The 57,671-nt window shown below is 37.2% G+C and carries 33 protein-coding genes and 4 tRNA genes (1 of these 37 running past the window's edge); 18 read left to right on the top strand and 19 right to left on the bottom strand.

Features of this window, described 5'->3' with window-relative positions; all coding sequences use genetic code 11:
- The 4 genes in view from JST56_06000 to JST56_05985 are tightly spaced (at most 57 nt apart) and all read right to left on the bottom strand, a layout consistent with a single transcriptional unit that may run on beyond the window.
- Positions 1–2,396, bottom strand: the 5' portion of a protein-coding gene (locus tag JST56_06000) for a leucine-rich repeat domain-containing protein (protein ID MBS1988509.1). Its footprint begins 409 nt before the window's first position; the window shows 2,396 of its 2,805 coding nt (coding positions 1–2,396); it begins with the start codon at positions 2,394–2,396; the stop codon falls past the left edge of the window.
- A gap of 24 nt (positions 2,397–2,420) precedes the next feature.
- Positions 2,421–5,756 carry a hypothetical protein gene (locus JST56_05995; GenBank protein ID MBS1988508.1) on the bottom strand — a complete coding sequence of 1,112 codons (3,336 nt, stop codon included), beginning with the start codon at positions 5,754–5,756 and terminating at the stop codon, positions 2,421–2,423.
- Between the two features lie 57 nt (positions 5,757–5,813).
- Entirely contained in the window at positions 5,814–10,142 is a 4,329-nt protein-coding gene (locus tag JST56_05990; GenBank protein ID MBS1988507.1) for a hypothetical protein, read from the bottom strand.
- Positions 10,143–10,166: 24 nt separating this feature from the next.
- Complete coding sequence (locus JST56_05985; GenBank protein ID MBS1988506.1) at positions 10,167–13,253, bottom strand: leucine-rich repeat domain-containing protein; 3,087 nt, start codon at positions 13,251–13,253, stop codon at positions 10,167–10,169.
- A 642-nt stretch (positions 13,254–13,895) separates the two neighbouring features.
- Between JST56_05985 and JST56_05980 the strand changes: the two genes are divergently transcribed.
- The 4 genes from JST56_05980 to galU all read left to right on the top strand — a co-directional run bounded on the left by JST56_05980 (position 13,896) and on the right by galU (position 16,730).
- Positions 13,896–14,123, top strand: a complete 228-nt coding sequence (locus JST56_05980; protein MBS1988505.1) for a type II toxin-antitoxin system PrlF family antitoxin — start codon at positions 13,896–13,898, stop codon at positions 14,121–14,123.
- On the top strand, positions 14,101–14,466 hold the full coding sequence (locus tag JST56_05975; GenBank protein MBS1988504.1) for a type II toxin-antitoxin system PemK/MazF family toxin: 366 nt from the start codon (positions 14,101–14,103) through the stop codon (positions 14,464–14,466). The genes JST56_05980 and JST56_05975 overlap by 23 nt, the downstream gene beginning before the upstream one ends.
- 270 nt (positions 14,467–14,736) lie before the next feature.
- The gene (gene pheS, locus JST56_05970) at positions 14,737–15,771 is read left to right on the top strand and encodes a phenylalanine--tRNA ligase subunit alpha (protein ID MBS1988503.1); all 1,035 of its coding nucleotides are present in this window, start codon (positions 14,737–14,739) and stop codon (positions 15,769–15,771) included.
- Positions 15,772–15,803: 32 nt separating this feature from the next.
- Positions 15,804–16,730: a UTP--glucose-1-phosphate uridylyltransferase GalU gene (gene galU / locus JST56_05965; GenBank protein ID MBS1988502.1), complete on the top strand. Its 927-nt coding sequence runs from the start codon at positions 15,804–15,806 to the stop codon at positions 16,728–16,730.
- Between the two features lie 80 nt (positions 16,731–16,810).
- On the opposite strand, the gene JST56_05960 is transcribed toward galU, so the two are convergent.
- Entirely contained in the window at positions 16,811–18,217 is a 1,407-nt protein-coding gene (locus tag JST56_05960; GenBank protein MBS1988501.1) for a hypothetical protein, read from the bottom strand.
- Between the two features lie 686 nt (positions 18,218–18,903).
- Between JST56_05960 and JST56_05955 the strand changes: the two genes are divergently transcribed.
- Entirely contained in the window at positions 18,904–19,860 is a 957-nt protein-coding gene (locus JST56_05955; GenBank protein MBS1988500.1) for a bifunctional oligoribonuclease/PAP phosphatase NrnA, read from the top strand.
- A gap of 48 nt (positions 19,861–19,908) precedes the next feature.
- On the opposite strand, the gene trxB is transcribed toward JST56_05955, so the two are convergent.
- Positions 19,909–20,841, bottom strand: a complete 933-nt coding sequence (gene trxB / locus JST56_05950) for a thioredoxin-disulfide reductase (protein ID MBS1988499.1) — start codon at positions 20,839–20,841, stop codon at positions 19,909–19,911.
- Positions 20,842–20,953: 112 nt separating this feature from the next.
- Here trxB and JST56_05945 point away from each other — a divergent pair, with 112 nt between their 5' ends.
- Positions 20,954–21,535, top strand: coding sequence for a redoxin domain-containing protein (locus JST56_05945; GenBank protein ID MBS1988498.1), 582 nt, complete (start codon positions 20,954–20,956; stop codon positions 21,533–21,535).
- An 82-nt stretch (positions 21,536–21,617) separates the two neighbouring features.
- Here JST56_05945 and JST56_05940 read toward each other — a convergent pair whose 3' ends face one another.
- From JST56_05940 to JST56_05915, 6 genes are all read right to left on the bottom strand, one after another.
- On the bottom strand, positions 21,618–22,133 hold the full coding sequence (locus JST56_05940) for a hypothetical protein (GenBank protein MBS1988497.1): 516 nt from the start codon (positions 22,131–22,133) through the stop codon (positions 21,618–21,620).
- A gap of 161 nt (positions 22,134–22,294) precedes the next feature.
- Positions 22,295–23,248, bottom strand: coding sequence for an alpha/beta hydrolase (locus tag JST56_05935; GenBank protein ID MBS1988496.1), 954 nt, complete (start codon positions 23,246–23,248; stop codon positions 22,295–22,297).
- Positions 23,245–23,598 (bottom strand): HIT domain-containing protein, encoded by a 354-nt coding sequence (locus JST56_05930; protein MBS1988495.1) that lies wholly within the window; start codon positions 23,596–23,598, stop codon positions 23,245–23,247. The genes JST56_05935 and JST56_05930 overlap by 4 nt, the downstream gene beginning before the upstream one ends.
- Positions 23,599–23,744: 146 nt before the next feature.
- Positions 23,745–23,831: transfer RNA gene (locus tag JST56_05925), tRNA-Leu, on the bottom strand.
- Between the two features lie 91 nt (positions 23,832–23,922).
- Complete coding sequence (locus JST56_05920) at positions 23,923–25,143, bottom strand: type II secretion system F family protein (GenBank protein ID MBS1988494.1); 1,221 nt, start codon at positions 25,141–25,143, stop codon at positions 23,923–23,925.
- A 10-nt stretch (positions 25,144–25,153) separates the two neighbouring features.
- Positions 25,154–25,438 (bottom strand): DUF167 domain-containing protein, encoded by a 285-nt coding sequence (locus JST56_05915; protein MBS1988493.1) that lies wholly within the window; start codon positions 25,436–25,438, stop codon positions 25,154–25,156.
- A gap of 115 nt (positions 25,439–25,553) precedes the next feature.
- On the opposite strand from JST56_05915, the gene JST56_05910 reads away from it, so the two are divergent.
- The 4 genes from JST56_05910 (at position 25,554) to JST56_05895 (ending at position 26,656) form a co-directional block, all read left to right on the top strand.
- Positions 25,554–25,627, top strand: a tRNA-Arg gene (locus tag JST56_05910).
- Positions 25,628–25,661: 34 nt separating this feature from the next.
- A tRNA-Ser gene (locus tag JST56_05905) sits at positions 25,662–25,753 on the top strand.
- A gap of 141 nt (positions 25,754–25,894) precedes the next feature.
- Positions 25,895–25,986: transfer RNA gene (locus JST56_05900), tRNA-Ser, on the top strand.
- A gap of 103 nt (positions 25,987–26,089) precedes the next feature.
- A complete protein-coding gene (locus tag JST56_05895; GenBank protein ID MBS1988492.1) occupies positions 26,090–26,656 on the top strand; it encodes an ankyrin repeat domain-containing protein in 567 nt (188 codons plus the stop codon).
- A gap of 9 nt (positions 26,657–26,665) precedes the next feature.
- Here the strand turns inward: JST56_05895 and JST56_05890 are convergent, their stop codons facing one another.
- Positions 26,666–28,099: an AAA family ATPase gene (locus JST56_05890; GenBank protein ID MBS1988491.1), complete on the bottom strand. Its 1,434-nt coding sequence runs from the start codon at positions 28,097–28,099 to the stop codon at positions 26,666–26,668.
- A gap of 251 nt (positions 28,100–28,350) precedes the next feature.
- Between JST56_05890 and JST56_05885 the strand changes: the two genes are divergently transcribed.
- A complete protein-coding gene (locus tag JST56_05885; protein ID MBS1988490.1) occupies positions 28,351–29,394 on the top strand; it encodes a hypothetical protein in 1,044 nt (347 codons plus the stop codon).
- 94 nt (positions 29,395–29,488) lie between these two features.
- On the opposite strand, the gene JST56_05880 is transcribed toward JST56_05885, so the two are convergent.
- Complete coding sequence (locus JST56_05880) at positions 29,489–30,253, bottom strand: MerR family transcriptional regulator (protein ID MBS1988489.1); 765 nt, start codon at positions 30,251–30,253, stop codon at positions 29,489–29,491.
- A gap of 236 nt (positions 30,254–30,489) precedes the next feature.
- Between JST56_05880 and JST56_05875 the strand changes: the two genes are divergently transcribed.
- Entirely contained in the window at positions 30,490–31,839 is a 1,350-nt protein-coding gene (locus JST56_05875) for an ATP-binding protein (protein ID MBS1988488.1), read from the top strand.
- 22 nt (positions 31,840–31,861) lie between these two features.
- Here JST56_05875 and JST56_05870 read toward each other — a convergent pair whose 3' ends face one another.
- Both JST56_05870 and JST56_05865 read right to left on the bottom strand, forming a co-directional pair.
- On the bottom strand, positions 31,862–32,800 hold the full coding sequence (locus JST56_05870; GenBank protein MBS1988487.1) for an aminoglycoside 3'-phosphotransferase/choline kinase family protein: 939 nt from the start codon (positions 32,798–32,800) through the stop codon (positions 31,862–31,864).
- Positions 32,801–32,846: 46 nt separating this feature from the next.
- Positions 32,847–33,203 carry a nuclear transport factor 2 family protein gene (locus tag JST56_05865; protein ID MBS1988486.1) on the bottom strand — a complete coding sequence of 119 codons (357 nt, stop codon included), beginning with the start codon at positions 33,201–33,203 and terminating at the stop codon, positions 32,847–32,849.
- 94 nt (positions 33,204–33,297) lie between these two features.
- Between JST56_05865 and JST56_05860 the strand changes: the two genes are divergently transcribed.
- Positions 33,298–33,921 carry a TetR/AcrR family transcriptional regulator gene (locus JST56_05860; GenBank protein MBS1988485.1) on the top strand — a complete coding sequence of 208 codons (624 nt, stop codon included), beginning with the start codon at positions 33,298–33,300 and terminating at the stop codon, positions 33,919–33,921.
- A 65-nt stretch (positions 33,922–33,986) separates the two neighbouring features.
- Here the strand turns inward: JST56_05860 and JST56_05855 are convergent, their stop codons facing one another.
- The 3 genes from JST56_05855 to JST56_05845 all read right to left on the bottom strand — a co-directional run bounded on the left by JST56_05855 (position 33,987) and on the right by JST56_05845 (position 52,058).
- Positions 33,987–45,239 (bottom strand): hypothetical protein, encoded by an 11,253-nt coding sequence (locus JST56_05855; protein MBS1988484.1) that lies wholly within the window; start codon positions 45,237–45,239, stop codon positions 33,987–33,989.
- Positions 45,240–45,395: 156 nt separating this feature from the next.
- Positions 45,396–46,166, bottom strand: coding sequence for a hypothetical protein (locus tag JST56_05850; protein MBS1988483.1), 771 nt, complete (start codon positions 46,164–46,166; stop codon positions 45,396–45,398).
- A gap of 264 nt (positions 46,167–46,430) precedes the next feature.
- Complete coding sequence (locus JST56_05845) at positions 46,431–52,058, bottom strand: ubiquitin carboxyl-terminal hydrolase (protein MBS1988482.1); 5,628 nt, start codon at positions 52,056–52,058, stop codon at positions 46,431–46,433.
- 455 nt (positions 52,059–52,513) lie between these two features.
- Here JST56_05845 and JST56_05840 point away from each other — a divergent pair, with 455 nt between their 5' ends.
- The 5 genes from JST56_05840 to JST56_05820 all read left to right on the top strand — a co-directional run bounded on the left by JST56_05840 (position 52,514) and on the right by JST56_05820 (position 57,432).
- Complete coding sequence (locus JST56_05840; GenBank protein ID MBS1988481.1) at positions 52,514–54,493, top strand: hypothetical protein; 1,980 nt, start codon at positions 52,514–52,516, stop codon at positions 54,491–54,493.
- A 1,027-nt stretch (positions 54,494–55,520) separates the two neighbouring features.
- Positions 55,521–55,787 (top strand): hypothetical protein, encoded by a 267-nt coding sequence (locus JST56_05835; GenBank protein ID MBS1988480.1) that lies wholly within the window; start codon positions 55,521–55,523, stop codon positions 55,785–55,787.
- A 64-nt stretch (positions 55,788–55,851) separates the two neighbouring features.
- Positions 55,852–56,316, top strand: a complete 465-nt coding sequence (locus JST56_05830; GenBank protein ID MBS1988479.1) for a GNAT family N-acetyltransferase — start codon at positions 55,852–55,854, stop codon at positions 56,314–56,316.
- 187 nt (positions 56,317–56,503) lie between these two features.
- Positions 56,504–56,686, top strand: a complete 183-nt coding sequence (locus JST56_05825) for a hypothetical protein (protein MBS1988478.1) — start codon at positions 56,504–56,506, stop codon at positions 56,684–56,686.
- A 35-nt stretch (positions 56,687–56,721) separates the two neighbouring features.
- On the top strand, positions 56,722–57,432 hold the full coding sequence (locus tag JST56_05820) for an HAD-IA family hydrolase (protein MBS1988477.1): 711 nt from the start codon (positions 56,722–56,724) through the stop codon (positions 57,430–57,432).
- Positions 57,433–57,671 lie beyond the last annotated feature (239 nt).

Genomic DNA, 57,671 nt, shown 5'->3' with positions numbered 1-57,671 from the left:
TTTTGTGTAGATCTCAGGTTGAGATTTTTTAGGTTAGAGCAAGTGCCAGAAATTTCTAAGGCTTTGATTCCTGACCAAGAAAGGTCGATGCTTTCAAGGGCATTAAAGGATCCTGAAAGCGTAAGCGATTCAATGTTTGGTGTGTGAGAAAGGTCGAGTTTTTTTAGGTTAGGGCAGGTTCCAGAGATTTGTATAGATTTGATTCCTGACCAAGAAAGGTCGATGCTTTCAAGGGCTGTAAAAAATTTTAATAAATCACTAAAATTATTGTTGAAATTATTGTTGAAACAATTGTTTAACCATTTATTGCCACCAATTACTTTGACTTCTTTACTTAAAACAGCACGAATTTCGTTATTCCTCAGGCTGAATAAATCGCTCAAAATAGTCTGAATGTTACGGCTCATCTGCAAATCTTGCCACAAGAAGCGTTGCAGTGCGTTTTGTAAAATCAAAGCTGCACGGGCGTCAGTAATGTGGTTACTTACAAGCATCAGGTGCAATTGTTTCAGCATGGTGATGATTGCAGCGCTATCAATGACATTTATTGAAAAAAGCTTGTGCAAGGGTGTTGTGGCATAATCTTTTGTTGCAGCATTCAACAACAAAATCTGCTCACCTGAATATTGCAACCTATGATCATGCTGTTGTGCACACGAAGCAATTTTGTCTTGGCTTACTTGGACTAGCGTGGTAATCGAGTCAAATTGTGCATGGCCAGAGCTAATGCTCATGACAAATTTAAAATCTTGTTCAACCTGTACGGTTATTATTGCAGAGCAATCTTTGCGATGATCGGCTGCAGTGTACGTTGCAACGTTATAGATTTGAATGGCTACATTTTGTTTTTCAGGAGCGAGTGTTTTGAAAAAAGTTTCAAGTCCCGAGGTTGCCCATTGTGTTACCGCCTGTTCGTACTGATTGTCATTGTGATACACAGGTTCTGACTCAAGACCGAGTTCAAAAACGATGTTGAGCAGGCGCATGATATTAACAAGGCCGGAGCTAATTTCATTATCATGATCATTGTCATTTTTTATCGATGGTGGCAAAAACTTTTTGTTGTACCGAATATTGCCATCAAGATTGTTTACGACCTTGCTCCACGCATTACGCACGGCAGCTTCACCAGAGTTTGCTTGTTCAGGTTTTTGAATTTGATAAAATGCTTCGAGGTTATCGTATGTTTGCACATCACTAATTTTTTTCAGAGCATGCTCTACATCCCAATGCTTGGTCTGCTTGTTGTATAAAACCAAATTGCACAAGTGACGAATGGTTGTCTCGGTGCAATCGGGGTATGTTCTGTTTTCAAGGAGCTGATTGTTTACTCGGTCATAACCACAGGCAAGACCATTGTTCACCGGTACGCACTGGCGTGCATACGGAATGACAGCGTCAATCAAGTCGCGGTTTTGAATGACCCAGAGGTCATCAAGGGTTGCTTGATCGGGAGATTTTTTCGCCGCATCCTCAAGATTGCCTTGATCAATCAAACCATATTCAAACATTGCTTGATGATCAACAAGCTGTTCATCTAAATTTTGGATCAAGGTCTGAATTTCCTCTGAACCGAATTTTAAACAAAAGAATGCGTTGAGGAGCATTTCGGGTGTGTACTTGGGATAAAAAGAGTTATCACAATAAAAATCAAAGCATTTATGCTTATTGGGGTTTTCTCTGAATACTTGGCGTCGATCATCACGTTCTTCAATTTCAATACAGCGATACAAAAGTTTCAAAAGCACCTGAGCATGAGGGATGTCATTCAAAAAACGATCGGGAATTTTAAGCCATTTAAAGTAAGTTTCAAGGGTATTGTTTGCATACAAATAAAGTTTTTTGTGTTTCTTGATTTCTTTGCGAAGATTTCTGTTATTTGCTATATCGAGAGCTTCACATAAATGGGCAAATGCTCTTTTGATTTTTTTACCGAGTTGATTTCCTTTAAGGCCCTTATTCGCTTTCATGGTACAAATAGCAGCTCTAATCCTTGCACAAAAATTCAACATTGCCGCAATGTCATACACTGTTAATTGTGCACCAATGTTTTGACCATGACTGGTCATGGCAGTGAGCTGGCCAGCAGGCGATGGAAAGAGTAGAATTGCCAGTTCAACAAACGGGTCGTTTTTAAGCGCTTTATCCTGAATGTACAGACGACGCCCTTGCGAATCTTGCGACCCAGGGATGACGTTGTAAAAACGAATTGCATCAATCGTACCGTTCTTGAGTGCCGCGCAACCAATGTTGGGTGCATACAGTTCGTAGCCTGGCTTGAAGTGTTTAAAGATTTCTTTAAACGCTAAGGGTGAAATGTTTGCTTGGAGCTGCGTGCTTGCCAGCAATACCACAATGCTCAACAATGATTTGAATACATTTTTTAACACGTTCATGATAACCTCCATTATTTTTAACATTTATATCAGATTGCACCAATCTATCATTTCATTGTCATCGACTGTTCTGAGTTCTGGAAATGAATTTTTATTAGGCTCAAGCGTATTGATTTTTGAGTGATTAGGATCAATTCTTTCAAGTGCATTTAATGATCCGGAAAGAATAACCGATTCAAGATTTCCAGTTCCCCGAAGATCGAGCTTTTTTAAGTTAGGGCAGGTATCCCGAGATATTTCTAGAATTCTGATTCCCGAGTAATCAAGGTTCAACATTTCAAGTGCATTTAATGATCCGGAAAGAGTAACCATTTCAAGATTACGTGTATCAAAAAGATCGAGCTCTTTTAGGTTAGGACAGGTGTCCCCAGATATTTCTAGAGTTCTGATTCCTGAGCTGAAAAGATTAATCATTTCAAGTGTATTTAATGATCCGGAAAGAGTAACCGATTCAAGATTTTTTGTTCCCAAAAGATCGAGCTTTTTTAGGTTAGGGCAGGTCTCCCCAGATATTTCAATTGATTTGATTCCTGATTTACGAAGTCGTAAAATTTCAAGTTTATTTAATGATCCGGAAAGAGTAACCGATTCAAGATTACGTATTTCAAAAAGATCGAGCTCTTTTAGGTTAGGGCAGGTGTCACCAGATACTTCTAGAATTCTGATTCCTGAGTAACCAAGGTCAATTGTTTCAAGTGCATTTAATGATCCGGAAAGCGTAAACGATTCAAGATTTCGTATAAGCAAAAGATCGAGCTTTTTTAAGTTAGGGCAGGTATCCCCAGATATTTCTAGAGTTCTGATTCCTGAGTAACTAAGGTCAATTGTTTCAAGTGTATTTAATGATCCGAAAAGAGTAACCAATTCAAGATTACATGTTTTACAAAGATCGAGCATTTTTAGGTTAGGGCAGGTGTTCCCAGATATTTCTAGAGTTCTGATTCCTGAGTAACTAAGGTCAATTGTTTCAAGTGTATTTAATGATCCGGAAAGAGTAACCGATTGAAGATTCTGTGTTTTACTAAGCTCGAGCATTTTTAGGTTAGGGCAGGTGCCAGAAATTTCAATTGATTTGATTTCTAATCCACCAAGGCTCAATATTTCAAGTGCATTTAATGATCCAGAAAGAGTAATCAATTGAAGATTCTGTGTTTTACTAAGATCGAGCTTTTTTAGGTTAGGACAGATGCCAGAAATTTCAATTGATTTAATTCCTGAGCTAGAAAGGTTAAACATTTCAAGGGCTGTAAAAAATTTTAATAGATTATCAAAACTATTATTAAAATAATCAGATGCCCATTTGTCTCCAACAATTGTTTTCACTTCCTTAGCTAAAACAGAACGAATTTCGTTATTCTTAAGTTTGAATAAATTCCTTAAAATAGGTTGAATGTCACTACTCATTTGCCCATCTTGCCATAAGAAACGCTGAAGTGCATTGCGCAGAATCAAAGCTCCACGAGTGTACGAAATTTGGGTATCTTTAAGCATCAGGTATAATCTTTTAATCATATTGATAATTGCAACACTATCGATAACATTTTCCGAAAAAAGCTGGTGTAATCGTGTTGTGATAGATTTTTTTGCTACAGCATTCAACAACAAAATTTCTTCGCCTGTGGAATATTGCAACAGGTGATCGTATTTTTGTGAGCATGAATGAATTATTTTATCGCTTATTGTGAGCGCTTCAGGAGCAAAGTTTTTTATTGAATCAAATTTTGCATGACCAAACTCAACGCTTATGACGAATTTAAAGTCTTGTCTAATCTGTACGGTTATTTTTGCAGAGCAATCTTTGCGATTATCAGATGCAATGTACATTGCAACGTTATCAATTTCAATGGAGATATTCTGTTTTTCAGGAGCGAGCGCTTTAAAAAAGGTTTCAAGCCCTGTGGTTGCCCATTTTGTTACCGCCTGAGTGTACTGATTGTCATCTTGATACACAGGCTCTGATTCTAGTTCAAGATTAAAAACCGAATTGAGAACGCGCATGATGTTAACAAGGCCGCTATCAACTTCATTATCGTTGTGATTACTATCAGTAAGATATTTTTGATTGTACCGAATGTTGGCATCAAGATTGTTTACCACCTTGCTCCATGCATTACGCACTGCAGCTTCACCAGAGTTAGCTTTTTCAGGTTTTTGAATCTGATAAAAATCATTAAAGTTTTCAAGCGTTTGCATATTTGAGATTTTATCTTGTACATACTGCAAGTTCCAGTTCTGGGTCTGCTTGTTGTACAAAACCAAATTGCACAAATGACGAATGGTTGTCTCGGTACAATCCGGATATGTTTTGTTTTCAAGTAACTGATTGTTTGTTCGGTCATAACCGCAGGCTAAGCCATTGTTCACCGGCTTGCACTGGCGTGCATAGGGAATAACAGCGTCGATCAAATCTCGGTTTTGAATGACCCAGAGGTCATCAAGGGTTGCTTGATCGGGAGATTTTTTCGCCGCATCCTCAAGATTGCCTTGATCAATCAAACCATATTCAAACATTGCTTGATGATCAACAATCTGTTCATCTAAATTTTGGATTAAGGTCTGAATTTCCTCTGAACCAAATTTTAGACAGAAGAATGCGTTGAGCAGCATTTCAGGCGTGTATTTTGGGTAAAATGTTGCTTTATGATATTTTTCAAAATTTTTGTAATGTTCAGGGTTAGATGCAAAAAGCGTTCTTCGATCATCACGCTCTTCGAGCTCGATGCATTTGCAGAGCAAGCACAGCAACTCTTGTGCCCGAGGCACAATAAAATTGAAGCGTCGATTATTGGTTAAGAAATTTTTATAGTAATCGATGTTTGCTTGATTTTTTTCTGCAGCTTGCAATCGTTTGATAGCTGCATTGAAATTACTTCCAAATTCATTACCACCCATCACGTGAAACTTTTGCCCATTTCGCATTTCAAAAGACTTAACCGTTGTTCTCATCTTTGCGCAAAAATTCAAAAGCGTAGCAAGGTCTTGCACACTCAACTGTGCACCAATGCTCTGGTTGTGACTGGTCATGGCAGTGAGTTGTCCTGCCGGGGATGGGAATAACAAAATTGCCAGTTCAACAAACGGGTCGTTTTTAAGCGCTTTATCCTGAATGTACAGACGACGCCCTTGCGAATCTTGCGGCCCAGGGATGACGTTGTAAAAACGGATGGCATCAACGGTGCCGTTCTTGAGTGCCGCACAACCAATGTTAGGTGCGTAGAGCTCATAGCCGGGCTTGAAGTGGCTGAAGATACCCTTGAATGCTAAGGGTGAAATGTTTGCCTGCAAGCTCATGCTCAGGGCAAGGACTCCTAGCAGGGCAGTACTCCATAAAAATTTAAATACATTTTTTAACACGTTCATGATAAACTCCATTATCTTTATTATTTAACGTGAACTCGATGATTTAAATTATCCAGTTCACCTGTTATTTTTTTCTATTGTTTCCATAATTATTGATGCAACTTCCAGAACTGCTTTATCTTCGCTTTTCAAATAATGCGGAATAAGTTCATGTGTTTTGAGTATAACTTGCTCCTGTAATGATTGATTAAATGCATTCATCGTATAAATGATGATGAGGTTGGCATTTACATTCATAGCATTAGGTTTAAGTAAGCTTAGGCTTTCTAGAACAGCAATTGGGTTTTTGGGTATAAGGTCATCATAGATTGCTTTATAGTCATGAAAGGTAATGCGTATCATTTCTTTTACAATATCAGAGATAGCATTTGCTTTTGAGCTATCATGAATTTTCATAGTGAAAGAAGCGCCATATTCATTAACAATTGCATCTTGAAGTGAAAAGCCATACAGCGTGCATATTGTTTGTGCATACAATTCCATAACCTGCCATCGATAAATTTTGTCTCCGTAAAATTTTAAAGCTAATATTGTATTGTTCGTTTCTTTTTCGAAACTCAGCGTAAGCGCCATGCTATGAAATCTAATGGGAATATTGTAATAATAAGAAATAGTATTTTTTTCAAATGTTGTTCCTGTTCTGGATGCACGGCATTTAATGCCTTCTACTTCTGTATTTAATACATCAAGCGCACTACATATTGTTGTAAAGTCTTGAGGAAGAGCTTGCTCTTTTATTTCTACAAGGCGGTTTAATGATCTGACAACAACTAAAAGGCTTTGATGGACTGTTGTAAAAAGGTCTTCAAGTGTTTTGAGTTCGGAGAGTCCATAGTATGCCGAGCTTCCAAGAGCTGCAGCATTAACATTAAATCCTGGGGAAGGAAGGAGCTCAGACTCAAGAGCCTCTTTTGATGCAAATTTTACTTTGAGTTTATTCAGATATTTATCTAGAGGTAATTCTTGATGGTATTTAATTACTCCAGCAGTAACAAGTAGTGCCCATTGTTCAAGAAGTCCTAAATATCGTCCAAGCATTATTTTAAAATGCTGAGCACGCACTTGAGTATCAATTTTACTTGATGATTTAATTGATTTGATTATCTGATCAAAAGTTTCAACAAATGTATTCATGGTTGAAACCGCTGCTTGATAGGCAAACGGATGTTGCTCTGGATTTTTTATAATCTGAGTAAGTTCAGCTGAAGTAAACCAGGTAAGAATTTGCTCATCAAAATTATTTTTTAATTGCTCAAATTGTCCATCTTCTTGCCACGTATTCAGATTTGTATGGCCAAGTAAATCGTTGTAATGCTTAAGCCGAGCAAGAAAATCATGGTCTTGATGGTACTCTGTAAATAACGTATTAAATATTTCTGACGGAGATTTTGTTTGTGCTGCAAAGCGAGTGTTTATCCATGCGGGAATCATTTTTAGTTCAATGATATCATTAAGCATAAGGGTCAAATTTGTTTGTTGTTCTTCGTTGAAATACTGAGCTGCGTGATTTAAGAATGCAACCCAGCTATTTTCAACAGTATCAGTCAGTGCAACTTGAGATCCTGTTTGAGTGAGTTCAAGTAATTTTTGGTTACTCAAAAGGTGAGCATGAATTGTTCCGTTTTCTTCAGTCCGGGCTATTTTGCTTTTGATAAAAGAAACAGTTTTATGGTAACGCTCAAGTATCGAAATGTAGGAATAATTATCAACGACCTCATTGTTTGGTTTTTGAAATAATAGAGTTTCAATGAATGCTATGGGCAAAAGGCGCTCAAGTCCAAATGGTGGTTTCCCCAGTTGACTTATAATATCCGTACGCAGTTCAAGGGCCAGAGCAAATAGACTACTCAGTTGCTCAACTGCAAGCTTTGCTGGTTCTTGAGTGAAGCAGATGGTATTTATGGTTTGCGTAAGCGGGCAATTCAGATCAAGATAGTTGGCGCAATCAAAAAATTTGTTGTCAGGACAAGTGACCTGTTGTTGTTTGATGCGAATTTGCTGCGCAAGGCGACTCAGAATTGTTTTCAGAGCAAGCTCTGCTTGGATTTGATTTCCTCCCTTAAGCGTTTTAACCAATGTTTCAAGTGAACTTTCATGATCAGTATTTTGTAACTGCGCATAAAAATTTATTGTATCGGGCAATGGTGTTTTATCTGGAATAGAAAGAATTTGAGCTATTGGATAAGAGCGAAGGCCTTCTTTAATCAGGCCATCTGAGCTAAGTTTTGCAATTGAATTTTCAGTAAAGGATGTAGTTGCTAAATTATAAATTTTACTGTTTTGAACGTCTGCTAGGAGTTTACACTCATCAGCTTGGATCCATTGTATGAGTTGTTGGTAATGATTGGTCGTCATCACCGGCTTACCCATGCCATTAAACGTTGCTGCAGCATGTGACGTTGCATCGGCCTGTTTTTGGACAACGACCAAATCGAAGTCAAAATTATTATTATCACTTCGCTGTGTCAGATAAAAATGAAGTGCGTCATCAAGTGTTTGCTGAGCAATGATTCGATTTTTATCGGTAATAAGTCTTAAGCTTCCACCCGCTTGGCTCATGGTTGTGCATTCAAGCGCTGTGCCTAAGTTGCTATCGTCAACAATATATGATGGAAGTTCCTGCGAGCGCTTGATGACTAATGGGCGTGCTTGGTATAAATAGAGCGTATTTGCTTGGTGATCAAAGCTCAATTCAAGATCCATAGGTTTACCATAAGCTTTTTCAATAAATGAAAGGACTTGAGCAATTGCCCATTGTTGTTCGGGGTTTAGTGAGGGTGAGTTTTGCATGTTGTCATTATTTGCTACAAAGTCGAGTGCAAATTTTTTGTTTTTTTGTGTGACAGGAGCAAGGCGAGTGGGCTTATTTTTCACAATAACATGACATTGTGATTGATCGCATACATAGGTATCCAGTGGAACGAGGCTGTCAACAACTCCCTTGGTATGACCATGTGTACATTGAGAAATTGAGACCCCCGGGATATCTCCTTGTGGTTCACGCGTGTATGATACACACCCAGAAAATGGTGAGCCGTTTGTTTCAGCAACGACACGCTGTACCAAAACAGGCATGAGCGGAACATCGTAGAGTTGTTTGTCTTGTAACAGAGCCCGTTGACCGAAAGATTTTTCTCTAAAATATGAAGAGACTACAATTCCCATGCCGCGTAGTACATCGGCAGGCTTTGCATCAACGATCTCATTGCTTGCATTGCCGCCGGCATTTGCAAGCTCTTCGGTATCTTCGCGCCCAGTGCTTCTGGTGGTGATAAAGGCATTATGGTGAGCGCAAAAAGTAATGAGCGCATCAAGTTTTTCGTCAAAGCCTAATTCTGTTAGGGAGCTTGGTGTATTGCTTGAAAAAAAGCTCAATAAGCCGGGATTTTGAGCAGCCTCAAGTTGGGTTGCAGTTATTTCAAATTTTTCTTTTATTCGATCGGCAAGAGCCTCAAGTTTTTGAATAAAACCCTCAGGAATTACTAAATTTTTTATATCTTCTGTTGAGACGTTTTGTAAGAGTATTTTCCATTCAGCTTCAATATCAAGGTTGTTGCGTTTCAAAAAGCGTTTGGTTTGTTGATCGGGAATCCCAACGAATTCAGGGACGGCAACCAAAATATTGCCGGGCAGGTTTTGCAGTAAAGGATCTTTGATTAATTCAGCAAGGACAGTCATATTTGCAGTTTTGTATCCTAAACCAAAATCGAGTGCATAGGTATCAAGCCATGGCTTGCTTGTGATCTCATAGGCAACATCGGCATTAAGAGGTGAGGTGTTGAGAGATGTTGTTTTGATCTCTGGTGCATAAGCATCAACACGAGCATGTGCCGAGTCAGGAATATTTTTAACGAAAAGTGAAAGCGAACTGTCGTTTGGCGTCGAATCATTGTTATGAGATTCGTTTAAAGTCGTATTGTGATTTGGTGTCATGAGTGAGCCAAGCAAGACCGCTGTTGCCAGTGGACTTTGGCTGGAAAAGGCCTTGTGATGTTCTGGTTTGTTTTTCAGGAGCCTACTATATTTTTTGTTTCCATGCTTTTTTCTAAAACATTTATGAGCAATGCTTCCCGGTTGGCTTTCAAGAACCATGCGCTCTTGTTCCCGTTGTGACTGGCCGTCAAACCACATTGTAGCTGGATTAACAAGACCATACTGAATGATTTTATCGGTGACATGACTTGCAAGCGATGCCGCTTGTGCACATGAGCTTGCAAATAAACTTTGGTTAGAAGAATGCTTGGTCTCTTTTTTTGGTGCATTTTGTTCGGCACTTCTTTTTCGTTTTATGCCAGGTTTCTTCATTGCTGATAATGAAGAAGTTGAATTAAGCAATTGAAGTAAAGTAATTGTAATCAGGAGTGATCGAGTGTTTAAAAATTTCATGATAACCTCCATTATCCCTATGGTTTATATCAGATTGCACCAATTAATCTGCTGGTCAGCTATTTCATTATTGGTATTATTCCGTTCAGATGCTTCGACTTCAATGAGATTTGTTTCTTTGATTTCAATAAGTTCAGCATCTTCGATTTCAACAAACTTAAAATGTTTATTTTCTTTCCCAATTTCTTCTTCAAAATTATCCTCTTCATCACGCTTTCTTTTTTTATCAATGAACTTGATTCGAGGGTCATATGTTTTGAGTTTTGGAAACAAATTTTTATCCAAAACTAATTCTTTGACTCCTGAGCCCCAAAGTGTAATTTCTTCAAGTGCATTGAATGATCCTGAAAGCGTAAGCGATTCAATGTTTGGTGTGTGAGAAAGGTAGAGCTTTTTTAGGTTAGGGCAGGTGCCAGATATTTCTAGAGTTCTGATTCTTGAGCAATCAAGGTCAATTGTTTCAAGTTGATTTAATGATCCTGAAAGAGTAACCGATTTAAGATTTGGTATTTCAAAAAGGTAGAGCTTTTTTAGGTTAGGGCAGGTGCCAGATATTTCTAGAGTTCTGATTCCTGAGAAACCAAGGTCAATTGTTTTAAGCGCATTGAGTGAGCCTGAAAGCGTAAGCGATTCAAGATTTTGTGTTTTATAAAGATAGAGATTTTTTAGGTTAGGGCGGGTGTTACCAGAAATTTCTAGACTTTGGATTCGTGATTTGCTTAGGTCAATCGTTTTAAGCGCATTTAAGGATCCCGAAAGAGTAACTGATTCAAGGTTTTGTGTATTATACAGGTTGAGTTTTTTGAGGTTAGGGCAAACGTTCTCAGAAATTTCTATGGTTTTGATTTCTGAATCAGAAAGTGTAATTTCTTCAAGTTCATTTAATGATCCAGAGAGCTTAACTGATTCAAGGTTTTGTGTATTACTCAGGTTGAGTTTTTTGAGGTTAGGGCAGGTTCCAGAAATTTCTAAGGCTTTGATTCCTGAGCTACTAAGGTCGATTGCTTCAAGGGCTGTAAAAAATTGTGATGCATCATCAAAACTATTATTGAAAAAATCGGATAGCCATTTATCGCCAATAATTGTTTTTACTTCTTTACTTAAGACAGAACGAATTTCGTCATTATTAAGGTCATATAAATTTCTCAATACGGGTTGAATATTCGAACTTATCTGCAAATCTTGCCATAAGAAGCGCTGCAGTGCGTTTTGTAAAATCAAAGCTGCACGTGCGTAATTAATGTGGTTGCCTGTAAGCATCACGTGCAATTGTTTGAGCATGGTGATGATGGTAGCGCTATCAATGACATTTATCGAAAAAAGCGTGTGCAGTGGTGTTGTTATAAAATTTTTGGTTGCAGCACTCAACAACAAAATTTGTTCACCTGAATGTTGCAACGTATGAGCATGGTATTGTGCACATGAAGCAGTTTTGTCTTGGCTTACTTGAACTCTTTCAGGAGCAAGCGTGGTAATCGAATCAAATTTTGCATGATCAAACTCAACGCCCATGACAAAATTAAAATCTTGCTCAACTTGTACAGTGACTTTTGCAGAACAATCTTTGCGATTATCGCTTGCGGTATAGGTTGCAACGTTATCAATTTCAATAGAAATATTTTGTTTTTCAGGAGCGAGGGTTTTGAAAAAAGTTTTAAGTCCGGTAGTTGCCCACTCTGTTACTGCTTGAGCGTACTGATTGTCATCTTGATACATAGGCTCTGATTCAAGACCGAGATTAAAAACGGTATTGAGCACGCGCATGATGTTAACAAGGCCAGTGTCGACCTCATTATCGTTGTGGTTACTCTGAGCAAGATATTTTTGATTGTACCGAATGTTGGCATCAAGATTGTTTACCACCTTACTCCAAGCGTTACGCACGGCAGCCTCACCAGAGTTTGCCTGTTCAGGTTTTTGAAGCTGATAAAACGCTTCAAGGTTATCGTGTGTTTGCATATCACTAATTTTTTTCAGAGCATGCTCTACATCCCAATGCTTGGTTTGCTTGTTGTACAAAGCTAAATTACACAGGTGACGAATGGTTGTCTCGGTGCAGTCTGGGTATTTTTTGTTTTCAAGTAACTGATTGGTTGCACGGTCATAACCGCATGCCAAGCCATTGTTGACCGGCTTGCACTGGCGTGCATAGGGAATAACAGCATCAATTAAGTCGCGGTTTTGGATGACCCAGAGGTCATCAAGAGTTGCCTGATCAGAAGATTTTTGCACTGCAGCCTTAAGATTATTTGCATCAATCAATCCATTTTCGAACATTACTTGATGGTCAACAAGCTGTTCATCTAAATTTTGGATCAAGGTCTGAATTTCTTCTGAACCAAATTTTAAACAAAAGAAAGCGTTGAGGAGCATTTCTGGTGTGTACTTGGGATAAAATGTTGCTTCATGATATTTTTCAAAATGGCGTTTAAACTTTTCTTGATCTTTATATGTGGCACATTTTTTTTGTCTTCGATCATCTCGCTCTTCCAGCTCTATACATTTGCATAACGAAACCAAAAGATCTTGGCTATGGGGGTATCCTTCAGGGGCAAATTGTTTGTTGTTCTCAATAAAATTTACAAAATAATTTTTGTCCTGATCTTGGCAAGATTGCGAGCACGTTTTTAAAATATTTCTGATATTTTTACCAAATTCATTCCCGGTCTTGTCATGTGCTTTACCGTTTTTTACTGCGGCTCTTACCTTTGCACAAAAGTTCAAAAGCGTAGCAACATCTTGCACGCTCAACTGTGCACCAATGCTTTGGCTATGACTGGTCATGGCAGTTAATTGTCCGGCCGGCGATGGAAAGAGTAAAATTGCCAGCGCAGCAAACGGGTCGTTTTTAAGCGCTTTATCCTGAATGTACAGACGACGCCCTTGCGAATCTTGCGGCCCAGGGATGACGTTGTAAAAACGGATCGCATCAACGGTACCGTTCTTGAGCGCTGCGCAACCAATGTTTGGCGCATACAGCTCATAGCCGGGCTTGAAGTGTTCAAAAATTTCTTTAAACGCTAAGGGTGAAATGTTTGCCTGCAAGCTCATGCTCAGGGCAAGTGTTGTAAGAACAAGTGAATTTAAAAATAAACGTACAAATTTCATCATAACCTCCATATTTTTCAAAATAGTCATGCATAGTTTGCATGATCAGACCACCGATTAACGTGATCAACGTATTCGTTTAGCAACGAATACACGTGAATAAAAATGGGGTTTAGATAATAAGTTGAGATTCGCGTATAACGCGTAAACGATTTTGTTTACGAAGTTCCGAATTACTTCGCTTGAAGGTTTGCTTTGACATACAAAGTCTTGAGTTTAAAAAAGATGATGCTTGATTGCGCGCGGCACAAAGCTGTAAGCCTATTGGGCTTACCGATGCTCGTGTGAATATGGGCACAAAAATAGTCATACATTCTCCCTAAACTGTTTTCCCTGAAAGTCAGGAGGTTTTATACTTATAATTGCAATTTAGCATTAATTATATTAAGTGTCTAATGGGTTATTTTGTATTTGAATTAACAATAGATTGTGAAGGAGAGAGCTGTTTTTAACGTTGCTTTTGGCTGGCAAGGGTGAGGGCTGATAAAAAACTGGTAAAAACGCAAAATATGCTGTCTTTTGAGCAGTTTGTACCCGGCGCATCAGGCAATCCAGTTCTCAAAATTGACTAAATATTGACATAAATCCATATTGGGTATTACACTGATACTTGTAATACTGTAATACTGTAGCACAGGGGGGTTTATGAAGCGTTCAACTGTCACCTCTAAATTTCAAGCAACTATTCCTCAGGAGATAAGAAAGATTCTTGATATTCAGTCTGGGGATAAGATTCTTTTTGAGATATTGCCTGATAATCAGGTGGTAATAAGAAAAGAGAAGCGCTTTGACCGCATGTATGCGGAATCATTGCAGGCCACGCTTGAAGAGTGGAACTCCCAAAATGATGATGAGGACTATCGTGATTTATAATCAGTTTGATGTGGTGATTGTTCCATTCCCCTTTACTGATCAAAATAATCTTAAACGTCGACCAGCACTTGTCATATCTTGCGCATCATTTAATCAACAAGTTCAGCATGCTGTCATGTTGATGATTACCAGTGCGCGTAATGCACCTTGGTCAGGTGATGTAAATATTGAAGATCTTCAGGCAACTGGACTTGAAAAGCCATCGGTTATTCGTATGAAATTTTTTACGCTGGATAATCGTCTTATTTTAAGAAAATCTGGGTTACTTGGATTGCAAGATAGACAAGCTCTCGTGAAATCGATTAATCAATTAATGAATGTAAAAGTATTTGAGTTAGAATAGATCTTTTTTATCAAATATTGAAATGACGTTTGATTTTTTTGTTTTCTAATTTTTTTCTCCAAGCACGTTGAAATGCCTCTTCCAGTTCTATTGAGCTGTAGGTCTGAGAACGGGCATATTCTTTTGCTTCAAAACGTATTTGCTTTTTTTGAGCCGGCCAAGAACTGGTAAAAATGCAAAAATATGCTATCTTTTGAGCAGTTCGTACCCAGCACATCAAGTGATTTGTGCCTTGGGCAATTTTAACGTGAATCTTCTCAAGGAGCCTGTATGCAGGCCTTAATTGAAACAATCAATCGTGTCAGACAGGAATTTCAGGATAAACTTACTCAAGCGGCCGATCTCAAGGCTCTTGAGGAGGTTCGGGTTCAGTTTCTTGGTAAAAAAGGACCTATTTCAGAACTCCTGGGTGAGCTAAAAAATTTATCGACCGATCAGAAAAAAGAGGTAGGACCGGCGCTTAACCAGCTACGACAAGATGCTGAGCAGCAGATCAAAGATCGTCGCGAAGCGCTTGTGGTCCAGGCAGCTCAAGCGGCAGATTTTAAAAAAGAGCACTTTGATGTGACTGCCCATAAAACAGGTCTTGCCACTGGTCACCTCCATCCATTTACGCCATTTATAGAAGAAATTGAAAATATCTTTATTTCAATGGGATATCAGGTTCTTGATGGTCCCGAGCTTGAGACTGATTTTTATAATTTTACCGCACTCAATATTCCGCAAGATCATCCAGCACGTGATATGTATGATACCTTCTGGACTGATTTACCAGGCCATTTGTTGCGTACGCATACCTCTAACGTGCAGGTACGAGCAATGCAAAGCAAAGAGCTTCCATTGGCGGCGATTGTGCCAGGACGAACCTATCGACATGAAGCGGTTGATGCCTCTCATGACTTTATGTTTATGCAGTGTGAAGGTTTTTACGTTGATAAAAATGTTAATCTTTCACATTTGTTTGCGACCGCTCAGGCATTCTTAAAAGCACTTTTCAAAAAAAATGAACTTGATATTCGCATTCGACCAGGATTTTTCCCCTTTGTTGAACCTGGTATAGAAATCGATATGCGATGTGTTTTTTGCACTTCCGGTTGTTCAGTATGCAAGCGCTCAACCTGGATTGAAGTATTCCCATGCGGCATGATCCACCCCAATGTCTTAAGAGCCGGTGGTATTGATCCAGATGTGTATTCTGGATTTGCTTTTGGGTTTGGACTGACAAGGCTTGCCATGCTTTCGTATGGAATTGATGACATTCGCCATGTGTATGGAGGGAAGCTGAAATTTCTTGAGCAGTTTTAAAAAAAAAGAAGATTGGATAGGGAGATCTGGTAATGATTACAAAGGCAATAATTCCAGCAGGAGGTCTTGGCACGCGATTTTTGCCAGCAACAAAAACAACGCCAAAAGAGATGCTGCCGCTGCTCGATAAGCCAGCGATTCAGTATATTGTCGAGGAAGGTATCAAGTCTGGAATCAAGCACTTTATTGTGGTGACTGGTAAAAATAAAAGTGGTATTGAAGATCACTTTGACTCGGCGCCTGACCTTGAGCTTCACCTCAAAGCAAAACACAAAGAAGAGCTTCTTGAGGGCATTTCAAAAATTATTAATGCGGCTGACTTTACTTATGTTCGTCAGCGAGAGCCTCTCGGGCTTGGTCATGCGGTTTGGACTGCGCGGCACTTAGTCGGTAAAGAACCGGTAGCAGTTTTTCTGCCCGATGACATTATCAACAATAATATTGCCTGTATGGGGCAACTCATTCAGGTGTCGCTACAAGAAAAATGTAATGTGGTTGCCGTACAAGAAGTTCCCATGGAACAGGTTTCAAATTATGGTGTTATTGCAGTGCGTCGTCAGTTTTCACCAAATCTTTTTCAAGTTAAAGAGCTTGTTGAAAAACCTTCAATTGCAGATGCACCATCAAATCTTGCTATTGTTGGCCGCTATGTTCTTTCGCCATCAATATTTCCTATTCTTGAAGAGCAGCGACATGGTATTGGAGGAGAGATTCAGCTGACCGATGCAATTCAAAGCCTATTACTTTCAGGTGAGAAAGTATTTGCGTATAAAATTCAAGGCACTCGTTACGATATTGGTAATCCAATGGGTCTGCTTAAAGCAAACATTGAATTAGCATTGCGGCATCCAAAATATGGTCAAGAGATACTCGATTATTTAAAAACGGTTGATCGTGAATTTGTTTTGATGCAAGGGAAAGCTGATCAGCTCAGCAAAGTGCGTAACAGTATTTTGTAATTAAAATATTAGAAACTAAAAAGAGCCACACGTAAAATTACATGTGGCTCTTTTTTTAAATCAAAATTAAAATATCAAGCTTAGAACTTCTTGATACCTCGTTGTTTCCAATATTCGGTAACAAGCTCACTTGATCCACTGATAGCAATCAAGCCATCTCGTTCATCAACAACAGTCTTTGCTTGTTCAAATGCATCAGCAAATGATTGGCATGCTTTTGCTTTGACGTTGAGTTCTTTTGCCATCAGCGCAAGATCTTGAACATCATGTGACGGAATATCTTTGTCAGGAAGTGGAACAAAGAAAATGTTTCCGCTTACTTTTTTCAACAAATAACGAATCAATTTGATTGCTTCAAGCGCATTGGTGGTTTTGCTCAAACCAATAACCATGGCTAAGCCTTTGAGGGGCTTTTGGTAATGAAGCAGACGAATACCTAAAAAAAGGTTGGTAAAGGCATCAAGGTTGCTTGCATTATCTAGCAGGATTGATGGTTTTTCTTTATCAAGATTTTCGAAGCGACCCTTGAGAAGATCAAACTGATCATTCCAGAAACTTTTAAGTGTTTTGATTGGATTCAACTCAGCATGACGCTTAGCTTCCAATGTTGGGCGACCGCGTTGACCTTTTTGAGTTGCCAACAGGTTACCGCGCAAGAAAGGAGAAAATTTCCCTTTAATATCTTCAACATAAATTTGTGCAATGCGTTCACCAAGTGAAGCAATTCTTCCGTAGAGTTGTTCGTAGATGTACGGGAGTGATGCAAGTTTTCTGATAGGCATTGCCCATTTTACCGTGCGGTCTTCACACCATGTTTTCATTTTTTGAAGGCGCAGTTTACTTTGTTCTGCAGAAATGAACCATGTTCCTGGTTTGCAAATTTCAAGCATTTCAAATGAAATTTTATCAAGGTCATGACCAAGCAAGCCTTTAGCGTCTTCTGCAATACGAGTGATTGCTGCAATTTTGGGATTGAAGATTGCAGTTGCATCATATTTTCCACCATAACAAACTTCAAGAAGTGCTACAGTCACATTTTCTGCTACGAAGTGACGTAGTGCTGAAATAGTGATAATTTCAAAAGCTGTTGCTTTGATATTGTTCATATCTGCAACATTAATTACTTCATTAACAATATCGGCAAAAGATTTATTGGATACTTGTTGGAAGTCAACGATCAAACGTTCGTTGTAGGTAAGCAGGTGGCTTGAAAAAGCGGCACCAACTTTGAAGCCTTCTTCCTTCAGTAATTTTGCAGCAAAATGAATGGTTGAACTTTTACCATTTGTTCCACCAACTAAAATGACATCAATTTTTGATGTAATGTTATCAAAGCACTTATCAAGCTCTTTCATTCGTACGAGTGACTGCTCACTGTATTCAGATGATTTGAGCGAAGAGAGGTGATCAATAACTTCATTGTAGTTTCTTATTTTGCCTATGCTGATTTCACTTTTTTTCCGAGATTGTTCAATACCAGTAATCATTGCCTTGATCCTTCTATATGATTTTAATTGCAATTTTTTTATTACATTTCTTCATAATGTAAGAAAATTACCTCACGACCTATTTCTCTCCCTGTCCTTTCTTCATTCTTTTTTATATGAATATGCTTGATGGTTTGCTCTAACGTGCGCTCATTTTCAATGCAGATAGTCTTTAGAGTTTTTAGATGTTTTGAGCGTATGTTGAATTTGCAATTTAATTGCGCATGATTTGAGAATACGTGATTATAGGCGGATTGTCAAACACGTATTAATTATTCAGCCTGTATTTGGATTATTGACAAAAAGATGACAAAAATATTTTCTATTGTTGTTCAAAAAGTTGATCATAAGCTGTTTTTTGAGAAAAAAGTCGTGTGAAAAAAATATGCAGTATGAATGGTTTGTGTTGGTTTTTACGCGCTATTCTTCATGGTATGATTTCATATTGAAAAAATAGTATATTTATATTTATTAAATTTTTCACCAAGGAGTAAATTTGGTGTCGTTTTATTGACGTATTGATATTGTTTTTGATTGTTTGCTCTGCTCAGCTATTGACATGTATCATTGTTTGGACGAAACTCGAGCCTTCATGCGGGAATTTTCTTTTCTGGAAAACGTGATGATAAAATCGATAGAATTTTTGATAGATTGTAGTGCATATGACGCAAGAGAGAAAGAGTTTTATGGAAACTAGAGTTGACCAAATTCATACGGCAATATCACGTGCATGGATATTGATACAGCAGGCACAAAAAATTACGCTCCTGACGCATCGAAAACCAGATGCTGATGGAATATCTGCATGTGCGGCACTTTCATCTATTTTTGAAAAGATGGGCAAACAGGTTGAGGCTATTTATCTGGATGAGCCTGAGTTTCCACTTAAACGATCTCCTTCTAATATTTTAATTGGACATCACAGTCAGGTACCCGATTTACTCATAGCATGTGATACGGCTAATTATGATCGGCTTTATTTTCCAGATATTTTCCGAGCAATTTCTTTAATTAACATAGATCATCATGTAAGTAATCGCTTACAAGGTGTCTGTAATATTATTGATACAACCGTTTCAAGTACCTGTGAACTTCTTTATGATCTTTTGTGCGTGTGGGATAAAACTGTTATTGATACGCATGTTGCAGAGTGTTTGATGATGGGCATTCTCTATGACAGCCAAGTTTTTCACACACAGGCGACGACCCCCAAAACATTGCGTGTTGCCGGAGAGCTCATTGAGCTTGGTGCAAATTTGTTTCAACTCAAAACAGAATTGCTCTGTAACAAGAGTCCAGATGTTATTACGTTGTGGGGCGAAATATTGCTGCGCATTCAGATTTCACCAACAGGTAATGCTGCATGGGTCGGCATTACCCAACAAGATCTTAAAAAGCACAACTTAACGCTTACGTCATTACTTGGATTCAGTAATTTTTTATGGGAAATTAGTGGCGTTGATATTACACTCGTTTTCTATGAGATGGAGTCCGGCGAAACTAAAGTTTCATTGCGATCTAAGAAAAGTGACGTGAATGAGCTAGCATCGCGCTTTGGTGGTGGTGGCCACAAAAATGCTTCCGGTATTTTGAGTAATCGACCAATTTATGAATTCATGCGAGATGTTACAAAAAATTTGTAATGATATCCAAGAGCATAGAGAGCCTATCATCTATGCTCTTGGATAAGCTTATTTTGTTTTACATTCTTTCTGTGACAAATAACGCTGCGCATCAAGCGCTGCCATGCATCCCATGCCCGCTGATGTAATTGCTTGACGGTATAAAAAGTCCGCAACGTCACCAGCTGCAAAAACACCTTCTTTGCTTGTTTGGGTATGACCTTTAAGAACTAAGTAGCCATATTGGTCAACTTCAAGCTGATCTTTAAAGAGTTGCGTGTTGGGGTTAAAGCCAATCGCAACAAAAACACCATCAGCTTTAACGGTCGTTCTTGATTTATCATTTTGATTTTCAACAACAATTTCGGTAACTCTTTGGCCATCACCTTTAATTTCAACAATCGTTGAACTGTAGATGAATGAGGCTTTTGGATTTTCCAGAACCTTATCTTTGATCGGGTCATTTGCCGTAAGTTGGTCAAGAATATGCACAATCGTTACTTTGCTTGCAAAATGGAGCAGATGTTCAGCTTCGGTAACGGCAGTGTTTCCGCCACCAACAACAATCACCTCTTTACCGTTATAAAATGGTGCATCGCAGGTGGCGCAGGTTGCAACACCTTTAGAGAAATACTCATCTTCGCCCGTGCACCCAAGTTTTTTATTGGATGACCCTGTGGCTATAATTACTGTATCAGCTTCAATAACATCATTGCTGTCAGTATAGAGCTTGTAAGGTTGAGAGCTGAAGTCAACCTTGGTAATTGCTTTTTGAACGAGTGCACAACCATATTTTTTTGCATGGTCGCGCATCTTTTCCATTAAGTCGATCCCTAAAATAGAGGTTTCACCTGGCCAGTTTTCCACTGATGTTGTGGTGGTGAGCTGTCCGCCTGGTTGGTTGCCCTCTATAACAATGGTTGAGAGGTTTCCGCGGGCAGCATAAACGCCTGCAGTTAGTCCTGCTGGTCCTGAGCCTATAATTGCTACCTGATATTTCATAAAAAGTCCTTTATCTTGAGAACAAGTGCTGAGTATCGTCATAAATGTAAAAACATTTTATACTGTTTATTGAGTGCGTAAAGTAATTTAACAGAGTTTATAGTAGAGATTTATTATGATCAAAATTGGAAAACAGGCTCCAGATTTCAGTTGCGAAGCGGTTGTGAATGGACAAATTAAGCATATTTCGCTTGCTGACTATTCAAGTGGTTATAAGCTATTATTCTTTTACCCACTTGATTTTACCTTTGTTTGCCCAACAGAACTTCATGCTCTGCAGGATAATCTTGAGCAGTTCAAGCTGCGTAATGTACAAGTTTTAGCTATTTCTGTCGATTCAGCGCACACCCATATGGCGTGGTTGAATACACCAAAAATTTCTGGTGGTATTCAAGGGGTAACGTTCCCTGTTCTTTCAGATATTCATAAGAGCATTACCAGAAGCTACGATGTGCTCAACGAAGAAGTTGGCGTTTCACTGCGAGGAGTTTTCTTGCTTGATGAGAAGAACGTGGTGCAATACGCTTCGGTTAATAACTTTGCACTTGGTCGCAATGTGAGCGAACTTTTGCGCGTGGTTGATTCACTCACTCATGTTGAAAAGCATGGCGAAGTGTGCCCTGCAAATTGGATTGTCGGTGCTCCAGCAATGACTGCAACACGCGAAGGTGTGGTAAAATACTTCAATCAATAGATTTTTTGATATAAAAAGCGAAGGAGAAAGATTCTCTAGAAAAGGTGTAGAGCATCTTTCTCCTTCAAAGCTTATCGAAGTCTTAATCCTGACTATCAGATGCTTCTTGAGCTGCCGGAGTTTGGGCAACAGTTGCAGCTTGGGTTTCAACTACGGGATTATCCGTGACAGTTATTTTTTTAAGAGCATCACGGACATTCTTCACTTCTTTAAGAAGAGGCGCTCCGATTCCCTCTTTGCCTTCAAGTATTCGAACTCGATGGTCTAGATACATGACGGCTTTGAGTAATTGTTTAAGATATCCGAATGAAGATTGAAGAGTTAATCGCCGACCGACTAACTCCGTAACGTATTCGCTTTTGTTAAGGCGTGGAAGATTTTTATACTCTGAAATAGGCTGATCTTTGGTCGTTTCAGAGCTTTTTTGTTGCTTATCGCTAGAAAGAATTTGAGCAAGAATTAGTCTATTTAACATACTATTATTATGAAATTGACTTGTTTGGGTGATAAGGTAACTGGATTTTCCCAGAACTGTACGATTACTCATTGATACTACGCAGAGCGTTAAAATAACCATACATGCTTTATATTTATTCATACTTGCTCTCCTTATTTAATAGAAAAATTTAATACCTATATTTATTTATATCAAATAAGAGAATCTTAAGTAAATAATTTCATATATAAATATATTTAAAAAAGAGAGTGCAGTAAAAATGTTGAGGCCACGATTTAACGGGTAAATCCAAGATTTTAGGTTTAAGCCTGATAGCCAGGAACGTTTTTTTGCAAGAAACGAACAACTTTTCTGCGGTATATTTCTGGGTAGTAGGTATGAAGCCAGCCATGCTGACATTTTGGCCCAATCCAGATCTTGGTACGTTCACTGGATGCATGTGAATAGAGGGTGAGACAATGCTTTGGTTCAATAAAGCTATCATTGCAGGAATGAATGAATAAAATAGGATGTGTAATTTTTTGAACGCTCTGGATAAGGCTCATGGTGTCAAGGTCGCATCCCAAGAAGTAATTAAACAAGCGTGTAATGACCGCAAAGAATGGGAAGTGTGGTAGCCCTGTTTTGAGGGAAAAAACTTGTGCCATAACTGTGCGCAGTGTGCAAAAAATAGAATCAACAACAAGTGCATCGCACAAATTTGGTTCAAGTTCAGCCGCTTTGAGTGCAGCAGCGCCGCCCATAGAAACACCAAGAATGATGAGTGGAATTTTTTTATCAGGATGAGATTGTTGTGTTGTTTCTTTTAAATAGCGAACCGCACCAATGACATCTCGGCTTTCAAGAACGCCAATCGAAGTCATCGTTCCTTCGCTTTTTCCATGAGCGCGAAAATCAAACAGTAAAATGTTGCAGCGAGGAAAAAGATCCAAGTAGCCATACATAAATTCTTTGCTTCCTTGGTACCCATGGCATAGGACAACGTTTGCAACAGGATTTTGAGCTGCAACGAAGACTCCAGAAAGTTTTAAATTATCTTTGGATGGAAACTCTACTTCGCGAAAATTATCTCGTTTCAAAAGCTCGTCGCGAATTTCTTGAGCAAGGTCTGAGATGCGGTTGCCGTACAAAAGGCGTTGTTTGGTGGTTGTTAGATTGTACAGGGTATAATATGAAATCCCTAATACAATGCCAAAAGCAACTCCTAAGATCAGGAGTGGGACTAAGAGTTGTCTTAATCTAGAATTTCTTCTCACAGTGAAAACTCGCTTGAGTAAAGATTTTTACCTGCCAAAAAGTGCCAATGCACATGGAAAACCAGTTGTCCTGCGGCGGCTCCATTATTAACTATAAGATTAAATGCACGGTTTGGAGCAACATTAATTCCAAGTTCTTGTACCGCTTGTGTCATACTCCAAACAAGTGATGCATCATCAGGAGTGAAGCTTACCATATCTTTGATATGTTTTTTGGGCAAAATAAGATTATGGATTGGTGCTTTTGGGGCAATGTCTTTGATGACAATAACAGAATCATTTTCTAAAACGATTCTGCTTGGAATTGTGCGATTAATTATTTTACAGAAAATACAAGAATCAGCTGGCATATTAATGCTCCGGGCACTCTGGTAATCATGAGAACTGATGGCCTGCCTTTGCTCATTTACTTTTGGTGTGATTGCGTTTAATTATGAGCTACAACAAGAGAGCGTTTGTTCATAGCGGCCCAGCCATACGAAGCTTGAGCGCAGTATGGTGCCGAAGGTCGGACTCGAACCGACACAGTATTGCTACCGCGGGATTTTGAGTCCCGTGCGTCTACCAATTTCGCCACTTCGGCATATAAGATTTCAATCACCGTTAAAGGGTACCAGAAAGGAGGATTACGTCAAGATGTTGTGATGGTAAAAGCATAATTTTTTATATTAATTTTATAGTGGCGGAATGAGTGCCATGTTAAAAATGGGTAGATAAATAGTGATCAATAGTGTGGTAATTACGCCGCCAAGAATAATCATGAGCAGAGGATTTGCAAGAGTGCTTGCCATTTCAAGCTTTTTTGAAAGCTCGCTGTGCTGCCACAAAACAGATTTTTGAAGCATCATATTTATATTTCCTGTTTGTTGGCCAACCCCAATCAGTGAAATCACCGTGGGGCTACAGAGTGTCGGTGAGCATAGTTGAAGAGCTTGTTCAAGTGAGCTCCCTTGGGTAACCAAGGTAATTGTTTTTTGTATATCTGCATTGAATTGAGGGTGAGTAATAATAGTTTGTGCTGCCTCAAGGCTTTGAATAAGTGGGAGTCCTGTTTTTGAATAGAGGCTCAGTGTCTCTAGGAAAGTGAGTGAAATTGACATGCCCAAAATATTTTTAACGTATGGAATTGTGGAACCAATTCTATATACCCATTTTTTGAGTTGTGTTGTGGGAATCAGTCGAGGAAGCGCAATAAGCCCAAGCCCAAAAAAAACTATTGTTCCGATGCCAAATGAGGAACGAATTATAGAACTAATAAAAAATATGCGTTGTGTAAGTATCGGTAGGCTCATGCGTGAAGACTGAAAAAGTTGTTCAAAATGGGGAACTATAAATACAAGAATGAGCAGCGTGACTGCAAGCGCAAAAACGGCGGTAATTGCAGGAACCATCAAGGTGGATTTAACGCGACGTTTGAGTGCCTGGTTTGCGTTCAAATGTTCACTCAAATTTTTACATATGGCGCCCAAAGATCCTGTTTGTTGACCAATTGTAAGGAGTGAGTGTACGTAAAAAGGGAGATAGGGGGCATGGGCTTGAAAAGCTTGAGCAAAATTTTTTCCTTTTTCAACATCGGGGATAAGGCCAGCAATAAGCTGCCTCAGCTCTTGATTTGATGTTTGATCACCACAGGTTTGGAGTGCTTTAACTAACGGAATTCCATTTTCTAACAAAATACCGATATGTTCAAAAAAAGCAGCCAGATTGGTGAGCGATATGGTCTTGGTGCTGATGCGATAGGTTAGAAATTGCTTCAGGCGTGGCTGCCGGTGTTGGAGGAGTGCAATTCCCTGGTTATAAAGATCTTGGCGTAAAGACTCTACGGAATGGGCAAACGCTTTACCCTTTTTTTGTATTCCATTGGTATCTATTCCCGTCCAGTGGTATTCGGTCATCGGTTCATCCTTAAAAAGATGTTTGTGTCTCAATCCCACATCGCATAAGCACTTCATTAAGTGTTGCATCAATATCAATTTTAATTACTTTTTTTCGTGCGGTATGGCCCTGAAGTATAGTAACTTGCGCCGTGGGAAGCCGTAAAAGTGAACTAATAAGTTTAATCAGTTCGTTATTTGCTTTGCCATTTTCGGGGGCACTTTTAAGAAAACACTTGAGGATACCGGCTTTATCACGCACAAATTCCTGCTTTCCAGAACTGGGAACGACCTTACACTCAAGGATTACTGACATACGAGGTCCTTAATATTTTTTTAAAACAGCTTCAAAAAAGCGAGACATTTATTTTTATATGTTTTATACTGAACTCGAATTTATAGATATCATGTCTTTAAATTGAAATCAACATGCGCCCATAGCTCAATTGGATAGAGTATCAGACTACGAATCTGACGGTTAGAGGTTCGACTCCTCTTGGGCGCACTTTTTATGAAATGAGTCTTTGAAAAATTTGTGTGGAGAGATGGCTGAGGGGTCGAAAGCGCTCGCCTGCTAAGTGAGTATCTGGGGAAACCCGGATCGAGGGTTCGAATCCCTCTCTCTCCACCATACTCCGCCAGCCACCGTTGTTTTTAAGCTATGGTGAGCCAGGAGGCTTCGTATGGCACGGCCAGCTTTTTAAATGAATTATTAAATAAATTTTTTAGTTGGACCAAACACAAAAAATATTGAAATCAAAAAGCATCTATTGGAGAGATGGCAGAGCGGTTGAATGCAACGGTCTTGAAAACCGTCATTCCGGGGAACCGGAATCGTGAGTTCGAATCTCACTCTCTCCACCAACCTTCGCCAAGGCTACGGTTGGCCCGGCCAGTTCTTTAGTGGCTTGATATAAATAAAAAATAAACTTTTCTAGAAAAAGGCGTAGGCTGGGCGTATGACTGCATGGCTATTATTTTTCACGCTATACATCTGTTTAACATTCTTAAAGTTATTGTAATTTCTATGAAAAAAAATAAGAAAATTTTCGCATTATCGCTTGCATTGATCGTTGTTTTTTCACGTGAAGAAGTATACGGAATGAAGCGTACGTTAGAAACGTTTATTGAAGAAGATGATAGTGATCAGGATGAACACTTGTTGTTGCAGAAGCAAATGGGGCTAGAAAGTTTCTATAACAATACTGAGTTTTTTGAGCGCGGTAGTGTTCGCAAAATTAATCAAGCGGATTCTCATGAAAACGACAAGAGCAATGCTGATGTAACTCATCAAGATTTATTTGATCAAGTTATGGATTTGGTAGTCAATCAAGCTGACCTTAATGAGCAAGATGCTCAAGGCAACACATTGCTTCACCATGCAGTAGTTGCAGGTTATCAGGATATTGTGGAATTACTTGTAAACAATAGTGCTGATTGGGCAATAACAAATAAAGAGGGCGAAACCCCATTTGATCTTGCGGTCAATGAAGGCCATCATGAAATCATGAGATTCTTAATGGACAATCAGTGAAGTTACGGGCTACATTAAAAAATCTGTGATATCAATAACGCGATAAAAATATCCGGCAGTTTCAACGGATGAAGCAACACCGCCTTCATGAAACAAGATAGGAACCGCGGCATAACCGCGTGGAATTTTTAAAGCTTTTATTTTCTTTTGCATATCCTGAATAACCTCTGTTTCGAGCTCTCGTCGTTTGAATTTAAATTCGCACACAAACAAGTTTTTTGTAAATGTTTGCACCAGATAATCAATTTGACATCCTTTTGCGCTTGCTGTTTGAGATTGTCTGTAGGGACCATCGCAGAGTACGTCGGCTGCAGAGATTCCAATAGATTTTAAGAGAAGAGCTCGATTTTGTAAAAGAAGATACTCAAGCTGTAATCCCAGATGAGCCTCAAATGCTGGAAGCTGCGATAACGCTATTTCATCAAAAGCTCCTAAATCAATTTTAGCTCGGTGACTCTGGATGACTTTTAAATAAAAACGCATATACGGATCGCAAATGCGATATAGACTTTGTTTAAGAGGCTGAGCGGTCTTAAATGACCATAGGCTTTGTTTTTTTACAAACCCAGCAATGATCAAATGGTCCATCAAATGACTCAGTGTTCCGCTGTGTGCAAAATCAATATCTTGGCGAATTTGCGCCAGTGTTTTCATGCCATCTTTGAGAGAGTCTAATATTTTTTTGTAAGCAGCACCTTTGCCATTAAAAAGATCATGAAAGATACGTTCAAATTCCAAAACAAGAAGACCATCTTTTTCAAAGCATAATTGTTTAATAAGGTTATCGGCAGTCATTCCGGGACTGACTTGCTCCAAATACCAAGGAATACCTCCGAGTACTCCAAGAAGTTTATAGGTATCATAGGTTGATCCTTGAAAACCCATTAGCTTTAATAAATGGGCACTTTCAGAAATAGAGAGAGACTCAAGTGTTATGGTTAAGGTTATTCGGCCAAAAAAAGCTGTGCTTTTGAGGATGTTTTCCTCAATCCAGGTAGAGACAGATCCGCAGAATACAACAATAATGGAGATCTTTTGCTTGTCCCACCAGGCTTTAAGTTTAGGAATAAAGCTTGGGTCCTGAGTTCCCATCCAAGAGATTTCATCAAAAAGGACAATGTCGCCTTCATGCAGGTGTAGTGATAGATGCTCAAAGGCATCGCTCCAATCTTTAAAGGTCAGAGGTGGTATTTTTAAAAATAAAGTAAGTTGTTGTGCAAAATGATCCCTCTGGGTTTGTGCGGTCATACCATCCTGAGGAGCAAGGCCAGCAAAATTCCAGAGTTTTTGCTTGGGGGTTTGAGCTGCAAACTCGGCAATTAATCTACTTTTTCCAATGCGTCTACGTCCTTTAACGACAACAAGGCTGGGAATAGCTTTGCGTTGAAGGGCTTTAAGTTTTTCGAGCTCTTGTTTGCGACCAATAAACGGTTTTAATGCCATAAACTCCTTAAATCACACAAGTCACGTTTTGTGCTTAATATCATTATTATGATACTATGAGCATGAAGTCGAGTCAATAATTTATGCTCAAGATGGTGTTTTGTTCAACTTGAGCATAAAATTTAAATTTCTGAAGGATATAAGATATCTGTTGAAGTTGAAAAAATGAAAAGTAACAATTTTCATGATATAATTGCGTTTTAAAATTGGCTTAATATGTTTTAATCATAAAAAATAGCGAATGTTCTTATATGAAATTTTTTTTGAGATTGTTTTTATATGTTTTGATCTATTTTTTGTCTGGCTTCAAAGCAGTACGTGCAATGCAGGGTAGTGGAATAGAGATTGTTGAGTGCCTTGCGTCTGGAAATAACAGTAACAACAATAACAACAACAATAACAATAGTTCGGGTAAAAGAAGCCGCAAAAAAGCAGAAGTTGATCTTACGCAAACAAGGACAAAAAGCAAAAAAGAAACTGCGAGCCAAACTCCTTTTGTAAATAATAGTAGCGATAATAAATACGGTAATAGGTATGACGAGTCGATTGGTCTTGAGGATGATAGACGCCATAATCTTGTTAGTTATCATGTAGAAACGGTATTACCCTGGGCAAAAAATTTGGCAAACCTATTTGAGCAAGATCAGGATGTTGAGGTCATTACGGCGTCGATTTTTGCAACTTTTTTGACTCTTTCATCTTTTATGATTGAGGATTCATTACATTTGCCCTCATATTTTAAAAATATGTGTGATCATTTTTTTAATATGAAAGATAAAGAGAAGCTTCTTGCTTTGATATCAGACTTTAATAAAATCAGACGTGCTGAATCATGCGACCATTTTTATCAGAATCTTTTAAAGGTATGTGCGATAAAGTTGAATACTGTTTTCCCAGAATTAACAGTGAATCAGTATGCTGACTATTTGCAGCGAATTTGCAATAAATTGCCAGGTAATGGCAGTTCGATCAATGGTATGAGTTTAATCGTAAACCCTCAGAGAGTTTTTTTGGTGAATAGTGATGCCAAGTTACGACAAGATCAAATAGAGGCATTTGTTATGAATGTTCTTTTACAAATAGTTCATGCAAAAGAAGATGTTCAAGGTTTTTGGGAGGCAATTCATTCAAGGTGTTTCGAAATATTTGATATTGAAAAACTTAAGCTTGAAAAAGAAAAGATCAGTGATGAGGATTTTAAGAAATTTATTGAAGGATTTATCAATAGTTTTCAAGCCATTCGAGATAAAAGCTCTTCTGTTGATAGAATGGATATTTCTTATATCTTGAACTAAAATCCGATATTTTCGGGCTCATCTGGTAAAATTGATCAAGGGGTCGAGTTACTGACCCCTTGAAAAGAACTCCTCTCTACATAATTTTTAAAAGCTACTTTAAGTTCTTGTGTGCATAAAATTTCATTGCTTTACCAATAAATTCAATCATTTTTGGATGATATACATCAAAAAACTTTTTGAAATCAGGATGCTCGGCGTACAATTGCGTTAATCCTATGTACAGCTCTTGAGTGGCATCATAAAAGCTGTTTACCATCCGGTAATGGCGCTGAATAATTACTTGTACTTCATCAGATTCAGGGCTTAGTCCTTTATCAATTGCAACAGCAAGTGCTTTATGGATTGCGTCGCCTTCGTTTTTGACCATATCCCATTCGTCTTTGTCCCATTTTGCAGTACGCTTTTTGCTTTCAATCAAAAGATCTTCGGCTGTAAGGCCCTGGTATTTTACGATGTACTGTTCGTACTCTTTTTGCCGAGTACTATCAAAGCCATAATATAATTCTTTGTCTGACATAGTCTGTTTACCTTTCTGGTATAAAATTGTTTTTTCGACGGTCGTAATCAACTTTTGTTTACGAGCGATATCTTCTTCTAGAACCCTTTTATGCGCATAAAGAGCCCTGACTTGATCAAAGTCATTCGTTAAAAGAAGCTTTTTGATATCGTCCAAAGAGAACCCAAGTTCACGAAAAAATAAAATGTGCTGCAGCAACATCAGCTGCTTTTCCTCGTAGTAGCGATAACCATTGGCTCCATAGCATCCTGGCTTGAGTAGTCCTATTTCATCGTACCAATGGAGTGTCCTGATACTCACCCCTGAAAGCTGTGCTAACTGTTTGACCGTGTACTTCATCTCAACCTTTCGATTTTCGATAGACGCTTCTCTTGACGATATAGTATCAAGATACGGCATCACGTAACGTAAGGGTCAAGGGGTATTTTAAAATATTTTTAATGGCTGGTGGTTTGGTTTGCCGTCTTTTTTCCAAAAAAATAACCGAAAACAACCAAAAGTAATTTCTTTTTCCTTGTGTTTTCAACCAAAAATGCGTACTTTTATATATTAATTTCAACCAAAAGGGATGCGAAATGAAGCGTATAATTGACCATTTTTTGTTGCAATGGAAGGGTGATTCTCTTCGGAAACCGCTTTTGCTTCGTGGTGCCCGTCAAGTTGGTAAGACCTATTCGATACGTCAACTTGGAAAGTCATATTCTGATTTCGTCGAAATAAACCTTGAAGTACAAACACAGGCACAAGCAATTTTTGATAAAGATCTAGATCCTCACAGGATCATTCGTGAGTTTTCGCTTATTGCACACAAGCCGATTACCCCTGGGAAAACACTTCTCTTTTTGGACGAAATTCAGGCGGTACCTCAGGCCATAACAGCCTTGCGTTATTTTTATGAAATGATCCCAGAGCTTCATGTTATTGCAGCAGGCTCATTGCTTGATTTTGCACTGTTACAAGTTGGTATGCCGGTTGGACGGGTTGAATCGCTGTACATGCATCCACTTTCATTTATTGAATATCTTGCAGCGACGGGTGAAACTCTTATTATCAAAGAGATACTTAATCATGATATTAATCAGGAAATGAGCTCATTCATCCATAATAGACTCTTGGAACTTTTGGCGGAATATTATGCACTAGGTGGAATGCCCCATGTGGTGCAAGATTGGGTTGATAAAAAAGACCCTCTTCGATGCAACAGAATTCATAGTACACTTTTACGGGGATATCGTCAGGACTTTGGCAAATATGCGCGCAAGCTTCAAGTTAAATACGTTGAACTTGTATTTGAGCACATCCCGCTTCAGCTTGGAAGAAAATTTAAATATAGCCTTATTGAAGGTGATTATCGTAAACGCGAGCTTGCGCCTGCGCTCGATCTCTTGGTAACAGCAGGTATTGCGCACAAAGTTTTTTATTCAGGAGGTCAAGGGATCCCGCTTGGTGCCCAAATAGATCCACAAGATTATAAAATCATCTTCCTTGATGCAGGGCTTGCTCAGGCGTTGCTTGGTCTTGATGTTGCTGGTTGGTTTTTGCAGCCTCACCAGGAATTTGTTAATAAAGGGTCATTGGTTGAAGCATTCGTTGGGCAAGAGATGCTTGTCTATGATAACCCATACGACAAAAATAATGCTTACTATTGGCATAAGGAGTCTGTGAGTGGGCAAGCAGAAATTGATTATCTTACACAGATAGAAGGCGCGGTTATTCCTATTGAGGTTAAGTCAGGTATGGGTAAGCATCTCAAGAGTCTTCAAGCCTTTCTTGAATCACATACGAAAAGCCCGTTCGGGATTCGCTTTTCAACGCACAATTACTCCTATTATCAGAATATTCATTCCTATCCTCTCTATGCCGTTGCTCAGTTTATGAGCCGTAAAAACCAAGATATTGCACAGGCAATTGAAAAACTTCTTTAGTTTTTTAAGGTGCATAAACCCCTCATAGTGAGAAAAGTTCGTGAGCAAGCTGATCGAGTGTTTTAATATCATTGAGTGGAAAAAGTTTTGCAATAGGTTCAAAAACATCCATGCCATGATGTTGAGCAACGCCAATTGCCTGACGACGTAAGGCTTGGCCTAATGCCTGAGTAGCAAAGTCTTTGCCAACGGGCCAGTTGCTTGCTTCTAAAAATATTTGAAATAATGTCTTATCGCAGTTAAACACGCCACGATAAATTTGAATGAGTTCATAATGGCGATCGGTAATCATTGCATCACCCCAATCAATGATACCACTCAATTGCCCATTCTGGACAAAGATGTGTTGATCGCATAAATCACCGTGCGTGAATACAGGAGCTTCTGGTTTGAGCTTGGTTAAGTAATCATCAATTTGTGCAACTAGATGAGGTGGTAGCGAGCTCTGCTTTGCTGCCGCTTGTATGTCTAACTCTAACCAATCGGTGTCGGTGCTTACTCCCGCTTGCCAAGAGAGTGCGTGGATGTACGAAACTTGCTTGCCAAGATCTCCTGCAAGCTTCATCTTTTCTTGATATGTCAGTTCGACATGACTTACCGCAATTCCAGGCATTCTTCTCATAATCAGATAGGGCCATGATTCTTGAGTATTATCATAGAGATTTCCATAACCCAGCAAGCAGGGTGCCGCAATCCGCCGATCTGTTGCCACAAGTGCAAGCGCTGCTTGCTCAGCCGCGTAACGTTGTTGCCATGACTTGGAATAGCCAAAAAATTTTACGACCACATCACCATACAAAAAAGTTGGGTACGTTGGATTAAAGCCGGCTGTTGGTTTTAGCCCAGTAGCAAAGAGACCGTGCCGTTTCAAAATTTCATTGATGTATGGTTGCCAGAAATCAACATCACCTAAATGTGCAATATGATCCTGTAGCGATGTAAATGAAGGGAGTGCGTTCATAAAAAGCTCCAAATATTATCAAAGCCTATCGATCAAATTTTATAGATCATACCAATCTTGTTTGAAAAGGGCGACCATCAAAAAAAAGTTCGATTTTTACGATAAGTGCATCTTGAATACTTATGAGCGAGGCTGTACGGATGTTTCCAATTGGAGCTGGATAATCAACATCAATAACGAGTATTGCTTGATCAGGCGAATCGAATGCAGCACGTATGGTGAGCGTATTAAAAGCCTCAATGAATCCCTTCAAAGCTTCCAAAACAACCTCTTTACCGGTTCTTTCTATGAGAGGGTTGATGACCTTAACATCAGGGTGTAAGTACTGTTCGAATTCCTGAATATTCTTTTTTCCTATCGCAGTGTAGTAGCTTCTGGCTATTTCTATATTATTCTTGTTCATAAGTTCCTTTAATTTTAGGTCTTTTTGATATTCTATATTAAATATAGTAAACTATATCTAATTCGTCAAACGGTAAGCATGGAGAGGGTTTTACATGAAAAGAGCATATAATTCTGAGTCGCGAGTGGCGCAGGCAGCGCAAACAAAAAACCGCATTCTTGAGGCAGCAAAGAGGCTTTTTCAAGCAGAAGGTTTTGACTGTGTGACCATTGAAAAATTGGCCAAGCAAGCTGATGTTTCGGCTCCAACTATTTACGCACTTTTTCAATCAAAATTAGGTATCGTACGAGCTCTTATGGATGAAGCGCTGCCTACTGACCAACGTGAAGCTCTTGTTCTCAAATTTGTGCAAGAACAATCAGGCGAAGAGCGGCTTAAAATATCTGCAAAAATTGCACGACAAATGTACGATGCTGAGCGAGCGCAGATAGATATTTTTCGTGGTGCATCGGTTCTTGCTCCTGAGTTTAAGGATCTTGAAAAAGAGCGTGAAGAGCGTCGTTATAAGCGGCAAGAAGAGGGTGTGAAGGTGATGGCAAAAGAGAAGATTCTTGCACAAGGAATGAGCGCAACCAAAGCGCGTGACATTCTTTGGGCCTTTACCGGTCGAGATATGTATCGCATGTTTGTGGTTCAGCGAGGGTGGTCATCGGATGAATACGAACAGTGGCTTGCAGAGATATTAATAAAGACATTGCTCGAGCCTGCTCAAGAGTAAATCCAAGTTAATATTTTTGGTGGTTATATTCAGGTTATTACATGACCAATTCTCATCATAGTTCGTTATAGTTCGTTGACTCGTTCGTAGAACAGCATGTATACCTGATTGCTTGAAGTGGCCAGCATATCTGTTATTGAGACTGTTGTTCTCATTTCGTTCTCATATTTATACCACCTTGAGCTCATAGTATCTTTCACGCAAGCCATATAGTGTCCTTTATAGAGCGGTCCTGCTTGGAGTATTATTCCGACAAGCTGATAGGCGTGCACGCCATGCTCATCAGTGAGTGAGATTGTTCTTGAAGCAGAGACTGGAGTGTCCTTCCGGTTTACTACATTATTTTCATGTTTAAATCTTTTGACTGAAAGCGTAAGAACTTTAGGAAGTTTTTTAATTGAAATTTTACGGCGAAGGCCAGGAGCATTATTACATTCATTACATCCATAATAATTAACTTCTTGAGTTTGAGTAAGAAAATTATTCAAAAGATTTTCTATGCTTACTGGTTCTTTTTGATCAGGTATATCAAGCGGCAGTTCTCGTTCAATAATGGATAACGTTGATTCATGCTTTTTGGATGTACATATTTGATCAATACTCAGCTCAATATTAAATTTTTGCTTGATCTTAGGATCGAGGATGTGAAGAAGTTTGGCAATAAAATGGCGAGCGTCATGTTGACCGGTTGCCATCCGCGGCTCATGTATGCTCTTGACAAGGTAATCCCGGAATAATTCGAATTCAGAGAATGGGGTTGTTTGTGCTTGGAGCTTATTGAAAAAAACACTTAACATTTCCGTAACAGAATCCTCTTCATAGCTATGTTTTAAAAAAGTTTTTTTAAGTGCTGGAATGTTACTGAGTACTTGAAGTGTTGAAGTCATAAAGCAATCTGTTCCATTTTGATTGATAATTCCGACATTAGGTTTTGATCCAGGAGTAGCGTTGAGTAAAAGGCTTTCTTGGGGATTATTAACTTCAATTGAGTTTTCTGCTGCTCCATGCGATGTGCCTGGTATTGTATGTGTGCTCAGTAAAGACTTATTGAATAGAGGCTGAGTGTAAGTCTGGTTTCTGACCATGGTTGCTGTATTTGATACATTCGATGCAAGGTGATTTGCATTTTTCTCTTGAGATTGTGAAGGAGTATCCATTCGTTGATAGAAAAAAATATAAGCAGATTTGCTCCCTGTCTGGTCTATTGAAAGTTTTGCTTTTAGTTCATCATTATAACAGTACCATGTCTGCGTAACGCTATCTTTAACATAAGAAGTATAATGCCCTTCATGAAGCGTTCCTCTTTGTAAAGTAACTCCCATGAGTTGATAAGTGTGCTTACTATTTTCATCAGTTAATATAAGTTCTGGCTCAGCAAAAATAGGAGTATCAATGCGTTGTGTTTGATTATTCTCATGCTTAAATCGTTTAGCCGAAATCATAAGCACTTCAGGAAGTTTTTTAATAGAGATTTTACGATGAGCGCCAAGTCTTTGGCACTTGTTACAGCGATAACCAGGGATAAACTCTTTTTGATTAAGGAAGCTTTTTAAAAGAGTAGATAAGCATATAGTATTGTCTTGATCGGGCAAATGAAGTTGCAGTGAAGCATCAGTTGCAGAAATAGTTGATGTGTGATTGCATGATGCAAAAGTTTGTTGATAGGTAAGTTCAATATTAAAAATTTTTTTAATTTCATCATCAAGTGTGGAAAGAAGTGTTGTGATAAATTCGTGCGCATCATGTTGTCCGGAAGTCATGTTTCTGTGGCCCGTATATCGGCTCATATAATTAACAAGGTCATCACGCAATTGAGCTGATCCAGAAATAGGATTTTGTTCTGTTCGAAGCTTGTTAAAAAATGATATGAGTGTAGAGGTAGCAGAGTTACGATCATATTTATTTTTTGTAAGGACTATATCCAGAGCTTTGATATTACTCAGCAGCTGGAGTGTTGAGCTCATAAAGCAATCGGTTCCATTTTCATTAATAATTCCAGTATTTGGACCTGATTTAGGTACAAGGTTAGGCGATAAATTTTCATGATTATCGTCAATAATCTCGATTGAGGTTTCTGCTTGTGTTTGTTCTGAATTATCGTTAAGAAGATCTGAAGTATCTTTTAGCCCACTATTATTATCTATAATTTCATTAGCAGGTGTCTGGTTGGATACATGCGATGGTCTTACCTGTGTGGCTTGTGGGATTGTATTTGGCATGCTTTGGCTGTTATTAACATGACTATTCGTCGTTACGACAGGCTGATTTATTCGTTCATAAAAAAGCATAAAAGTAGAATTGAGTCCTTTCTTTATTACTTGATAAGGAATTTCTCGTACTTGGTGATTGTTATACTCGTACCATTTATTATCTAAGCTATCTTTCACAAGAGATATATATACTTCTTTGTTTTCAGGACGAATAAGTCTTAGAATAATCCCCCTCAGTTGATAACTATGATTCCCATAGGTATCGCTCATTAACAAAGTATCTTCTGGGAAAAGTATGGTATTATTATGGAATGCTCTGTTATCTGAATATCGAACAAGTCTTGGAGTTGTAAAGGCAATAATTTCAGGGAGTTTCTTAATAAAGATAGAATGATTAACCCCTTTATTGTTGCATGTGCTGCAGGGGTAATCGTTGACATTAATATTCATGTAATGCTTCGCAAGCGAGTGAACTTTTGTATCTACACCAGTAAGCAGAGGAGGAAGAGGGTATCCGCGTCGTATGACAGATTTTGATGATCGGTGTTTTTGAGTATGACATACTTCATTTTTAGTAATTGCCATATCAAAAAATTTACTAATACTGTTATCGAGCTGATCAAGAAATGTCGCCATAAGTTTGTAGGTATTCTGCTGCTCAGAAGTTCCTGTGTGTGGTTGATTTTGATTACTAAAATAAGTGCGCAAGCGTGTTGACCCGGGCACAGGGTTTGTTTGTGTACGAAGTCTATTAAAAAATTCGATTAAAGCACCCGTAGGATAGTTTTTGTCATACGTGTTTTTCATGAGAACTTTTTCAAGTGCTGGAATATTGCTCAGTACTTGAAGTACGGCATTAGAGAAAGAGTCTGTTCCTGTTTCATTTAAAATTCCTACGTTAGGGCCTGACTTTGGAGCAAGGCTGACTAATGACGTTTCTGAATTTTCGTAACCACTTGTTCCCACCTCGTCCCAAAAACTGTCTAAATCAGCAAGGAAATCGCTCAAATCATTATTTTCTGCCATGAGCAATTCATTTAGATCAGCTTGTTGGGGTTCAGGAAGCTGGGTATGAGAGGGAGCGGTTACCTGGCTATCAGGTAAAATGGCTTGATTTTGTTTTTGAATCTCTAATATTTTAGATGGTTCATCAAGATAATCATTTAGAATTTCATTATAAAGATGGTCTTCTTCTGGGCTGTTCGCAACATGAGTAGAGCTTGAATTTTGAGTGGTTCCAGAAAAATGAACCTCGGGTTTTAGATTATCCACAGAAGAGATTGGTTGCTCATTTATAGCAACATCCCCTGATTTAGAGATTAATGTTTCTAAATTCTCAGAAATCAGATTATCTAAAAATCCTGATTCGCTATTCAGATTATGGGTAGAAGTAGATGCATGTGGAGCTTGAGGTTGTGATTGCTTCTGGATTTGAATAGCGCTTTTGGTTGGTTGTTGTTGTTGTTGTTGTTGTTGTTGTTGTTGTTGTTGTTGTTGTTGTTGTTGCGCGAAAAATTGCTGAGCTTGAGGGACTTGACTATTCATAGTTCCAATGGCTTGAGGAAAATTATTTCCCGGGTTTACCATTGGTTTATTCAGTGTAGAAACAACAGGATTATGAGCTGGTAATAAATTTTGTTGTATAGAATTTGTGTTTTTTGCACCTTGATTTGGAGTAATCTGATTATTGATAAGATTGCTGATTATTACTTTTTCATGCTGATCAATTCGTTGGTAAAAAAGCATAGAGGTACTCTTGAGTCCTTGGGTTAACTCTTCTGGTCTAAGCTCTCTTCTTTGTGTATCGCTATATCGATACCATTTGTTATTGTTACTATCTTTAACAAAAGAAACATATCTTCTCTGGTTAAAGGTTCCCAACTCTAATATTATTCCCATCAGTTGATAGCTATAATTACCGTTTCTATTCTGAAAAGTAATCTTTTCAGTGCAAGAAATCATCGTAAGATTTCGGTGTATTTTATTGTTTATATTTTTGAATCTGTTTGTTGTCAGCGTGAGGATTTCTGGGTATTTTTGTATCTTCATAGTATTATGGATACGAGTGTGATTACATTGAGAGCATGAAAAATTATTTGTATAGAAATTCATGTTTTGTCTTAAAAGTGACGTTATATTGGTATTGTTTATCTGATCAGGAAGCTCAAGAGGAAGTGATGTCATAAGAGCTGAGTTTTTGGGCAGGAAATTTTTATTATCGCACATGGTGCATATCTGACCCCTCATAATTCCTGTAGAGAAAATATTGTTAATATCATGATTGATTGTGCAGATGAGGTTCAGTAACGTAGGCATCAAATTACTTATTTGATGAGGGGCTACTAGAAGCTGGTTATACAATAATCTAGATCCGGATGCCAGATTATTTTCAGTTCGCAGCTTATTTAAAAATTCTATCAATATTCCTGTTGTACTATTTTTTTCGTATTCTTTTTGGGTGAGAATTTTTTCTAATGCGGGGATGTTATTAAGCACCTGGAGTGTGGCATTTATGAAAGAATCTGCTCCCGTTTTGTTTAAAATTCCTTTGTTGGGGCCTGATTTAGGAGTTAAGCTTACCAACGAAGTTTGTGTATTATTGTGCGTACTCCCAAGATGTAGGTTGGTTGGAATATTTTCAACTATGGGTTTCAAGCCTTTAATCCCATTATTATTAAGTTGATTATTATGAGGTGCAGGGGGTAATACATTTGATAAAGCCTGATAATATAGATTTTTTGCTACCTGGTTGCTTACAGATTGAGTGCTTATAGGATAGGAAGGAGCCTGGTGAGGCTGATTATTTACCAAACCAGGACCGTGCGGAGTTGCCTGTGCGGGTAACTCTACCGTCTCATTATTACGCGAGACAGGAGGTTGAGGTTGGCTATCACCAAAATTGCCTGTTAGCTTATTTATAGAAAGCTCTGTGTCTGCAGAAATTACCATTGATTCATGGATTAATGTTTCTAAATTGTCAGAAGTGGTGACATTTAATTTTTCAGCAATGAGATTTTCAAATAAGTCTGGCTCATTATCAAAACTACTATCAAGACTACTATCAATAACTTCTTGGGGTGCAAGCTCTTCATCTGGTTTATGCTTTTTATTCTGTGATGCCTCTTGAGCAACAGGATTATCTTTTCTTTTTTTACCAGACTCCTGATTGCTATTCATAGAGTGTGAACTATTCTCATCTAAAATATTATCTAAATTTATAACGTGAGCATTGTGGGTATCTTTTTGGCTATGCTGTTTTGTAGCGGGGCACCAACCATTACTATCAAGGAGTTTTTTAATTACAGCGGGAGTAAGTCCAATGCGTTCAGCTTGGTCATACGCTTGAGTTAACTCAGTAAAATTTTTTGCTTTCTTAAACTGAGAACGTACATCCATGTAGTCTTGCCATGCAGGAAAATGGTCAGATCTAAAGCGTCGATCTATGAGGGCTATATTTTCATTTTTAAGATTGCCTTTATCATCCAAATGCCAAGTTCCTAATGAATCCATTATCCATGTTTGTTTTTCGCTGATTACAAGAGCAATCCAATGTTGATTAATATTAATCAAAATACCTTGAGGTTTGTGTGTTTCTCTAAAACGATGAATTGCTTCAATAATCATATGTTCGCGATAAATTTTTATATCATCTCTTAATTCGTCAAATTCTATGATTAAAAAATTTTCAGATTCTGGGATTTTTTCAAGTTGCAGACTATTTAACATCCCGAGGCTGTTTTTATTGTGTGCTTTGATAGTACTTAAAACATCATTATGCTTGTTAAGCCAGATATTAAAATTTTGAACTCTACGTAATTCTTGAGTAAAATGATCAAGAAGATTTTTGTTTCTTAAATCAATTGACTCATAAGTCTGGTCATTAAGTTTTTTCATCAAAGATTCTACATTGAACCGAGCAAATAGACCGCAAAGATTACCCTGGTCTTTTAAAAGTTTATGAGGATTAACGAATTTTCTTCTTGAGTTATTGTAAGACGTCTGGCGAAGTACCTTTACCTGTATAAACTGAACGCACTCCTGAGGTGTGTTTTCTATTGCTGATGCAGCATCAATTAAAGAAACAATATTACTAGAGGCCTGTTGCGATGCATCTATGTCTAATACCGTATCAGCAAATGACAAAAGATTTTGTTCGGTTTTCTGTAATGTATCTGCGTTATTGCAAGCTGCTTCATGTTCTAAGGCCACGGTTCTGAGCTCATCAAAGAGGATGCTATCTGCTAATATTGCAAGATCTCCGGCTGCTGGTTTGGTAGAAATCACAGGAGTGGATTTTTTTTGTGAAATTTTTCTTTTTTTAAGAGATATTGATGATTGAGCCTTGGGGCTTCGTTTTCTTTTTTGAGGAGTAGACTGATTTTTGGGCTCTTGATTTGTCTCTTGAATGACTTGAGTAATCACTTCGGTCGAAGATGGTTTGTTTATGATATCAACAGTATTTTGACTGGAGGGTTCTTCTTTTTTAGCTTCATTCAAAACCTCTGGATTTATCAAATTTTCTGGATTTTTCAAAAGCTCTGAATCACCGCGATTATGAGCAAGAGGGCAATCTGTTTGCTGGTGAGAAATTAAGTCAGCGCCTTTGAAGGCAAAAAAGCCACAAGTACACTCGTGCAACCATTTATCATGTTCACTTATATAATGGTGAGTAAGTTCATTTTGGGTAGTAAATTGCATAGGACAATCAAGACAGCATTTATCAAGAGTAACCTGATTGTTCTGAGGTTTTTCTATATGAAGAGTATCTTCTTTGTCACTTTCTTCATCATAATCCAAATGCGCTTCTTTATAATGTTCAACTAATTCTAAAGCAGTTTTAAATATTCGCGTACACGTTGGATATTGTCCACATCTATAGTTCTGGCTTGAGGGTTCTTCTAAATTTTGATTTTCTTCATCAGGAGCATAATTTACAAATTTTTTATTTTGTTCGTCGATCATTCCAGGTTCATCAAAAAAACTTGCATATGGTAAAGATGAGGTAACTTCCGTCTCTGGAAGCGAATCATCATCCTGCATTTGAATATCGGGATAAGCCGGGTTTATAGAAGTGATAGGGAGCGGCTTTTGAGGATCAGTTTTGTCTTTTTTGTCGGTACATCGATAGAAATAAATATAAGGATTTTTGGATGCTTGAGTGACGGTATCAATCGATATTTTTGTTCGCACAGAATCGTTATATTCGTACCATGTATTGTTGCAGCTATCCTTAACGCAAGCGATGTAGTGTCCACGAGTAATATTTCCAGTATGTGTTATTACCCCAATAAGCTGGTAGGTAACTGTCTGATTTTTATCAGTTAAAAAAATTTTTTCTTCAGTAGAAATGGGAGTATTCATACGAGTGGGTGTATTTTTTTGTTGATCATACTCAAACCGTTTTGGAGCTATCACCAGCACTGGAGGGAATTTTGCAGGCGTAATGGTTCGTTGTGCACCTCTTTGGTGGCATGATATACACGAAAAATCATTAATTGTTTCAGTCTTACCAAAAAAGTTTTTAATTAATACGTTAAGTTCTAGAGAGCAATCTTTACGTTGAGGGGGAATTTCTAGGCTTAAAAGCCAGCTTGGATCAACAGTTTGGTTATTGTAGCATCCAGTGTTACAGCTCAGAGTGGACTCATGTTCCATTTCAAAAACAGATTTGAGTTCATCTTTAAAGAGTGATAGGAGTATAGAAAGAAACTCTTGGGCATCATGCTGCCCATTACCCATATTTTTAAGATCTTCCAGATCTGTATTTTCAACAATATATTTACGTAAATCGTTTGACCCAGAAAGAGTATTTTCTTCTGTCCGAAGACTATTTAAAAACGTGATTAACTTTCCAGGGATAGAGTTTTCAGGATAGCTCTTTTGGCTTAAAGCTTTTTCAAATTCAGGAATATTGCCCAGTATTTGGAGCGAAGCATTAATAAAACAATCGCTGCCGCTTTCATTTTTTATACCTTGATGAGGAAGTATCTTAGGAAGTAATGTTACCATTTTCGTATCTAATGGCTCAAGATTTTCGTGATCTTGCGTAGTATTATTTTTTTCTGCAATTGCTTCATGATCTACAGATTTAACGTGAGCGACCTCATCATGTAAAATAGCAATTTTCTCAGGTATAAAATCTTCTTCTTTGTTTTGAGTATCCAGTTTTTCAGGTTTATCGATTGATATTTTTCTTTTTTTATGATGGTTTAATGATTGATTTTTATTTCGACGGTTTCTTTTTTTAGTTGCATCATTTAATGAAAAAACTATGTCATCGTGAGAACATTTTTTTATATGTTTTTCATATTTTATAAAATCACTTGTTGTGTATTCTTCGCACCAATCACATGAATAATAGCGTCCTGATTTAGTTTTATCATTATCTTGTGACGAGGAAATAGCCTTATTTTTTTTCTCATTATTATTATCAAGAGAAAATTTTTGCATAAGCTTTTTATTGGAGGCAGGTTCTTGGTTTATCCCGATAGGCTTTATTTTTTTTGGAGTCGTCTTGGGTTTTAAACTTTTGGGTTTATTAAATGTCCATGGTTTGCAACCACCTTGTTTATGTTTATGAAAGATTGTTGCTTCGAGTGTTAAAAATTTACAGGTACAGGTGTGTACCCATGTTTTATCATGAAAATTCCAATAATGAGCTACAAGCTCTTCTTTATGAAGGAATACTTTGTTACAAAAATGACATGTTTTATTTTCAAGCTTATCTTGAATTTTATTTCTGGATTTTTGATCAGGCTTATACTCAGCTGAGCATTTCATCGTACTGAGAGTGGTTGGTAAAGCGTCAGGGTTGTAATCATGGCGCTTAAGGTATTCATCAAAAGAAGTAACTGCACATTCACAATCTTGGCAGTAGTACAGCTGGCTACCTGGATGGTTTATGCGAATATGCTCTAAAAATTTTTCTTGAACATCAAAGGGCGTCAAGGTGCACCATGGACATTCAAATATTTCAGATGAGTCTTGATGATTAGAGCTTTGCGTTTTTAAGAAAGTACAGTCTTGTTGGCTGTCATCTATTGTATCGAGTGTAGACGATTCAGTGCTCTGAGTAACTTGATTTTCAGGAGCAGTAGGTATTTTTTTGAAGGCTGGAATATTACAGTGAATCTTGTGTAATTCAGCATCAGTGAGCTCTGTGGTTTGGCAGATACTACAATAATAACAATGTACATGTTGATGTGCTGTTATTATATGATCATAAAGCTTTGCAGAAGTTTCGAATTGCTTTTTATCATTGCACCAAGAACAGAGCTTATGCCTGCTCAATAAGTGATTATTGAGTGAAGCCTCTGTGAGAAAGCCTTTGCCTAAATTATTATCACAATCTTCGATAGGACAATGAAGCAGGAGAGGTGGTTCTTTGCTTTTCAAACACTCTAATGCATGTGTTCGATAGCCAGAATAAAAGCGCGTTATGAATGTTTTGCATGTATCACAGTAATAGTATTTGATTTCAGGGTGCTTTTTTTGAATATGATTTAGGAGATTAAGCGTAGTTTTAAACTTCGTTACCTTTTTCTTACCCTCGCATAGGTGACAAATTTTATGTTCGAATACCATATGATTATCAAAGCTATTTCGGTTATCAAATCCTTTTTTGTTGTTGTTATCGCAATCTGTTAAAGGGCAATTAAAGTGACCTTTATTTTCTTCTTGCTCAGAATTTTTGTCAGGGTTACAGCGGCGTTGATGTTTATCGTAAAGGCGAGAATCGGTCGTCGTAAATTTCTCACAGAATTTACAGTAATAAAAAGACTGCCCTATATGCTCTGCGATAACGTGGTCGCAGAGCTCTTGATGTGATTCATAGCTTGATTTGGTTGTGCACAATGGACAAGAAATATGAACTTTTAATAAGTGATTATCAAGTGCAGGCTTTGTTTTAAAAACCCTAATTTTATCATGTTTATTGGCAGATTTTTTTGGCAAAGATTTGGGGGAATCTTTTTTTGCTTCAGGAGACCGTTTATTTTTTGATAATTGTTTCTTATTTAAATTTGAATCATTGTTATCACTCTTTACATTATTCAGGGTTGGGTTATTGGTCGGAACCAACTTTTTTTTACATGAAGCTTTATGCCGATTATGATGAGCCTTTGAAGTTGTTATATATTTTTTACATAGTTCGCACAAATGACAAGCGGCATCATTGTGTTTCTCGAGCGTGTGTTTATGTAATAATTCTGTGGATGGGTAAATTTTTTCATCTTTGCACCACGGACAAATTTTATGAGTTTTGAGGACATGGCTATCAAGATCACGCTTATCATTAAAAGCTTTTCCTTTATTTTTTTTACAATTTTTTATAGAACAGAGCAGGTTTAAAGGTGCTTTTTTAGGATTTTCTTTGCAATAAGCTTTGTGGGTCTTATAATCGCCCCGGGCATTTGTAATAAAAATTTTACATATTTTACAAAAATAACAGTCTTCATTGGAGTGTTTTTTTTCAATATGCTCATAGAGTTGGTAAACGGAATCAGATTTTTGTTGCTCATCACACCACGGGCAAGCTGAATGTATTCTTAATGTATGCCCATTAAGAGAAGATTGATCTTTAAAGCCTTTTCCAAGGTTATTTTTACATGATTTTATAAAACAATTAAAGTCTGAAGTAGATGACTTTTTTTTGCTTAACTTTTTTAAATTTGTTTGGCAATATTTTTGATGCTTGGTATAACCGTTTTCGTGGTTAGTAATGAAATTTTTACAGAGTTCGCAGTAATTGCACGGTTTTTGTGGATGTTCTTTTTTAGCATGTTCATAAAGCTCTAAGAGTGACTCGAACTTTTCCTTTTTATTACACCATGGGCATGCTGCATGGATAGTTAATTTATGATTATCAAGAGCAGGTCTACTTGTATATCCTAAACCCTTATTGTTATTACATTCTTTATAGGTGCAATTAAATTTTCCAGCATTTTTTTGAATGTCATTTTCTTCATCAGAAGCGTCTTGTATTTGAGATGCTTCGTTTTCATTCTGAGTATTAAGAGACTTCTCTTGGACACCCAAAAGGGGCATCGATAAGCAGATCTGTGCAATCAGAAAAAAGAGTAACTTTGCGTGATATCGTGAATTATCCATGGTTCATAACCTCCCCTGTCCTGCGGGTGCCCGGTCGTTAAAAGTTCTTATCTATTCATATTATATTATCAAACTGAAAATATTAGTCAAAAGGGGTCAGGGGAGTAGTGTATATGAGAAAATGGATATGTTACAGGGGTGGAAGTGTATAGCTCCTTATGAGGAGCTGGCGGGACGTATGAAATTTGGGGTAAATTGTAGGCCAATCTGATTATTATCATGAGCAATACAGGCTTGAACTTCTTCCCCAAGCTTTTGAATTTTGGGATTAACAATAAACCATTTTTGAATATCTTCTTTTGTATAGAGTGAGGTGAAGCCTTGAGGCGATTGCTTTGGTGCAGCTAAGACTGTTACGTTATTGAGCTTGGTATCAATGAAAATTTTGATGTACAAGCGAATAGAGCTGTGGAGTACGCTTGTTGGTTCAAGAAGGTAAGAGCAAAGAGCGTTGCCAATTGCCTTGGAGAAAACCTTGAGATTTAATGTACTCAGGTCAAGGCCAGCATTGGTCCGAGTGCAGCCGAAGCTTTTTGAGTAAGCGGTATTTTTGATGAGTTGGTTATTAAAGTATTTTTCGTTTTTGTCGTTACTCTCATGGTTAGTAAGTTCAGGAATACCAAATTTGTTATGTAAGATATCTCTGAGCTCCTCATGAGACTGAGGGAAGTTCACTGAGTAATTGAGATCATGTTTTTTAAAGAGCTCTTTTATTTTGAAGATTAAAACAGTTCGACCTTCCCTGTTATCGTACCTATTAAAAACAAGATAACGGTAGTCTTGATTAAAATTGAATCCGTTTTGAGCAAGAAACTGCTGAATCTGTATATCATGAAGTGTCATCTCAATGACGGCTGCGTGCGTGTTGTTGAAATGAGCCGTAATCAGTGCGAAAAAAATAAGAAATAGTTTGTGAAAGATGGTCATTCAAAGTCTCCTCTATAGTTGCTTTTCATTAAAAATTTTAAGAATGGCCATTAGACTATGCGCTGCATATTTATTTGTCAAAAATTAATTTTACTGAAGTGTGTTGAGCTATCCGGTAGTTGGGCAACTCTTATGTTATTGATGATTCTTTTCGCGATTAAATATTTTCTTGTAGTTGTCAATGCCATTGCCCCAAAGCTTATTGGAAGCATGATGCTTCTTATTCCAGAACTTGAGGCAATTATGATTTCAGGATTACTCAATTTATTGATTCCCAGGGAGTCCTTGTTGCTGATCAAAAGATTCGGAAGAACGATGAACCCTTGAAAGAAGCGTTTTTGCTAGGCACATGTCTGTATTTTTGTGGGATCTAAAATTTGTGATATTAAATGTTAAATAATTACAAGCCTCGCAATAGAAACTTTTTCTGCAATTAGGATGTTTTTTATTTAAGTGTTCGTGAATTTTTTTGAGGCTTTTAAATTGCGTTGATTTACTACATTTTTCTTTATGTGATTTTTTTGTCCAAGGACAAAGTTGATGCTCTTTTACAATATGATCATATAACTGTGGAAATTTGGTGTAAGTTTTATTGCAATTACTGTTGCAGAAGTCTTTACAGTACAATAATTTTTTATTTTTCCTGTGAGTATTATTTTGTTCATGATTGTTTGTAATTGTATCAGTATCAGTATCTTCGAGATTGTTTACGTGACTTGCAAGATCAATTAAAGCGCTGACAGAAGAGTTTTCTAAAAAAACAAAAGAGCTTTGATTGTTGATCGTATTCTGATCAAGCAAAATGTTTTCACTATTTGTCTCAGGTAATGCCCTAGGTTCAATATCTTGCCAGGGTCCATGTTGTTGATCAAAATGTTCGGAAGTATGAAGAGAACCTGCAATACGAGTGTTCGTTTTGCATAACTTTGTATTTTTGTGATTTTTAAAATTTGTAGAAAGAAATGTTAAAAAATCACAAGCTTCGCAATACAAACTTTTCCTGCAATTTGGATGTTTTTTATTTAAGTGTTCATGAATTTTTTTAAGGCTTTCAAATTGCGTTGTTTTATTACATATTTCATTCTGTGATTTTATTGCCCAAGGACAAACCTTATGAATATTTACAATATGATCATATAAGTTTGAAATACGATGATAAGTTTTATTGCAATTACTGTTGCACCGGTCTTTACAGTAGAATAATTTTTTATTTTCTCTGTGAGTATTATTTTGTTCATGATCGTTTCTAATTACCTCAGTATCAGTATCAGCATCAATATCATCTTCTACAAGATTGTTCGCTTGATTTGCAAGATCAATTAAAGCGTTGACAGAAGAGTTTTCTAAAGAAACAAAAGAGCTTTGATTGTTAATAGTATTCTGATCAAGCATAACGTTTTCACTATCTGTCTCAGGTAACCTGGTAGGTTCAATTTCAATATCATCTTCTACAAGATTGCCGGCTTGATTTGCAAGATCAATTAAATCGTTGACAGAAGAGTTTTCTAAAGAAACAGAAGAACTTTGATTGTTGATTGTATCCTGGTTAAGCAAAATGTTTTCACTATCTCTCTCAGGTAATCTGGTAGGTTCAATTTCAAACGCTTGATTATTGTTAATGTGTGGGTGCTCCAAATTAATCATATCTTGATCCAGGCAGAGTACTTCTTGCTGATCACAATGTTCGGGAACGCTTGGAATAGGATTAATCGCTTTGCAGAACTTTGTATTTTTGTGATTTTTAAAATTTGCAGAAACGAATGTTAAAAAATCACAAGCTTCGCAATAAAAGCTTTTAATGTGATTCGGATGTTGATTCTTCCAGTGATTGTGGAGTTCGTTAAGGTTTGCAAATTTATCTCTATGATTACATGATTTTTTTGCCAAAGGACAATATTGATATTCGCATACAATATGAGAATATAATCCATTACATGTGGAAAAAGCTTTATTGCAATTACTATTGCACCAGTCCTTACAGTAGAATAATTTTTTATTTATCTTGCGAATATTATTTTGTTCATGATTGTTTGTAATTACCTGAGTATCAGTATCAGTATTAACTTCTACGAAATTGCTGTTTTGATTTGAAACATCAGTTGGAGAGTTAAATAAAGAGTTTACTAAAGAAATAAAAGGGCTTTGATTGTTGATAGTATCCTGATCAAGAATAGCGTTTTCACTATCTGTCTCAGGTAATCTGGTAGGTTCAATTTCAACCGCTTGATTATTATTAATGTGCGATTGCTCGAAATTAATCATATCTTGATCGTAGCAGAGTACTTGTTGCTGATCAAAATGCTCGGAAGTATGAAGAGAGCTTGCAACAGGATTAATCGCTTTGCAGAACGTTGTTTTTTTATGATTTTTAAAATTTGAGATATTAAAAGTTAAAAAATCACAAGCTTCGCAATAGAAATTTTTACGGCAATTTGGATGTTTTTTCTTTAAATGTTCGTGAATTTCTTTAAGGCTTTTAAAAGGCGTTGTTTTATTGCATATTTCTTTATGTGATTTTTTTGCTAAAGGACAAGCCTTATGAATATTTATAATATGATCATATAAGTTTGAAGTACGACTATAAGCTTTATAACAATAACTGTTGCACCGGTCTTTACAGTACAATAATTTTCTATTTTTTCTGCGAGCATTATTTTTTGCATGATCGTTGGTGATGATCTCAGTATCAGTACCAGCTTCTACAAGGTTGCTGTTTTGATTTGAAACATCAGTTGGAGAGTTAAATAAAGAGTTTACTAAAGAAACAAAAGGGCTTTGATTGTTGATAGTATTCTGATCAAGCCAAATGTTTTCACTATCTGTTTCAGGTAATCTGGTGGGTTCAATTTCAAACGCTTGATTATTGTTAATGTGCGGTTGCTCGAAATTAATCATATCTTGATCGTGGCAGAGTCTTTGTTGTTGATTAAAATGTTCGAGAATGCTTGCATGAAGAGTTCTCTCTTTGCACAATCTTGTATTTTTGTGATTTTTAAAAAGTTCAGAATTGAATATTAAATAATCACAAGCTTCGCAATAGAAGCTTTCAATGCAATTGGGATGTTGACTATTCCAGTGATTGTGAAGTTCGTTAGGGTTGCTAAATTTATCTTTATGATTGCATGATTCTTTTGCCAAAGGACAACATTTATGTTTGCGTGCAATATGAGAATATAAAAATTTTATGTTGGAAAAAGATTTATTGCAAAAACTGTTACACCAGTCTTTACAGTACAATAATGTTTTATTTTGAACGTATTTATTAGTATCATTAGTATCAAAATTTGTTATTGTCATCTCATTTCTTTGCTCGTTGTCTTCATCTGCTAATCTGTAGAAACAAAGATAAACTTCCGACGATTTTCCAATAACCTCGTTACCTGAAATTTTTTCAACAATCGAGTCGTTGCAGTGGTACCACTCTTTACTTACGCTATCTTTAATTTGTGCCGTGTAATGACCATCCTTACCATCCGATGTATTGTGATGTAAAATTAAGCCGATTAATTCATATTTTTTATTGTCAATGAATAAATACTCTTCAACGTTAACTGGAGTATTAATTCTTTCAACCCCCTCTACATAGACAAATCGCTTAAAGTAAGTAGTTATTATTGCAGGTAATTTTTGTGGTTTAATTGTACGATAAAGTCCTTTTTTACCACAATTTTCGCACTGATAATCGTTTATGAGTTCTTTTTTGAAGAAGTTATTGACCAGGAATTGAGTAGAAAGTGGCGCGAGTTGGTTTGAAAGATGAAGCGGAATGATCCATGAAGAGTCGATTAATTGCAACGGACAGCCGGTCTGCTGGCAATGACAATCTGATTGTAATTGAACTTGAAAAATATTTTGTATTTCTGGATTTTCATCATTGAGGTGATTAATGAGCTTACAAAGAAATTCTTGAGCGTCATGAGTGCCTGACTCAATATTATTTAATCCATTGCCATTGTGGGCAATAAAATTACGCAGTTCAGCAGCTCCTTTTATTGGGTTTTGTTCAGTATTTGTTTTGTTGAAAAATTCAGATAATGTTTTTGTAAATGGATTCGAGCTTTTGAGTGTTTTAGTGAATTCAGGTATGTGTGCTAATATTTGTAACGATGCATTCATAAAGCAGTCTGTTCCATTTTCATTAACAATCCCGACATAGTTTGATTTTTGTGGAGAGCTGGTAATTGGTGAAAATAGATTGCTGTTATTATCATTAAAAAATTCATTTTCAGTAAGATTAGCTATTATATCTCTAAGAAATTCGTCATTAAGATCTGCAAGACCTGCATCAAGATCAGTTGCTTTACTAAGCGTAGAATTTAATTCCATGTCTTTGGTGGAATTAATTTTGTTTCCTACTTCGGGAAACATGAGTAGATTTATTTCGTTGTCGTTGCTTTGAGTGAATGGACTATAACTATCATCACATATGTCCAGAATATGCGAAAATGAATTAGAAATATGTTCATCATAGTTGTTATTTGTTATTGGTGAAAAAGAATTTTCTGGTAGCTCATGTTCAATTGTGTCTATGGTTTCTTCTTCTTCTATTGTTGCATCGATAATATCAGAATTGTTTTCAACCAATGTTTGATCTATAGCCTTGTCAGAAGTTGGAATTGGATGAGGAGACGAAACTCTTTTTTCACCAATAAGATTGGAAGAAAGAGGTTCCAGGTTATTTGAAGAAAAATTCTTAATGAGCTCCGACATAGATTGTGCTAAGTAGGTATTAATATTCTTAACAACCAAATTAATAGAATTTACGATATAATTATTATCTAAATTTAAGCCATTCAATGACGGCATCATAATAGCAGAAAAATTATTTTCTCTAGATATTGTATCCAATGGTGATTTGGGAGAAATGGCTTGAAGTTCGATTTCTCCGAGTGTTGAGTCTGGTGTTATAGCTGATGACTTGGGAGAAGCAACTTCCGCCTCAGCATCTATAACAATCACATTCAATGGTGATTTGGGAGAATTGGCTTGAGGTTCGCTTTCTCCGAGTGCTGAGTTTGGTGTTATAGCTGATGACTTGGGGGAAGTAACTTCCGGCTCATCATCTATAACAATCACATTCAATGGTTTGGGAGCATCTATTTTAGAATTGATATTATCTATTGTTTTACACGCGGCTTTATGAGAAGTATATCCTTGCTTTGTACAGGATAAAAAAAAGTTACATGTATCACATGTAACAAAAGCTTCAGATGAATGTTTTGATTTTATGTGCTCGTATAAATCATTTATTTTTTTAAAATGTCCTTTTTCTCCACACATTTCACTCCACGGGCAAAGGTTGTGTGTGTGTAATAAATGATTATCAAGTGAGCTTTTTCCTGCAAAGCCCAATGCGTATTTACGGTTAGCACTTTCAATACAATTTTGAACATGACAATAAAAACCTGTATTAAAAATAATGTCAGAGTTTTTTACTGAAGATGGTAATTTAGTACATTTTCTCTGATGAGTTATAAATGGTCTTTGAGAAAAACAAAGGTAATTTAGGCACTCTTCACATTTAAAGAAGGGCTTTTTAGGATGATCTTCAATTATATGGCGGTACAAAGCGCCCAGCGAATTATGAGCATTTTTTTTACTGCACTCATTTGTAGTGCTCCAGGGACATGTTAAGTGACTTACAAGCATGTGGTCATTAAAAGTTTCAATACTTTTAAAGCCCGCGTATTTGGGGTTGGCAGCGCTTGAAGGGCAGCCTAAGATTGGACAATATAATTTAATATTATCCTGCGAAAGAAGCACTTTTTTCCTCGGACGTCTTTGATCGTTTTCATCTTGTTTGCGTTTCATACCTAAAAGATTGTGATCCATAACAAAAAGGACAAGAATCCCTAAAAAGAGCACTTTTTTAATAAAATATAATTTTTTCATAATCTTAAATAACCTTATTTTAAATGGCTACCATAAGTAAAATTGAGAGATATGGCAAGATTCAGGGTATGAGTTTTGTATATTATCAGATATAATACTTGCGCTATATTTCAAATAGAATTATAGAATATTTATAAATTTTGTCAAATAAGCGATTAATTTGATATTCTCACCTTTAAATATCGACTTATTTCTTATAGTAAGAAAAATGCAAGATCCCCACATCAGGAGCAAAAATCTCAAGCTCTGCAGGCTAAAAAATGCTTACCCAACCCTTAGCTTCAAAAGTTTCTCGAAAAATCATACTCAGGCCCACTTTTTCTTTTCTGAAAAAATGCTACAATATGATTAGATATTGTAAATTATTTAAATTCTAAATTACAATCTGTTGCACAAGCTGTATTTATTTTTTGTGAGAATCGGTGCTTATGGAAATCTGTTACAAGGAGACTATTATGATGAATAAACGACATTTACTGCTAGGGTTACTTTTTATAACGACAGCATTGTCATTAAACGTTTCTGCAATGTTACCGCAGGAAAATCAAGCTACATCGAATTTGAGTCACAATGAAAATAGCGTGGAGTATGACTACGTAAATACAAAATTGACTAAAATTTTAGCTGAAGTTTCTGAAAATAAAAAAAATGGACCAAAGATACTTCCCCAGGTCAGAGAGTTAAAGGATCATTTACTTGCGCTGACGTTAGATGACACAACCAGAGAACTGATTGCATATGTCATAGATAGTTTAAATGATATGCAAAGTTCTTTTCTTGAAAAGCAAAGTGGTCGCGTAACGGTCATAAATTATTTTAAAACTACTATCAAAGCATTAACTGCCAAGGTGGCTAGTGCCCGGAATAGCAATAACAAAAATAACAACAATAACTTATCGAGTGCTTCTGCTCCTATCAAGAGAAAGATAGCTGGATTGTTACCTCAAAACGACGCTTTATCCCAGAGCCATTTTGTATTAGATGTAGAGCCTCAATTGAAAAAAATACGAATTGAAGATTCTGGAAATGAACAATATGTCAGCCCTGAATTATTATTTCAGAATAAAAGCAACAATGCCTTAGGAAAAGATATTAAGTGTGTTAAGAACTCTAAAAAGAGAAAAAGAAGTTCTAGCTTTATTGAGGTCAGCAATACAACAGATGCCAGTGATAATGCTGAAAAACATATTCCTATTGTGAAAAAATCATGCTTTGAATTGAGTCCAGCTGTCTATGAAAAGCAGTCACCATTAAGCAAAAAACTTTGGGGGAGGTTAGCTGAAGATGAAAAACAACGTATTCGTTCAGACATTGACCGGTATCGCTCATTTTTTGGATCTATTCATAATGATGAATGTCGCGCAAACATAGCAATAGATGAAAAAATGCCCGTAACGCCGCTTATAGCTGCTTTAAAGCTAAGTAATGCAACTGATGTGTTAATGTTAGTTGATGCGGGTGTTGATTGTAATATGCAGGTGGGGGGAGAAGTTCCTATTATTCTTGCCATTCAATGTTTTATGAAATCGAGCTCTGAACTTGATCGGGTATTCTTGAAAATGTTTGATAAAGTTGAAATGAATTCTGTTCTTGCCGAAAATCTTATTTCATCAATACTCACAGCTTGGAAATGTAGCGGAGATTTCTATTTATCGTATCATGCTTCGGCAAAGGCACTTTTATGCATTTTAGAAAGAATGCGTAAGGAAAATATTCAATTGAAAAATGTCAATTTAATTTATCAAGCAATTGAGACAAATTCATCTACTTGTCTTGAATACATCCTAAAACATTGTGATGATGGAATTGATTTTGACAATATCTCAAGACCTGTAGAGCAGATTGAAATGAAACTAGCATTTGAAATGCTTCATGATCGTAGAATTTCTATGCTTAAGGTCCTATTGAAATCTGGAAAATTTACACCAAGGGTCCAAAAACAAGATGGGAGCTTTTTTCATAGCGAGATATTTTTGCAGAAAGATCGTTTTTGGAGAAGTGATCTATTTGAAATTATTGATCTAATTATAGATTTATCAGATATCAATAAGCAGGATAGTTTTGGTTATACCTTATTTCATATGATGGCTTTACATATGCCATATTTAAGCTCTCTTAAGGATTGGGATAAGCTTTATTATAAGCTTATCATTAATGGCGCTAATCCTAACATTGAAACTAATACAGGCTTGACTCCTTTGGCACTTCTCAATCCTAATTCCCAGATAAATGAAAAAATAAAAAATAAAGAATTTTTACTTCGCTTCAACAAGATTCTTCATTTTCTTTCTCAAAAAGCGGTTATTAATAAGTCAGGGAAAGATCTAATGGCTACTTTATGGAGTAAGCTTTGTTTTCAGAGTGAGGGATATCAAGAATATGAAACACAAAGTCAGCCACTTGACTCATCTCATTTTGAAATTTTAGATAATTAACCTTCGTTGTGATCTAAAATTTCAAGAGGACGTCAAGCCCTTTTAGAGCCAATACTTTTTTTCCTTAGGTTATTTACCAGAAGAGAACTCGGTCGCAAGCGGCCAAGTTCTCTTCAACCATTAATCATAATAAAAAAGATTAGGGAGAAAGTACTCTGGAGAGCATTTACAGATGAAATTTTGAGTTGTTAAAACTGAAGGGGACCTCAGGACTTTTCGATTTTTATTTTTTCGTGGGGTTTGACAGGTTTCTTTATGGCGATTTAAATGGTCAGGAAATAGTGTGATATATTCATTACACAGTTCACATACAAAACAATTTCTTGACTTGCCTTGGTGACTTTTGTTCCTAGATCGGTGCCATTCAATAAAGTGAACTAATAAATCATCCACCGATTCCCATGTATCTATATTATCACAGCACGGGCAAATATGATGTTGGCACAGCACGTGGTTTTCTAATTTAAATAATTTTGAAAACCCTTTATTGTTATTATTTCTACAGTTAAAAATAGGGCAATTAAATTTATATCTTTTTTCTGTTTCACTCCAAAACTTAAACGTATTAAAGTCTCTAAAAGGGATAGTTATCTCTTGTTGCATCCCGGTAAGAAGAAAAAAAATCGAGTTGTGAACGAAAAAAAATAGAAATAGAGTTGTTTTAAAATTTATATTCTTCATGTAAAAACGTCCTCTATGTTTTAGCCAAAAAGCTTGTACTTATAGCTTTATTGAGTCTATCAAATTTAATCGGTATATTTACAAGAATTAAAATTTTAGAATTACTCAAAAAATAAGAATTATAACTGGAACGCCATTGTATGTTTGGCCATTGTTGGCTTATGTTATTTTCATTGGCATTAAAGCGCGTAAGAAAAATGTCATACCGTTAAAGGTTCTTTTAATCGCACCCGCTATTTTTTCTACATGGTCATTCTATTCTATTATAACGCGTTATGGTGCAAACTTTTTTATATTGAGTATAGCTTTATCCAGCATGCTTCTTGGAATATATGCAGGATATTTAATGATGCATAAAACTACGATGCGGTTTGATAAACTTAAAAAACAGGTTGAGTTACCCGGCAGCTGGATAACGCTAATTCTATTAATGTTGCTTTTCTCAATTAAATATTTTCTTGGAGTTACCAATGCTCTTGTGCCAGAGCTTGCGGGAAGTTGGATTTTACTTGTGCCTGAGTTTGCAGCAATTATAATTGCTGGTGTGCTTGTGGGCAGAGTAGTTAGTTGCTGGCAAAAGTATCAAAAATCTACTCATGTTGATCTTAATTAAGGCACAAAAGAAACTTGTGATTATTCAAATTAATAATTGAAGAAAACTGTATGAAGAAATTTTTATGATTACAATCGACCTACTCAATAACCACCCAGAAGCAATTTCAGAACTTGCAAAAATATGGCTTGAGGTCCTTGGGAGCACCTGGATGCCGCATGTATCAACTACAGAAATTGAAGGGTGGCTCAATGAATGGCTCAATGATGACGTGTTGCCACTTGCTTTGATTGCGTTGGATGGTGACAAGCCTGTTGGCATGTGCTCCTTACAAATAAACGATGGTATTCGTCCAGACTTGCTGCCATGGTTAGGCGATCTATGTGTTGTTCCAGCGTATCAAAATCGTGGCATTGGAAAGCAGCTTATACGAGCTGCAACAGAAAGAGTTCACTCAATGGGTTTTGAAAACTTGTATCTTTTCGTGTTTGAAGAGTCGCTTATCAATTATTACCACAAGCAGGGTTGGCGCAAAATTGGAGAAGATCAGTATGAGAGGCATCCTGTGATTGTCATGGAGTTTAAATGACAGTTTTCAGCTTCTTATTTTCGAAAAAGTCAAAAATCGATAATAGCAACAATTCTTATTTGCGTGAACGAAAATAAGCTCACGCACTATTTCATTCTTGTGCGTAAAAATGAAATAAGGATGCTTTATGAAGAAGATTGTTTCAGTTTTAGGCAGTTAAATGAAATAAGGAGACGGCTGAGGCGGTTTGAATGTCTTATTTCACAAGCCAATTATAGAAATTAATGAAGTGAGTGATAGTATTGATAAAACTTATAACACTGCAAACAATATCATTAAGCAATTTATTGATGTGGGCATAGTTTTTGAAAACAAAGAACAAAAAAGGAACAAGCTTTATCGCTTTGAACCATATTTAAAATTACTTTAAAAAGTGTATGAGTAGAATTGTGAGGAATACCTGAGGTGAACAAATTAATTATTTTTGATTGCGATGGTGTTTTAGTTGATAGCGAGATCATTGCAAACCGTATTGATGCACACATGATGACACAATTTGGTTATGCTATTTCAACAGAAGAGAGCATCAAAAAATTTACGGGCATGAACAGTAAGAGTGTTCGTGAATATATTTTAAAAGAATCGGGTATCGAATTGCCTGAATGTTTATCAAAATTAACTGGTGAGGCGATTGTTTCAGCGCTTGAAAAAGAGTTGCAACCATTGATGCTTTCGGTTTTATCTCATGATCTTCTCAAAAGTAGTGCCAAATGTGTTGCTAGCAGCAGCCCCAAAGAACGCATAGCACTGTCTTTGCGCGTAACAGCTCAGAATCATTTTTTTCCAGATGAGCATATTTTTACATCGGCGCAAGTGAAGCATGGCAAACCAGCGCCCGATCTCTTTTTATTTGCAGCAGAACAGATGGGTTACAAGCCTGAAGATTGCCTTGTCATTGAAGATAGTATTGCCGGTATTCATGCTGCACGCGCAGCGGCAATACCAGTCATTGGCTTTTTAGGAGGTAGTCATGCTCAGTTTGATTGGTACAAAAAGCGCATTCTGGACCAAGGAGTTCCTGTTGCTCATTATGAGCATGAGGTTTTGAGTTTCATTACCAACTTTATAACTGGAAATGGAAGATATAGCCAAAAAATTCAGCCCTGTAATTATTGATCTGAACTCTGGCCTTAGGCGTGCTCAAGACGGATCGCATGAATTTTATAAGAGCCTTGGCTATCAAAACGAAGGTCCCATGGCGAAAGTCTATTTCAGAAAAACTCTATAATTAACGCGAACTCGATAATTTGAAAAACAAAAAAAATATGCTTCCCTAGAGGATAATCACAACCTCAAACAAGAAAGGGAAGCGTAATGATGTTAACAAAAATTTTTTGTGAAGTTTATGATTTTTT

The sequence above is a fragment of the Candidatus Dependentiae bacterium genome, from assembly GCA_018266175.1.
GTDB lineage: Bacteria > Babelota > Babeliae > Babelales > RVW-14 > JAFEAY01.
Note: the sequence above shows the minus strand (reverse complement) of the source record. Positions and strands in the feature narration are given on the sequence as shown.

Coding starts and splice junctions, on each gene's coding strand:
- JST56_05960 (MBS1988501.1), bottom strand. CDS start 18,217: ATGATTACTGGTATTGAACAATCTCGGAAAAAAAGTGAAATCAGCATA.
- JST56_05860 (MBS1988485.1), top strand. CDS start 33,298: ATGAAAAGAGCATATAATTCTGAGTCGCGAGTGGCGCAGGCAGCGCAA.
- JST56_05830 (MBS1988479.1), top strand. CDS start 55,852: ATGATTACAATCGACCTACTCAATAACCACCCAGAAGCAATTTCAGAA.
- JST56_05865 (MBS1988486.1), bottom strand. CDS start 33,203: ATGAACAAGAATAATATAGAAATAGCCAGAAGCTACTACACTGCGATA.
- JST56_05880 (MBS1988489.1), bottom strand. CDS start 30,253: ATGAAGTACACGGTCAAACAGTTAGCACAGCTTTCAGGGGTGAGTATC.
- JST56_05840 (MBS1988481.1), top strand. CDS start 52,514: ATGATGAATAAACGACATTTACTGCTAGGGTTACTTTTTATAACGACA.
- JST56_05975 (MBS1988504.1), top strand. CDS start 14,101: ATGAGGACTATCGTGATTTATAATCAGTTTGATGTGGTGATTGTTCCA.
- JST56_05870 (MBS1988487.1), bottom strand. CDS start 32,800: ATGAACGCACTCCCTTCATTTACATCGCTACAGGATCATATTGCACAT.
- JST56_05915 (MBS1988493.1), bottom strand. CDS start 25,438: ATGTCAGTAATCCTTGAGTGTAAGGTCGTTCCCAGTTCTGGAAAGCAG.
- galU (MBS1988502.1), top strand. CDS start 15,804: ATGATTACAAAGGCAATAATTCCAGCAGGAGGTCTTGGCACGCGATTT.
- JST56_05885 (MBS1988490.1), top strand. CDS start 28,351: ATGAAATTTTTTTTGAGATTGTTTTTATATGTTTTGATCTATTTTTTG.
- JST56_05835 (MBS1988480.1), top strand. CDS start 55,521: ATGATGCATAAAACTACGATGCGGTTTGATAAACTTAAAAAACAGGTT.
- JST56_05875 (MBS1988488.1), top strand. CDS start 30,490: ATGAAGCGTATAATTGACCATTTTTTGTTGCAATGGAAGGGTGATTCT.
- JST56_05980 (MBS1988505.1), top strand. CDS start 13,896: ATGAAGCGTTCAACTGTCACCTCTAAATTTCAAGCAACTATTCCTCAG.
- JST56_05845 (MBS1988482.1), bottom strand. CDS start 52,058: ATGAAAAAATTATATTTTATTAAAAAAGTGCTCTTTTTAGGGATTCTT.
- JST56_05955 (MBS1988500.1), top strand. CDS start 18,904: ATGGAAACTAGAGTTGACCAAATTCATACGGCAATATCACGTGCATGG.
- JST56_05930 (MBS1988495.1), bottom strand. CDS start 23,598: ATGCCAGCTGATTCTTGTATTTTCTGTAAAATAATTAATCGCACAATT.
- JST56_05995 (MBS1988508.1), bottom strand. CDS start 5,756: ATGAACGTGTTAAAAAATGTATTTAAATTTTTATGGAGTACTGCCCTG.
- pheS (MBS1988503.1), top strand. CDS start 14,737: ATGCAGGCCTTAATTGAAACAATCAATCGTGTCAGACAGGAATTTCAG.
- JST56_05850 (MBS1988483.1), bottom strand. CDS start 46,166: ATGACCATCTTTCACAAACTATTTCTTATTTTTTTCGCACTGATTACG.
- JST56_05895 (MBS1988492.1), top strand. CDS start 26,090: ATGGCTATTATTTTTCACGCTATACATCTGTTTAACATTCTTAAAGTT.
- JST56_05990 (MBS1988507.1), bottom strand. CDS start 10,142: ATGAAATTTTTAAACACTCGATCACTCCTGATTACAATTACTTTACTT.
- JST56_05890 (MBS1988491.1), bottom strand. CDS start 28,099: ATGGCATTAAAACCGTTTATTGGTCGCAAACAAGAGCTCGAAAAACTT.
- JST56_05940 (MBS1988497.1), bottom strand. CDS start 22,133: ATGAATAAATATAAAGCATGTATGGTTATTTTAACGCTCTGCGTAGTA.
- JST56_05855 (MBS1988484.1), bottom strand. CDS start 45,239: ATGGATAATTCACGATATCACGCAAAGTTACTCTTTTTTCTGATTGCA.
- trxB (MBS1988499.1), bottom strand. CDS start 20,841: ATGAAATATCAGGTAGCAATTATAGGCTCAGGACCAGCAGGACTAACT.
- JST56_05985 (MBS1988506.1), bottom strand. CDS start 13,253: ATGATGAAATTTGTACGTTTATTTTTAAATTCACTTGTTCTTACAACA.
- JST56_05920 (MBS1988494.1), bottom strand. CDS start 25,143: ATGACCGAATACCACTGGACGGGAATAGATACCAATGGAATACAAAAA.